Raw genomic sequence first — 57671 nt, 5'->3', positions numbered from 1 at the left:
ACCAGCATGGATGGTATTGATGCTGCGATTGTTGATATTCCCTCTAATAAATTAATTTGCGGCATTACTAAAAAATACAGTGATGAGGTAATGCATAGGCTAACGAAGCTACTCGATGGTTCTGATTTGAGTTTGGCTTCGATATGCCAATTGAATAGCTTAATCGGCCGCGATTTCGCACAGGCTGCTAATGAAGTTTTGCACGAGGCGGCATTGAGTGCTGAGGATATTTGTGCGATAGGAAGCCATGGGCAAACCGTATGCCATAATACAGAAAGTAGTATTCCTTATACCTTGCAATTAGGTTGCGGACATACCCTTTCTTCGTTAACGGGTATCACCGTAATTGCTGATTTTCGTACACGAGATCTAGTGAATGGAGGGCAGGGAGCTCCTTTTGCACCTTTATACCATCAAGAGCTGTTCAGCAAGCAATTCCCCAATGTTGCTTTAGTTAATATTGGTGGAATTTCTAATATTACTTTTATTAATGCGGAACACCCAACGCGTGGTTGGGATGTCGGCCCTGGAAATTGTTTAATGGACGCCTGGATTGCCAAACATCAAGGTAAGTCCTTCGATGCGAATGGTGCGTGGGCGCAACAGGGAACGGTCATTCAACCCTTGTTAGACGCATTATTAGCCGATTCTTTTATTCAATTAGTGGCTCCCAAAAGCATAGGTAAAGAGTATTTTTCATTATCTTGGTTAGAGTCGCATTTAAAGCAAGCTTATAAAGCAGTGGATGTTCAGAAAACTCTATTGGCATTTACGGCACATCCTATTGCTGATGCAATGAGGGAGATGCACAGAGAGGTAAAAGAGTTATTTCTGTGCGGAGGTGGAACCCACAATCTAGCACTGAAGGAGCTGATTCAAGATTTTTTACCGCAAATTGCAGTAAAAAGTGTGGCTGAGGTAGGAATAAGTCCCGATTATTTAGAGGCTATGTTGTTTGCTTGGTTGGCTGCACAAACAGTGAATCAGCAACCAGTAGATCTTGGCCTCATCACCGGTTCCAAAAAGCCAGCAATTTTAGGTGCAATCTACCCACGAAGTTAGGGATGTAGCACATATTATGCTGCGCTAATATGTGCTACGATCAGAGTCCTTTTGGTTTATCAATGTAAACCGGCTAAATCTAACAAAAGCATATTGACAAAGTAAATCGCTATAGGCTTAAATGAGTGATTCACAACGGAGTGACTTGAAATTGAGCGCATATTACACTGAGAACACACAGCAAAAAGAAACGGGTAGTTTAACAACAGCTTACTTTATATTTTTCTTAGCGGCATCCTTTTATCTATACGAATTTATTTTGCAAGTTGCGCCAAGTGTCATGGCGGAGTCCATGATGAAAACTTTTGGTGTTACCGGGGAAGGATTTGGGTTTATCTCCGCCTTTTATTTTTATGCCTATGCGCCTACCCAATTACCTGCTGGGGTTTTATACGATCGTTATGGACCAAGAAAGCTAATGACGGTTGCTATTCTCTTATGTGCTTTAGGCTCGGCTTTTTTTGCTTCAACAGATAGCGTATTTACAGCGTGTATTGGACGTTTCCTTATTGGAATTGGTTCTGCATTTTCTTTTATTGGTGTTCTCGTATTGTTATCACGTTGGTTCCCTCCTCATTATTTCGCTATTTTGGCCGGTATTGCTCAGCTAATGAGTTCAGTTGGAGCTATGTTTGGCGAAGTGCCTTTAGCTTATTTAATTCAGGGTGTTGGTTGGCGTAATGCAAGTTTTATATTAGCCTTTGTTGGTTTTGTTCTTGCAGCATTTTTCTGGTTGTATATTCGTGATTATCCGAATCAACAAAATCAGAAGATTCCTGGACATTATCTTCGCGATGAGTGGAAACGATTAGTTGCAGTGTGCAAGCATGCACATACATGGATTATCGGTAGTTATGCATTTGCAATTTGGACGCCAATCGCTGTATTCGCAGCATTATGGGGGATTCCTTTTCTTCAAGAAAAATTCCAAATTAGCGTGGTTTCAGCCTCTGCTTTATGCAGTATGATTTGGATTGGGATTGGCGTTGGTAGCCCTCTGTTAGGATGGCTTAGCGACAAGATTCAGAGCCGACGCATTGCGCTAATTAGCAGCGCCGTTTTAGGATTAGTGGCTACTTTAATTCTTCTTTATTTTCCTGGGCTTACCTATGGTTGGGCACCTTTTGTTTTATTTGTTTTAGGCTTAGGTGCTGGTGGTCAAACAGTAAGTTTTGCGGTTGTTAAAGAAAATAATACTGCGGAATATGTAGGAACTGCCTCTGGTTTTAATAATCTGTCGGTATTAATCGGCGGTGCAATATTCCAGCCTTTAGTAGGGTATATCTTGCAACATACTGGCTCTGGACATCTTGTGAATGGAGTGCATGTATACAGCATCGCAGGTTACCAAACTGCACTATTAGTTATGCCTTTATGCTTCTTAGGGAGTTTATTAATCGCAACCTTCTTATTGAAAGAATCTCATCCTGAAAGGCGGAAATAAGCCATTGTCAAGCGTAGCTTGGTTGCAAGCAACCAGCAACTTTTAGCAGGCTTCGGCCTTCTCTAGTACCTTTTCATGTTCCACTGGTTTGTGCATCGAAAATGCCAAACCAGCAAAGGTAAAGAATACAAGTTGCATCAGGTTGCAATACAGCGCGAAGTGCAGGTTATTATGGCCTTTGTAGATAATATTTGCCGTTTCGGTTCCAAGTGCGCCAATAACCATAACACTTAGGCTTACTAAGGCTGAGGCGGTACCTTTGCTTACTGAGGTAACATAGAGGCAGAATCTGTTTAGCGGTGCGTTAATCACACTTAAAGCAAAGAAATAAACAATGATACCCGGCATCAGATAATGGTAGTTATTTCCATACAGATAAGGCAGAGCAGACATTAATACTGCACCAACGGCCATCATCACACAACCTAAAAAAATGATTTTTTTAATTTCAAATTTATAGGTTAGCTTGTGTAAAAACCAGTTGCCTAATATTGTGGCACCAAAAACGGGTAGCTGCCAAAGCCCATATTGAATTACAGTCAGTTTTCCCTCAAGCGTTAAAATAACGGGGGCTAAAGCAATCCAGGAAAGGCAGGGAATACCTACAGTACCGATGGCTAAGGTTCCCATGACAAATACTTTATTGGTAAGCAATGCTTTGTAATTTGCAAAAACATTCTTAAACGAAAATTTGGTTTTAGGAATCAGTTCACTATTTTTCTTTTTTTGACCAATAGGTTCGGGCATGTAACGCCATAATCCCCATAGGGCAACCAAAGCAAATAGAGCAATGGAAATAAAGATATATCGCCAGGACGTATAATGAATGACTACCGCACCTAAAAGTGGCCCTAATAGCGGCGCAAGAATCGTGGCGTTAGCCATAATAGAAATAAGGCGAATGGCATCCATTTCCTCAAAAATTTCCTGAATGGTTGCATAGCCAATAACACCTATAAAACAAAGCCCCATACCCTCAAAGAAACGGGCGGTCATAAATTGGCTCATTGAGTTAGAGGAGGCAATAAATAAGGTAAAAATAAAAAATAAGCAGGCCCCAAGCAACATCATTGGACGACGCCCATAGGCATCTGATATGGGACCTAAAAATATTTGTAAGCTAGCGCCACCAAGAATATAAATAGTAAGCGAGGTCGCAACGGCAGATTCAGGTGCGTTAAATGCATGCGTCACACTGATCATTCCGGGCATAATCATGTCATTAGCGATATACGTTAAGAACTCATAGAGGACGAGAAAACAAGCAAACAGAATAGCCTGTTTTTTAGTTATCGGAATTAATGGTTCAGACATAAGATAAGCCTTATTTTTGTACTTTTTTTATTTCTGATCTAAGTCTTTGATGTTTTTTAAATTAGCGTTATGCACATTGTAATCTTACCGCATTTTATCGGACACCGCCCTCTGAACACTACGCCACCAATTCGAACTCAAATGGTGTGCAGTAGTCAATAGCAGAATGCATTCTATTTTTATTATAATAAACCTCCAGGTATTGAAATAGGCTAAGCCTTGCCTGTTCACGAGTTGTATAGATACATTCATGAACTAACTCAACTTTTAGAGTGTGAAAAAAGCTTTCAGAAATAGCGTTGTCCCAACAGTTACCTTTTCGACTCATGCTGCCAATTAAACGATAATCTTTGAGAATGGTTTGGTATTTTTTGGAGCAATACTGACTTCCTCTATCAGAATGCACTATGACATTCTTGAGGAACTTTCGTTTAAATAATGCCATCATTAATGCATCACAGGCCAATGATTTCCTCACTGCGTTTGGGATACAAATTTAAGCCATATTCTCCAAAAACTCTTGTAAGTGCCGCTTCTCACTCTCAGTGCTTAAATACGACTTTAAGCGCTCAATCGAGCGGAGGTATTCGTCCTGAGTAATTACTCCACGAATTAATTCAAAGCGTTGAAACACACAAAAAGTATTTAACACATCAGTTTCACAATAATCACGAATACTTTTTATATTTCCAGCAAAATACTGCTCCCATACCTTGGAGCCGCTCATGCCCATTTTCCCGGGAAAACCTAACATACTGGATAGCTCATCTAAAGGAGCAAAGGCTTTATTTTGATAACCAGCAATAAGGTCCATAAGGTCCATGTGACGGTAATGAAAGCGGCTTAGATAATTATTCCAGCGGAAGGCTTGATTATTTTCTCCAGACTCCCAATAGGTAGGTGCAGGAATGCTATGAAGTAATGCACGATAGTGCAATACCGGTAAATCAAATCCACTACCATTCCAGCTAACTAAAGTCGGTGTGTGCTTATCAATTCCTGCAAAGAAACGAGTAATTAATTCCTTTTCATCAGATTGCTCATCACCTAATGACCAAACTTTAATGTTGGGGCCTTGGCTCAAAACTAAAGAAATAGCGCATATTCGTTGCAAATAGTGGGGAAGAAAATCATGACCGACTTTGGCTCGTCTTAAGGCAAACATCGCTTGGGCGGTGTCTTCATCAGATAATCCATGTAAATCATATAACTTACGGCCAGATTCAATGTCAGGAATGGTTTCAATATCAAATACCAGAATACTCATGGAGGGTGCTTATTATTTAAGTGAGTTACAAAAGCAAATAATATCATGCAAGCTAAAGGAGACAACAGATTTAATTTATATTTACATAGATTGTCCGATTTAAATTTGTTAAAATTTTCCTTTTTCTTATTTGATCGCTTATGGAATCTTTGTTTCAATTTAAGAAGTTAAACCTTATATTGTTGCCTTTATTTGTTACCGTGCTTACAGCATGCGTTAGTCGACCTCCTTCAGATTTGAACAATGTCTGTAACATATTTAGAGAATACCCAACGTGGTATTCTCATGCTAAAGATGTTGAGTATCGTTGGAAGGTTCCAGTTCCAGTACAAATGGCTATTATTCATCAAGAGTCAAAATTTGATGCACATGCAAAGCCACCACGTAGAAAGTTACTTGGATTTATTCCTTGGAAAAGACCTACAACCGCTACAGGTTATGCCCAAGCGTTGCATGGAACTTGGAACGAATATAAACAAAATAATGGTGGATTATTATCTTCCCGCCATAATTTTTCTGATGGGGTTGATTTTATTGGTTGGTACGCTAATCAGGCTAATCGACGGGCTGGGGTTAGCCGCAGGGATGCCTATAATCTTTATCTGGCTTACCATGAGGGGGTAGGTGGTTATATGCGCAAATCCTATTTGAGAAAAGCTTGGCTGATGCCCGTAGCGCGTAAAGTTAAAGCTCGCTCGCAACTTTATGCAATGCAGCTGAATTCTTGCCGAGGAAGCTTAGAGAGGCATTCCTGGTTTTAATTTTATGGTAAATTTTGTTTTATTTTTGAAGCAGAATTTAAAAGAGACCCAATATTTCAAATAGTCTTGGGTATAAACGTATAAAAAATGATGTATACTCAGATGAATCGAACTGAGATATGTCCTAAGGAGTTTTTTGATGCGATTAATGCTTTTGGGTGGTCCAGGGGCCGGAAAAGGAACCCAGGCTTTACGAATAATTGAACGCTATAAAATCCCACAAATCTCAACTGGTGATATGTTGCGTGCAGCTATTGCGCAAGGTACCCCATTAGGATTAAGTGCTAAAAAAGTTATGGAAGCAGGTGGTCTTGTTTCTGATGACATTATCATTGGTTTAGTCAAAGAGCGTTTAAAGCAAGCTGATTGCAAAAATGGCTTCCTATTTGATGGTTTTCCGAGAACTTTAGTGCAAGCTGATGCGTTGAAGCAAGCAGGGGTTCATTTGGATCATGTTATTGAAATTGCTGTAGATGATAATGAAATCATCCGACGAATCAGTGGGCGCCGTATTCATCAACCATCCGGCCGTGTTTACCATGTCGTTAATCAACCTCCAAAACAAGAAGGTTTGGATGATGTCACTGGCGAACCTTTAATCCAGCGTGAAGATGATAAAGAAGAAACTGTAAAAAAACGTTTAGACGTATACAGAAAACAAACAGCGCCATTAATTAATTATTATAAAACCTGGACAGAAAGTGGTGACCACCATGCACCGGCTTTCCATAGCGTTTCTGGTAGTGGTAATGTAGATGATGTATTTCACAAAATTATCAACTCTATTGAAGTTAAGGAAGACGTATGCCCTGCGAAAATGTAGTGAGTGCCGATTTTGAAGCATTAGTTAATGAAAACAAAATTGTATTTGTTGATTTTTGGGCTGATTGGTGTGCTCCCTGCAAGCAGTTTGCTACGATTTATGAGCAAGTTTCGGGTCAATATCCGCATATTAAATTTGTTAAAGTGAATATTGAAGCAGAGCAAGAATTGGCTGATTTTTTTGAAATCCGCTCGATTCCGCATTTGATGGTGTTTAAAGAAGGTATTGTTATTTACTCTAATGCGGGGAGTATGCCCGCATCAACCTTACATGAGTTGGTTGAGCAGGCTGCTGCTGCAGATGTTAGTGCAATAAAGGCTCAGTTTGAAGAGGATGATAAGCAATAGTACTTTCAATGTAAGCAGCCAGTTCTTTTTTTCTGGCTGCATTCATTTTTAAATCAAGCTTAGTGCGGCGTTTCAGGACGTCTTCACTACTACGAGCCCACTCCTCTAATATTAGATAATCTACTTCAGCCTGATACAAACCTGAACCATAATTCTTCCCTAAAGATTTTTCACTCGTGCTCAAGGAGAGAAATTTTTCCATGTGGCTGCCATAGGTATATAAGTAGCGATACAGTAATTCCTTATCCATCCATGAATATTTCCTTTGGGCATATTGAATATACTGGGTAAAATCCATGGTTCCAAAAGTTGCCCCGGGTAATGGGGCATTTGCAGTGATGGATGGTTTGAGATTAGGAAATACAGCACTGAATTTATTGATTGCCTCTTCTGCTAATTGTCTATAAGTGGTTATTTTTCCCCCGTAAATAGTAATTATAGGGGCTGGTTTAACTTGAAATTCATAATTATAATCCCGACTTAAGGCCCGAGCTTCTTTACCATTATTAGCTAATAAAGCGCGAACACCACTCCAAGTATAGATTATATCATTTGCAGATATTTTAGTTTTGAAATGTGTATTTACTAATTTAATTAAATAATTAATTTCTTCGTCACTGATATGAATTTGATCCAGTGGCTCATTGAGTGGTACATCTGTAGTGCCTATCATGCTGTAGCCATGATAGGGGATGACAAAAATAACGCGTTTGTCTTCATGCTGTAAAAAATAAGCATGCTCACCCTCATATAATTTAGGTACTAGGATATGGCTACCTTTAACTAAGCTAATTTGTTGCTGATCGGGAATATGAGTGAGTTGTTCAACTGATTTCACCCATGGGCCTGCGGCATTGATTAATGTTTTTGCCTGGATGGTGTAAGCTGGTCCTGATTGTGGTTGTATGGTCACATGCCATAAATTATTAATAACGTGGGTTTTGACGACTGTGGAACGTGTATGAATGCTTGCCCCATGCAGTTTGGCTTGAAGCGCATTTGCAATGGTCAGGCGGGCATCATCAGCCGCGCCGTCATAAAATAAAAAGCCTCGCTCCAGCCCTTCCTTTAAAGGGGAAAAATACTGGGTCTGTTTTTTTCTGTTGACGCTCTTGCATTTAGGCAAGCGATTTTTACTACTTAGATGATCATACAAAAACAAGCCTAAACGTAAAAACCAGGAGGGGCGCATGTGTTTTTCATAGGGTAAAACCAGAGGCTGGGCATGCACCAAGTGTGGGGCTAAATCAAAAAGGCGCTGCCGTTCAGTCAATGCTTTTCTCACTAAAGCAAACTCGTAATTTTCCAAATATCTTAAGCCTCCATGGACAAGCTTGGTACTATTGGAGGAGGTTTTGGAAGCTAAATCATCTTGTTCTATGACAACAACAGACAGGCCTCTTAAGGCTGCATCAGCAGCACAACCGCAGCCATTGATGCCGCCACCAATAATTGCAACATCAAAAACTTGATCCATGTTTTGGTCTCCATAAAAAAAGATTACACTTATTAACTATAACCTAGTAATAAAAAACAAGGAATGCCAAGACGATGAACTATTTACTTGCTATTGATCAAGGAACCAGCAGTACACGTGCAATGATTTATAATTTAAACGGTGATTTAATCACTGGCAGCCAGTATTCATTAACGCAGTATTATCCTGAGACAGGGTGGGTAGAACATGATCCTGAGGAAATATGGCGTAAAACATTGACTGCATTGCGTGATGTGGTTGCACAAGTACCTCCTGATGCTATTCTTGCCTGTGGTATTACTAATCAACGAGAAACAACGGTTATCTGGGATAAAAATACTGGTGCTTGCCTCGCCCCTGCTATTGTTTGGCAAGATCGAAGAACCGCAGAATATTGCCAGGCATTTTCATCTGAAGCATCGATGATTCAGGAAAAAACAGGTTTGCTTCCTGATCCTTATTTTTCAGCGAGTAAGCTTCATTGGTTATTAAAAAATAACTCGCAAGCCAGACAGCTTGCTGAAAAAGGTGAGTTGGCATTTGGAACCATAGATAGCTTCCTTATTTGGCGTTTAACGAAAGATCATCGGCATTTAACTGATGTTACGAATGCCTCAAGAACCATGCTTTTTAATATTAAAACCGAGCAATGGGATAAGGATTTATTAGCACTATTTTCAATTCCTGAATCAGTGCTTCCTGAGGTTTATGCCAGTGATAGCCATTTTGGAATCATTGATAGACAATGGCTGGGCATTGAGTTACCAATTACTGGTGTTGCTGGAGATCAACAAGCCGCCTTAGTAGGGCAAGGCTGTTTTACTTCAGGCATGGTCAAAGCAACTTATGGTACGGGTGGTTTCTTACTACTAAACACAGGACCTAAGCCTGTAGTGTCGCAACATAAATTATTAACTACCATCGCATATAAAGTTAAGGGCGAGACCATTTTTGGTTTGGAAGGAAGCCTTTATCACGCGGGGACTACGGTGAAGTGGTTACGTGATGGGATGAAGATTATTAGTAATTCCAATGAAACAGAAGCCTTAGCTCGCTCCTTAGAGGGCAATGATGGGGTTTATTTAGTTTCTTCCTTTACAGGCTTAGGCGCACCTCATTGGCTATCAGAGCCCGGTGCGGCAATGTATGGTTTATCTCTTTCCAGTACGCGAGCTCATTTTGCACGAGCTGCATTAGAGGGTGTCTGTTATCAAACGCGAGATGTCCTTACTTGTATGCGCGAAGACAGTCATCTAGATTTGTCTTTATTATGCGTTGATGGAGGAATGGCTGAAAATAGCTGGTTTTTACAGTTTTTAGCCGATCAATGTCAATTGCAGGTACAAAAGCCTAAAGATATAGAAACTACGGCGAAAGGAGCTGCCTTATTGGCTGCACTAGGTTCTGGGGTATTTAATTCGCTCGATGAAGTACATGCTATTTGGGCTATTGAGCAGTGTTTTTATCCGGAGCGAACACGAGAAATCGTAGAGGCTGATTATCAAGGCTGGAAGCAAGCATTAAATAATCTGGGTCTAATGGCAATACAAAGGGATAAAGAGGTATATAGGCTGGGCTGAAGCCCAGCCTATGCTGCATGCTGTAATCTCTAAGGAAGGTCGCGAGTTTTTTCACCAGTATAAAGCTGACGTGGTCTACCAATTCTTGATTTGGTGGCAACCATTTCCATCCAGTGGCTCATCCAGCCTACAGTTCTTGCCAAAGCAAAGATTACGGTAAACATATTTGTTGGAATACCAATAGCACTTAATGTTAAGCCTGAATAGAAGTCAACGTTTGGATAAAGTTTCTTCTCAATGAAGTATTCATCTTCGAGGGCTATACGCTCTAATTCCATTGCTAGCTTGAATAAAGGCTCGTCTTTGGCACCAACGGCTTCTAAAACATCATAACAGGTTTGACGCATTACTTTAGCTCTTGGATCATAGCTCTTGTATACGCGATGGCCAAAGCCCATTAAGCGGAATGAATCGTTTTTATCTTTAGCACGCTTAATAAAGTGATCAATACGGCTTACATCACCAATTTCTTTAAGCATATTCAAACATGCTTCGTTTGCACCACCATGTGCGGGACCCCATAGAGCACCAATACCCGCAGAAATACATGCAAAAGGATTCGCGCCAGTTGAACCTGCTAAACGAACGGTTGAAGTCGATGCGTTTTGTTCATGATCCGCATGCAATATGAAAATAGTATCCAGTGCTTTAACTAAAACAGGGTCTGGAGTAATGTCTTCAGAAGGAACACCAAACATCATATGTAAGAAGTTTTCTGCGTAGGACATTTTGTTTTTTGGGTACATATAAGGCAAACCAGTAGAGTATTTATAACTCATGGCTGCTAATGTAGGCATCTTGGCAACAAGGCGAATAGCTGAAATAAAACGGTCATGGGCATTATTTAAGTCCATGGTGTCATGGTAAAACGCAGATAAGGCACCAACCATTCCTACCATAATAGCCATTGGATGCGCATCACGTCGGAAACCATTTAAGAATTGATACATTTGTTGATGTACCATGGTGTGGTTATTAATCAAACCTACAAAGTCTTTTTTCTCTGTAGTATCGGGTAATTCACCATTCAACAAGAGGTAGCATACATCAAGGAAATCTTTCTTTTCTGCCAATTGTTCAATTGGATATCCTCTGTACAGCAAAATACCATTATCACCATCGATATAAGTGATTTTAGATTCACAAGATGCTGTAGAAAGAAAACCCTGATCGAAGGTAAAGACACCGCTTGACCCTAATTGAGTAATATCGATAACATCATTACCCATAGTAGGTGTATAAATTGGTAATTCTAATGTCTCGTGGCCTTCAATGCTAAGTTTTGCTGTTTTATTAGTCATTGCTTCTCCTGTTTCTAAGCATCGTAATTTTTTTTAATTGTGCGCGGCACTATATACAAAATTAACACATACAGTCAATTTAAACCTGCCCTAATCCGTTATTATGGTAGAGTTTTATAAATAATGACAAGGAAAAAGGAATTATTTATTGACTAAGTACTCCTTATTTCTGGTTCGGATTACATTTTTTCAGTGCTTGATTCAATTACATTCAGTGGTATGTTATCCTTTACCGCAGAATTTATCATAAGGATACATCCATACCATGGTTTATCTAGCTAAAGAAGTCTTGCCAGTTAATATTGAAGACGAATTAAAGCAATCCTACTTGGATTATGCGATGAGCGTTATCGTAGGTCGGGCCTTGCCTGATGTGCGTGATGGATTAAAACCAGTTCACCGACGTGTGCTTTTTGCAATGAGTGAATTGGGGAACGATTGGAACAAACCCTATAAGAAATCTGCTCGTGTAGTAGGGGACGTTATTGGTAAATACCACCCACATGGCGATACCGCAGTTTACGATACGATTGTACGTATGGCTCAGCCATTCTCAATGCGTTATCTTTTGGTCGATGGTCAAGGTAACTTTGGATCGGTTGATGGTGATGCCCCAGCAGCAATGCGTTATACCGAAGTAAGAATGTCAAAGGTAGCACACGCGTTACTTGCTGATTTAGAAAAAGAGACTGTTGATTTTAGCCCTAACTATGATGAGACCGAGTTTGCTCCCGTAGTTTTACCTTCACGTGTACCTAATTTATTAGTCAATGGTTCCTCAGGTATTGCTGTAGGGATGGCAACGAATATTCCTCCTCATAACTTAACAGAAGTTATTAATGCCTGTATCGCTCTGGTTGATAATCCTGAATTAAGCCTGGATGAAATCATGGAAATTATTCCTGGCCCAGATTTTCCTACTGCAGCGATTATTAACGGTAGAGCTGGGATTATCCAAGGTTATCGTACGGGTAAAGGACGCGTAATTATTCGTGCGCGCACTGAAATCGAAACGGATGAAGACACTAACCGTCAGGCAATTATTATTCATGAGTTACCTTACCAGGTAAACAAAGCGCGTTTGGTTGAACGTATTGCTGAGTTAGTACGTGATAAGAAAATCGAAGGAATCTCTGGACTTCGGGATGAGTCAGATAAGCAAGGTATGCGGGTCGTTATTGAACTGAAGCGTAATGAAGTTGCTGATGTGATTCTAAACAACTTATATGCTCATACCCAAATGCAAAACGTATTTGGTATTAACATGGTTGCTTTGGTTGATGGCCAGCCACGCACCTTGAATTTAAAAGAAATTCTAGAGTACTTCATCAGACACCGTCGTGAAGTTGTTACTCGCAGAACCTTATTTGATTTGAAAAAGGCGAGAACTCGTGCCCATTTATTAGAAGGTTTAGGTATTGCCTTAGCAAATATAGATGAGATGATTGCGCTGATTAAACAATCGCCAACACCACAGGAAGCAAAAATTTCCTTATTAGCAAGGGAATGGCAGCCTGGTATGGTTAAAACAATGCTAGAGCGTGCAGGTTCTGATGCATCAAGACCTGATGATTTAGGTGCTGAATATGGCTTAAGCGCTACAGGATATAAATTATCTGAGGCTCAGGCACAAGCAATTCTTGAGTTGCGTTTACATCGTTTGACTGCTTTAGAACAAGACAAAATTCTTGGTGAGTTTGAAGAGTTATTAAAAGTAATCAAAGAGTTACTTGATATCCTTGCTTCACCAGAACGATTGATGCAAGTGATTCGTGATGAATTAATTGATATTAAAGTCCAATTTGGTGATGAGCGTCGTACAGAAATTACCGCTTCCCAAGAAGATTTAACAATCGAAGATTTAATCACTGAGGAAGATGTTGTAGTTACCTTGTCGCATCAAGGTTATGTGAAATATCAGCCTATAAGTGCTTATCAAGCACAACGCCGAGGTGGAAAAGGTAAGTCAGCAACGAATGTGAAAGATGAAGACTTCGTTTCACGCTTAGTCATTGCAAGCACTCATGATACTTTATTGTGCTTCTCAAACCATGGTAAGTTGTATTGGTTGAAAGCGTATCAACTGCCTTTAGCTAGCCGAATTTCACGAGGTAGACCGATTATTAACATTCTTCCATTGGCTGAGGGCGAGGAAATTAATGCCATGTTGCCTGTTCGAGTCTATCAGGAAGGATTTTATGTCTTTATGGCTACTCGTAATGGTACGGTGAAAAAGGTTCCACTTGATGCCTTTAGCAGACCACGTTCTAATGGAATCATCGCGATTGATTTAGAAGAAAATGATCGTTTAGTTGGTGTTGATATTACTGATGGCACTAAGGACATCATGTTATTCACTGATACCGGTAAAGTAATCCGCTTTGATGAGTCTAAAGTAAGACCTACAGGTCGTACTGCTCGAGGGGTGCGTGGTATTCGTATTGAAGAGGATCAAGCAGTAATTTCTTTGATTGTTGCTCATCCTAATGGAACCATCTTAACTGCGACTGAAAATGGTTATGGAAAACGCACTGCAATTGAAGAGTATCGTGTTTCTGGTCGTGGTGGTCAGGGGGTTATCTCCATTCAAGTGACGGAGCGTAATGGTAAGGTTGTTCGTTCTGTTCAAGTGAATGATAATGACGAAGCCATGTTGATTACTGATAAAGGAACTTTGGTTCGTTTCCGAGTTAATGAGTTGTCAATCATTGGTCGAAATACCCAAGGAGTTCGCTTAATCAACGTTAGCTCTGGAGAGTTAGTCGTAGGTATGCAAAAAATTGAAGATTTAGGTGATGGTTCTGGCGATCTAGAGGACAATCTGGATGAGGATGGTTCATTAGAAATCGAAAACAATGATGCTCAAGATGACAACCAGGACTTATAATTTCGGTGCAGGTCCTGCAATGCTTCCTGAGTCTCTGTTAAAAGAGGCCCAGGAAGAACTCCTTGATTGGAATAACACGGGGATGTCGATTTTAGAAATTGGCCATAGAACCCCTGAGTTTATGTCTCTTTTAGAACATGCCGAACAAACGCTAAGATACCTCTTAGGTATACCCAAAAATTATCAGGTTTTATTCTTAGGTGGCGCTGCGCGTATGCAGTTTGCCATGATTCCCATGAATTTTTTGCATCCCGATGAGCAAGCCGGTTATTTGGACACGGGAATTTGGTCTCATATCGCATTACTTGAAGCCCAACGATTAAAAAAAGCTTATTCCGTGGCAAGTGATGAGGCAAATGGCTACAAATCTATTCCCAATGTGGCACATTGGGAATTAAAAGAAAATACCAGTTATTTGTATTACACTCCAAATGAAACGGTTAATGGAGTTCGTTTTCCTTTTGTTCCAAAGGTTAAAGGGCTTACTCTAATTGCCGATATGACTTCCTGTTTGCTGAGTGAACCTATAAATATTCGCGATTATGGTTTGATTTTTGCTGGAGCCCAAAAAAATATTGCTAATGCAGGCTTAACACTAGTGATTGTTCGCGATGATTTATTAGCAAAGGTTCCCAATCCAACCGTTCCAACGATGTTTGATTATAAATTTCAAACAGAACAGCATTCACTGTATTCAACCCCCCCCGTTTTTAATTGTTATTTGGCGGCTAAAATGTTTGATTGGGTTAAAGCCCGAGGCGGCATTGATGCTCTGTATGAAGTAAATTGTAAAAAAGCAGCTAAATTATATCAGTATTTAGATGCAAATGATTTTTATACTACTTATGTAGATAAAGAAGCACGCTCAATCATGAATGTCTGTTTCTCATTAAAGAACCCTGAGCTTGAGGAACAATTTATACATCAGGCACAGCGGCATGGTTTAAGTGCTTTAAAAGGACACCGTTTTGTAGGTGGAATTCGTGCTAGTCTTTATAATGCGATGCCGATGTCGGGTGTTGATGCCTTAATTGAGTTTATGTCTGAATTTGCAAGGAAAAATTGCTCGTGAAAAGAATTAATTTGCTTAGTAAGCCATCGCATTTGATAACTGGTGAAATCCATGTTCCTGGGGATAAGTCAATTTCTCATCGTTCTATTATCTTTGGTGCTCTTGCTAAAGGAACTACTGTCATTAATGGGTTCCTTGATGGCGAAGACTGTATGGCTACCTTAAATGCTTTTCGAGCTATGGGCGTGCAGATTGACGGCCCTGATGAACAACAAGTTATTATTTATGGTGTAGGTAAGCACGGGTTAAAGAAACCCAATCAAGTGATCGACTGTGGAAATTCGGGGACAAGCATGCGTTTATTGGCAGGTTTATTAGCTGCTCAGGATTTTGACAGTGAATTAATCGGCGATGAAAGCCTGATGAAACGCCCCATGCTGCGCGTTAGTAATCCTTTAATGCAGATGGGAGCTGATATATCTACTGCTGATGGTAAACCCCCGATTAAGATTAATGGCGGTAAAAAGCTAAAGGGCATCAATTACGTTATGCCTGAAGCGAGCGCTCAAGTGAAATCTTGTGTTTTATTAGCTGGTCTGTATGCAGAAGGTGAGACTACGGTTACTGAAACGGGTATCAGTCGTAATCACACTGAGGTCATGTTAGAAAGTTTTTCTTATCCTATATCTCGTAAAGGAAATTCGATTACCGTTGATTCTAAAAGCGAATGCATGGCTACAGAGCTCTTTGTTCCTGGTGATATCTCTTCTGCGGCCTTCTTTATTGTTGCAGCGACGATTATTCCTGGTTCTGATCTACTCATCCATAACGTAGGTATTAATGCCACACGCACAGGAATTTTACACATACTCTTAGAAATGGGCGCCAATATCACTCTGTTAAATCAGCGCCTGCAGGGAAAAGAACGAGTTGCTGACATTCGTGTGCAGTATGCACCATTGCAGGGAATTAATATTTCTCCAGAACTTGTTCCGCTTGCAATCGATGAGTTTCCTATTATTTTTATTGCTGCAGCATGTGCTGAAGGTCAAACTACACTGCATGGCGCAAAAGAACTACGCTTCAAGGAAAGCGATCGCATTGCTGCGATGGTTGATGGATTAAACAAGTTAGGAATTAAAGCCCAAGCCTTAGAGGATGGTGCTTTGATTGAAGGAGGTAAACTACAAGGCGGGACAGTGGATAGTTTAGGTGATCATCGTATCGCGATGTCTTTTGTAATTGCAGGAGCAGTCGCCTCAGCATCAGTAACGGTGGAAAATTGTGCCAATGTGGCAACATCATTTCCATTGTTTGTTGCTACAGCAAAAGAACTTCAACTTCAAGTAGAGGAAGTAGCTGAACATGTACGATAAAAAAATTCCCGTAATTACTCTTGATGGTCCAAGTGGGACTGGTAAGGGGACGTTATGCCATTTGCTTGCCAAGCATTTACAATGGAATATGCTCGATAGTGGTGCGATTTACCGAGTTTTGGCTTATGCTATTAGAAAAAATAATATTGATTTTCAGGACATCAATCAAATTGCAGAACTTGCACGTGCCTTAGATTTACGTTTTGAGTCCTCTGAGGATAATGCTTCTTTAGTTATTTTAAATAACGAAGATGTGAGTACGTCCATTCGCAGCGAGCAATGCGGACAAGATGCTTCAAAAATTGCGGCAATTCCAGAGGTTCGATTGGCGTTACTAGAGCGGCAACGTAATTTTGCGCAGTTCCCAGGCTTAGTTACTGATGGACGTGATATGGGCACGATAGTGTTTCCTGATGCTGTTTTAAAGGTCTTTTTGTATGCAGATGAGCAAGAAAGAGCAAATAGACGTTATTTACAGTTGAAAGAAAAAGGAAATAATGTTAGCCTCGCGCAGGTTGTCGAAGAATTGGTTAAACGTGATACAAGGGATACAGCACGTACTCACGCACCATTAAGGCCTGCAGATGATGCGGTGAAAATTGACACAACAAGGTTGACCATTGTACAAGCGTTCAATACTGTATTAAAATTAATAAAGGAACGTTTGAATAATGTTTAAGTAAGTTTGTTTTCGTTTTGCTATCCATTAAGATGGCAGGAGTGAGAACGGGCTTTGTTTCAGGGGGGGAGCTGAGTGGAACTCATGCTTTCATTTTTTTACTAAAGAGTTTATTAACATGTCTGAAAGTTTCAAAGAATTGTTTGAGCAAAGTATTGCTGGTGCTCAATTTTATCCTGGTGCCATTATCACTGCTAAAGTTATTGGTATTGATGATGATTATGTCATTTTAAATGCTGGACTTAAGTCCGAAGGTATTGTTGCCGTAGAAGAGTTTTACGACAAAGACGGAGCACTGGAAGTTAGCCTAGGCGATACTGTCGAAGTAGCATTGGATTCAGTTGAAGATGGCTACGGCGAGACGCTCCTTTCAAGAGAAAAAGCAAAACGTCAAGAAGCATGGCGCAAACTATCTAAATCACATGAAAACAATGAAACTGTTACTGGTCTTATTTCTGGTAAAGTTAAAGGTGGTTTCACTGTTGAGATCGGTACAATCCGCGCATTCTTACCTGGCTCATTAGTAGACGTCAGACCTGTAAGAGATCCTTCTTACTTAGAAGGCAAAGAGCTAGAGTTCAAAGTAATCAAGATGGACTTAAAGCGCAACAATATCGTTGTTTCTCGACGCGCAGTTGTTGAAGAGGAAAGCAGTGCTGACAGACAAGCCTTGCTTGAATCATTACATGATGGCCAAGAGCTTCATGGTATCGTTAAGAACCTTACTGACTACGGTGCATTCATTGACTTGGGCGGCATAGATGGCTTACTCCATATCACTGATATTTCTTGGAAGCGTGTGAAGCATCCGAGTGAAGTATTGTCAGTTGGTCAAGACGTTAAAGTTAAAGTATTAAGCTTTGACAGCGAAAGAAACCGTGTTTCTTTAGGTATGAAACAATTAGGAAACGATCCTTGGGTTGACCTGGTTGAGCGTTATCCTTTACACAAGAAATTACAAGGTAAAGTTACTAACATTACTGATTACGGTTGCTTCGTTGAAATCGAGGAAGGCGTTGAAGGCTTAGTTCACATGTCTGAAATGGATTGGACTAACAAAAACGTTCACCCAAGCAAAGTTGTGTCTATGGGCGATGTAGTTGATGTAATGGTTCTTGAAATTGATGAAGAACGTCGTCGTATTTCTTTAGGTATGAAACAATGTGTTGGCAATCCATGGCAACAATTTGCTTCTACACACTCTAAAGGCCAAAAAGTAACTGGTAAGATTCGTTCGATTACTGACTTTGGTATTTTCATCGGCTTAGATGGCGAGATTGATGGTCTAGTTCATTTATCTGATATTTCCTGGACTGTTGCTGGCGAAGAAGCGGTGAAGCAGTTTAAGAAAGGTCAAGAATTAGAAGCTGTTATTCTTGCAATTGACCCTGAGCGTGAGCGTATTTCTTTAGGCTTGAAACAATTAGAAGGTGATAACTTCACAAGCTTTGTTGATGAGTTCACTAAAGGTGCGATCGTTAAAGGTAAAGTGATTGCAGTAGATGCAAAAACTGTTACTGTTTCGCTAAATGATGATATTACTGGTACTATCCGTGCTAGCGAATTGTCTGATGAGCGTGTTGACGATGCAACGACTGTTGTCAAAGAAGGTGATGAAATCGAAGCGAAAATCATCAACGTTGACCGCAAAAACCGTTCAATTTCTCTTTCTGTGAAAGCGAAAGATGCTCAAGATGAAGCTGATGCTATTAAGAAGTACTCTAGAACTGAAGGTGCTTCTACAACTACTTTAGGCGATTTGCTTAAAGAGAAAATGGCAAGCAAAGAAGGCGAATAGTTTCCTTCTTAATCAATGAGTTAAAAAGCGTAGATTTTATCTACGCTTTTTATTTATTCGAAAGAATTAATGTAAGTGTTTACGTAATAGCGTAGTCTGGGCTGTAAAGCTCAGCTTGCATTAAGGTGAACACAGATGTTTAATCAGCATATAATGCAGATGCTATTACGTAAACGCTTACATATAAAAAAGTCCAGCAACGTAAGTTGAGGTATTTACCCTAAGCTACGGTGCGAATAAGTTAAGTTGTACTTATTGCAGAAAGTGATTGTTGAGCCAGGCCGCTCAACCAACAAAAAAGGAACAATTATGCGCATAGTAATGCTGGTTATTTATATACTGCTTATTATTATTGGCGTTAGTTTTGCGGCGTTAAATGCTGCTTCTGTGGATGTTAATTTTTATTTTAATACAGTATCTATGCCTATATCGGTTCTAATAACCATTATGTTAGGAATCGGGATCTTGATAGGGTTTATTCTCTTTATCGGACGTTATTGGCGTTTAAAGGCTGAATGCCTTAGAATAAGAAACCAATTAAAGTTGACAGAAAAGGAAATTAAGAACCTTCGTTCAATACCTTTACAAGATCAACATTAATTTTATTATGATGGAACTAAATAAAAAAGCGAGAGGGGAATATTAGATGATTGATTTGTGGCCATTACTGTTGCCTGCTGCTGCATGGTCAGGCTGGTGGGTAGCAAACCGCAATAAATCGAAACCAGATCCCAATCTTTATAATCGCTTGTCTCGTGAATATGTAGTTGGTTTGAATTATTTATTAAATGAGCAATCAGATAAAGCTGTAGATATTTTTATTAAATTATTAGAAGTCGATAGTGATACAGTAGAAACCCATTTGGCACTGGGAAGCTTATTTAGACGTCGTGGTGAAGTTGACCGAGCCATTCGTATTCATCAAAATTTAATTGCCAGACCGCAACTTAGTATTCAGCAAAGAAAAGAGTCATTAATGGCATTAGGACAAGATTATATGAGCGCAGGGCTCTTTGATCGTGCCGAACGGATTTTTTTAGAAGTTGTTGAATTAGGCGGCTCAAAAGAAACGCGTAGTTTGCATGGTTTATTGGCAATATACCAACAAGAAAAAGCCTGGGAAAAGGCATTAGATATTATTAAAAAACTGGAAATTTCTACAGGTACCAGTTTTCATACGCAGGCAGCACATTATTATTGTGAAATGGCGAATCAAGCCTTGAAGGCTAATGCGATTGATCGTGCCGCCTATTGCATTAAACAAGCAATGAATGTTGATTCAGAGTCAGTGCGTGCAAGTTTGATGCATGCTGCCCTGGAAATGAAAGAAGGGCGTTATAAACATGCGATTCGTTCTTTAAAACGAGTTCCGCAACAAGACGCAGATTTTTTAACAGAGATTATTGAGCCATTAGTTCGATGCCATATGGAATTAGATTCCATGGCAGATTGCATTAATTACCTTGAGGACACATTGGAACATCATCCAAGAGCTTCAGTAATTTTTGTAATTGCGGATTATTTAAGGCAACACAAGAACATGGATGCCGCTATTGATTTCGTGGCGGATAATTTGAGCAAACATCCATCAATACGAGGTTTAAACCATTTAATTAATTGGCACCTTGAATCAGCTCATGGAAAAGTGCGCGACAAATTACAAATGCTTTATGATATTACAAGCAAGTTTTTAGATAACAAACCAGTGTATCGATGTAGCCATTGTGGTTTTGGTGGTAAACATCTGCATTGGCATTGCCCTAGTTGTAAAAACTGGGGAAGAATGAAGCCTGTGCATGGCTTAGAAGGGTATTAGTGGTAACGTTTTGATAACGTAAAGGATAAACCTATCAAGGCGATACGATTAACGTTTATACACTATATGAAGAGATTAAGATGCAATTTATCGATTTGAAAACACAGTATTCTTTAATTGAGAACGAAGTTTTAAATGGCATACGCAATGTATTAAACCATGGTCAATACATCATGGGACCTGAAATCGCCCAATTGGAAGAACAATTAGCGGATTTTGTTGGTGTTAAGCATGCTATTGTGAATTCAAGTGGAACGGATGCTTTATTAATGGCATTAATGGCATTAGAAATTCAACCTGGTGATGAAGTTATTACCAGTCCCTTTAGCTTCTTTGCAACGTCTGAGGTCATCAGCCTTTGCCATGCGAAACCCGTGTTTGTTGATATCGATCCACTAACGTATAACCTGGATCCCAACAAGCTAGAAGCAGCGATTACAAGCAAAACTAAAGCAATTATGCCTGTTGGCTTATATGGACAGTGTGCTGATCATGATGCAATTAATGCGATTGCTGATAAATATGGCATTGCAGTAATTGAAGATGCGGCACAAAGCTTTGGTGCTACTTATAAAGGCAAGCGCTCTTGTGCTTTATCAACAATTGGCTGTACAAGCTTTTTCCCATCAAAGCCTTTAGGCGGATATGGTGATTCTGGGGCTTGCTTTACGAATGATGACAAACTAGCTCAGAAATTAATTGAAGTTAGAATTCACGGACAAAATGCGCGTTATTGCCATAGCCGTATTGGTATCAATGGGCGTATGGATACAATTCAAGCTGCTGTTTTACTTGAAAAAATGAAATTATTCCCAGATGAAATTATCATGCGTCAAAAAGTAGCTAAGCGCTACGATCAGATGCTTTCTTCATTGGCAAGAACACCATTTATCCATAGCCATAATACCAGTGTCTACGCTCAATATACCATTGAAGTAGATGATCGTGATGCGTTCCAACAAGCCATGCATGCAGCAGGAATTCCAACTGCAGTACATTACCCCTCACCCTTGCATTTACAAGCAGCAATGGCTTATTTAGGCTATTCGGAGGGGGATTTCCCTCATGCAGAGAAAGCAAGCCACCGTGTGATTAGCTTACCTATGCATCCTTACTTGCAAGAAGCGGAGCAAGTCAGAGTGGTTGAGGCAGTTAAAAAAGCATTAGTGCCTCAAGATGAAGAGGTTATGGCCTAATGTCATCCCCACTAATTGTTGCACTGGATTTTAATCGTGAGCAGGATGCTCTTAATTTAGTTGATAAGTTGGATCCTAAACAGTGTTCCTTAAAAGTTGGAAGTGAGTTGTTCACACTGTTTGGAACTCAGTTTGTGCGACAATTAGTAGATCGGCAATTTAACGTTTTTTTGGATTTAAAATTTCATGATATTCCTAATACCGTAGCCAATGCCTGTAAGGCGGGCGCGGATTTAGGGGTTTGGATGATGAACGTCCATGCCTCTGGTGGAATGAACATGATGCACTCCGCAAGGCAAGCTTTGGAGTCTTATGGAGTAAACAGACCCATATTAATTGCAGTAACTGTGTTAACCAGTTTTAGTCAAACAGACCTGGCTTCAATAGGTATTACTATTCCTGTAATGGAACATGTTAAGAACTTAGCACGTTTAACTAAAGAGTCTGGTTTAGATGGGGTTGTAAGTTCTGCACATGAAGTAAAAGAAATTAAAAATGTCTGCGGAGCAGACTTCATTACGGTAACGCCGGGTATTAGACTTGCAACTGATGCTAAAAACGATCAAACACGCATCATGACACCAGCGGAAGCAATAGCTACGGGGAGTGATTATTTGGTTGTTGGTCGTCCAATTACCCAAGCCAATGAGCCTGAACAAGTGATTGCTGCTATTCTGGCAAGCATTAAATAGGGCATTGAATTAGCCTAAGAGTTAAAATCTTTTCCTTTCAGGGCCATTAAGTGAACCATTATCTTTATAATGCCCACTCTAATAAAACAAATAAAGCAGGGGATATGGACTTTGCAAAAAGCAACTCTAGTTTCATACCGCCATTTTCTTTATTGCATCCAAAATTATCGACTGATCAGGCATATAGCTTTGTGTTCTGAGTGAATCAAGTCGGTCTAAGAATTAATAAGTTTGACGTATTACATAAAATCATGTTAATTATATTTTATACAGAATTTTCTATGTAAATGTTCACCGTGTATGGATGTTTCGTCATTGCGGGTGTTGCGATCGCAATGGGGACCGCTGTTGTATTTAACTCAAAAATGGCGCACCTGTGAACACTTACTTACGTACACCTGCGGACAAGCCACGGGACGTAGGAAACAGCGAGTAGGCCTGGGTTTAAAAATGTATAGGAGAGATAGAAGCTAGTTCCCAGGAGGGGAGCTATGAATAAAACGTCTCACAAATAATTAATTATCAGGAGTCGAAGCAAAAAAAAATTATCCAGATGTTTATGGAAAGGACTTTCATACTCGGGAGCTAAGCGATGACACCACAACACGTAATAAGTCAACTACTAGAATCGGACACTAACTACCCAAAAAATCTGGACTTATTAAAAAAAATTATTATCACTGCTCAATTAGGCCGTTTACAAGTTAATGGATTGCCTCCGGATAATAAAATTTCATTAGCAACCTATCTCTTTGATAATGAAAATATGATGTTCGATTTTACTCGTTTGTGCGAAGAAAAAAGAAAGCAGTTTACGCAATGGCTTTTGGGGCCACATCAGAAAGATAAAACACGAGCTCATTTTAGAGGCGCCACAGTTAATGAGTATCGTGGTTTTACGGCAGAAGCTTTTTTGAACTGGTGGGGTGTTATCAAAAGTTGGATCAATAAACGATATTCTGAATACTGGAAAATAACTGACTTAAATATTTCCCTCAACTACCAATTAATTGGAGTAGAAATGTGTCATGGTAAACATGGCATTTTAATCGGTTTTGATCAGTTTCTGGTTCCTGGTACCGATACCAAATATCGCGATCCAAATGACTCCCAAAAAGAACCCTTAGGGAATACGAAGAGAATCTTTATTACTGAACACCTTGTTGATCAATTAGTTCATAAAGATATTCAACACCTCGAATTTGAATCTATTTGCAAAAATCCACATCCTCATTCTGTCTATGTCTCGAATCTGCAAGAGCGTTTGGCACAGATGTATGATTACCGAAGCACGCAGCGCTATTTGGCCCACCAGCCCTGGTATGCACGCCTGTGGAATTGGATAGTGCCTGGTGCTGATGAGAGCAACAAGATAAAAAGCAGCGTAGTTAAGGAGAATCATTTAATTTCTTTATACCAAAATGAGACAGTACAAATTGACTACTACAGCAAAACCCAGGAAATTATGGTTAGAGAAAAAAGACCCGATATTGATAATATTGTTTACTGTGGCGGTGGGGCGAAGATTTATGGGCATGTAGGTTTTTGGAAGGCACTCAATGATGCGCAAATTCATCCTACAAAATTTGCAGGGAGCTCTGCTGGTGCGATTATGGCCTTACTCTGTTATTTAGGTTATACCGCGAATGAAATTACAGAGTTCTTCAAAAACTTCAGACAAGAGCATTTAGTTCATTTTGACATCGATATAAATGGCATGTCTGATCCGCGTTCGCTAAAAACGGCCCTTGATTATGTGATTACCTATAGGTTAAACCAAATTGTTTCTAAATGCGGCATTCCTTACCCGCAAGGAAAAATTACCTTTGCAACGCTTGAAGCTATAAGAGAACGCGTGCCTGATTGCGGATTAGGTCAAGAGCTTGTGGTTACTGCAACCAATAAACGGCTAGGAAAAACACGTTATTTTTCATTGCAGCACTCATCAGATTTTGAGGTGAGTGAGGCTGTGAAAATTTCTGCGAGTTTTCCAATTGTTTTTCGTTCAACGGTATTAGATGGGGATGAGCATAATGATGGGGGTATTTTAACTAATTTTCCAACAGAAGCGTTCTTTGACGATCATTCGACTTTATTGGAGTCTGAATATGGCAATAATTTAAAGGTTTTAGCGGTCCAATTTGATAATGGGACGGAACGAACTGCGATTGATCGCATGATGGAGCGGGTTTATAAGGAACATTTTTTCATCAATTGGGGGTATCGCCTACTTACCGGTGTGGATGATCCAGCAAGTGGCTGGGAGCAGGATCGTTTAAAATTGCGTAAATATGCATCCCAATCCATTGTGATTAATGTGGATAATGTTTCTACTACATCGTTTACGGTTGATGATGAAAATCGAAATAAAATGATTCAAGCTGGATATGATGCAACGATGAATTATTTAAAGCTGCGTTATATATGTAATGAAGAGGAAGGATATGAAAAGGATGAGTACATGTATTCTAAATTTACCTGTTTAGGAGATTTGTTATCCTATTGTTGCTATCGTGGTGAATCTGATTGGTTTGAACGGGTTAGCCGTATCGCTGTAGAGACAAACATACCGAATAAAACAGGGGTGTTAAGCCAAATACATGAACTAAGAGTATTATATTTTAATGTAAAACCCAATATCTCTCCCCAAAATAACAGGCTAGTAGATGACAATTCCTTAACCTTCTTTGGTAATGCAATACCTCAAGAGCCATTGCCTATGATTCATAATGTGAATCATAAAGTCTTACTTGCGGTGTACCCTGTGTTTTTGATGTTAACGTCTGATTTATTAAAAGATAATGCGGATAAACGGCTTTTTGATGAGGCAAGACATGCTTTAGCACTACAAACTCCTTTTGCTGGTTTGGTATATTTGGTAAAGCTAAAACAGCCAATTAATGTCATGCTGCATATAGTGATTAATTTACTTAAAGAATTGCAAGAAAACCCGAGGCAAGAGGTTTATGATGCATTTACAGAAGTAGTCAATATATTTAAAAATAATCGCTCTATTTATAGAAATGAATTTTATGCGCATTGGGATTTATCGTTTACCCAATGTTTACGTGTATTACATGTGCTGAATCACTATTCAATTCCTGTGGCGATTGAATTGCTGAACTCTTTGAGTCGTGGGTATGAGCCTCTACAAAAAGTCGTCAATGGAGAATATTTTGAGGATTATGAGAGGGAGGCTGATGAGATGAATCATTTAGCTTCTTTTAACGTGTGAATGTACTGACTGAGCGTCTATTTCACGATATACTGAATTTTTTGTCCGAGCCTAATTTATGTACAGTAATCTGACGCTTTACTATCTAAATCAAATAGGAATTAGGCCTTGGATTAAGAGAGAGGCGCAAGAGCAACCTCAAGAGATATCTAATGCTGTTAAACTGGCCGTATTTGTTTCATCAACACTGAGTACGAAAGCGCAATCCCTGTTACAACAAATGATGGGCTATCTGAATTTGAATGATGCTGAGTTTACGGTTATTTCTGCTCAAAAAGATGAACGCCAGCAACGGGATACAAACTTAAGGCCTTTTGCAATATTGGCCTTTGGTTTAAGCCAGGAACAATTGTCTGCTAAGGAGCGCTCCTCTGTTTTTAATACCTTTGATCTGGATTATTTGCTCAAAAACCCCCGAGAGAAAAGAACTGTTTTTAAGGTTCTTAATGAAATTAAACAGTTGGTGTCCTAAATTTTTTTCTTATGAAAATAAAGGGATTTACACTAGTTGAATTACTAGTCACCATGATGTTATTACTTAGCTTATCCTTGGTTGCAGTCGCATCTTACTCCTCTTTTTTAAGTAAAAACGAACGGCAAACACTCGTTGATGAGCTAAAGAATTCAGTGCAGTATGCAAAAGCACAAGCACTTATTTTAAATAGCACTGTTTTTCTTACCCCTATAGATGATTCCTTAAATTGGGCTAACGGGTTGCGGTTGAGTACTAAAAATAAAAAGACGAATAAAATAGAAACGCTTTATCAATGGCAATGGCATCATCCGCGTTGGCAGTTGTCCTGGGCTGGTGTACGCCCTGGAAACAAAATTATTTTTTCTAATAATCCGGCAAATGCGATGTGTAACGGTCGCTTTATCCTGGCGAGTAGGGATAAAGATGAGCGCGTAGAGATTATTTTAAATCGCCTGGGGAGAATAAGGTACTAATTTAAAACCACATTGCTGTGTTACTCAATTGCATTGATAAAAGGGGGATTGCTTCTGCTGCATTAATTGCCCCATTTCACTCAGATTTTCTTCTATAGTTCTAACCAAAGAACTGTTTTTTGTTTCTTTAAAGAAGAAAAAGTTATTACCTTTGGTAACAGCCAGATTAACAACGCATGCAGCCAGATATACCCCTCCCAGTCCGGCAATTGCCAAAGCAACATTTGCTAAAATATAGTTAATATTTCTATGATGTGTGAAATCTTCTTTACTGGTATTGATTAAGGTTTGGCAATCTGCTCAACACATTTGTTGTAAGCCGTGAGAGACATATATTTTAACTGATTCATCCTGTCTTCAAGTTTCGTAGCCAACTGGCCGAGTTTGTTTGCTACATTACCCGAGCCAAAATCGCTTCTATTCGCAGCATCGATTGAGGATGATACCTAGTAAGAATAGCGTTATTCTCGGAGTCTTGTTCATTTGAGTTCTAAAGTTAACCCCTTGTTTTTAGGCATACGCATAATTACTTTAGATGAAAATGTAAAACAACTACCATCAGCAAAAGAGTAAATGTCTCGGTCTGACCAAACATGAATGCCTTTTTTAAATTGCTCATCAAAAAAAGCGTAAAGTTTTTTGGAATTCTCTAGGGAAAGAGTTTTCGGATTAATAATTTCGGGCATGGTCTGTCTTTATGCTATAGCATTGGTCATATTTTACGCTGCATGATCTTTTTTGAGAAGCATTTCACCGAAAAAGGTCTTAGACAAAAAAAATGAGTAGCAGCTTAGAGGTGAATAAGAGAAATCAATAACTTGTCGCTAAATCATTAATTTTGTAAGATGGTGGCGAATCACTTTTATCGTCGATCTGAAATTCATGCCAATTAATACACGTCTTATTTTTTCACTAAAAGCCGAGAGCTCTAGAAGGTTTTTAGAGTGGGTGAACTATAAACAATCATTAACTGATAAATTATTTGATACGCAAGGAGATGCTCAGGTTGAGCTCTTATCCCAACAGTGGGTTAGAACCGATTTTTGGTCTAAAAGTTTGCTTGATGTGTGTGATCTTTCTGTTTTTCAACGTGAAATTCTCATGAAAAGTCATGATGTCCCTTATTGGTATGCACGGACGATTATCCCGCAGCGTTGTTATGATTTAGACACGGAATTCTTTGGTCGCCTGCGCAAAGAGTCAGTTAAGAACCTGATTTTTGATATGGAGCAGGTGAAGCGTGTTAATTCCATTAATTATCCTGTAGATGATCAATGTGTCGAGTTTTATTGGGTGAAAAAATATATTCCAACGATTCGAGATGTACTTTGGGTTCGTATTGCCGAATTTTTATTTATGGAAAAAGAATCGTTTTATTTAGTAGAAATTATGTTTCCTGAGTTAGGAGAAATTACTCCATGAAGTGGACTGCGTACTGGCGCCTTATGCGCTTTGATAAACCGGTAGGAATTTTATTACTTTGGTTTCCTACTGCTTGGGCCTTATGGTTGGCAAATAAAGGGATTCCCTCGTTTAAATTATTTGTTTTATTTTTAAGCGGCACATTATTAATGCGTGCAGCAGGTTGCGTGGTTAATGATATTGCGGATCGTAATTTTGATAAATATGTAGCACGAACCAAATTACGTCCATTAACCTCAGGGGAAATTAGTCTAAAAGAGGCTCTGGGCGTATTATTTATTTTACTGCTTGCTGCATTGTTCATATTACTTTGTTTACCTTGGGATTGTTGGTATTTAGGAGTGATCGCCTTATTCATTTCAATTCTTTATCCGTTTTGTAAACGATTTTTAAGTGCTCCTCAGTTCATTTTGGGCTTGGCCTTTTCTATGGGGATTCCCATGGCTTATGTGGCGTCTAATGTACCTGTAAATACTGAATGTACTTTATTATTTCTACTGAACTTTGCCTGGATTGTGGCTTATGACACGATGTATGCAATGACTGATAAGGAAGATGATTTACGTATAGGTGTAAAATCTACTGCCATTTATTTTGCCAGCTATGATCGTTTTATTATTGGTTTATTGCAATGCTTATTACATGGCCTATGGCTTTATTGGGCATTAAGTAACAAACTAGACAGCATCGTTTTTTATGGCCTTTGGTTTGCCGCGGGTATGGTTTTGCTGTACCAGCAGAAGTTAATCAGTAAACGCGAACGAGAGCAATGTTTTAGAGCATTTATCATAAGTGTTTATTATGGTGCACTCATGTGGCTTGCAGTGGCAATTGCTCAATAATACTGCAGTTATGTCTAGTAAGGTACTTTGTGTTGAACGCTTAATCAATAGAACATAGTCCACATGGTAGGATGCTTTCTTTTTTTGAGTATTTATTTACCATGACCTATTACTAACTTGGCTTGAACGTGCTATGGATAATCAGAATCAAGCTGGCCTTGATATTGAGGCTGAATTATATTTAGGCTATTTAAATCTGTTAGAGCGCGCTTTTCATTGCGAAAAAAATAAACAAACTCTTACCTGAATTACTAATTATATCCAAAATAAGTCCTTGCATGATTTAGACTTGGAATCTCACGATAAATGCCTTGGCTACTGAACCAAGGCATGTTATCCCGAGCATCGCACAGGATTCTCTGAAATTAGACATTAAAACGTTTCACTACCATTATCAGCAACTACACGAGTGTGTTTGCCATAAATTACCAAAATCTTTTGCTTATTTTTTAATTTAAGATCTTCAGATTGAACAACAGAAATAATACCACCAGACGTTAATTTAATAACGTATTCAACCCCACGTGTTTGGTTGTATCCATTATCAACAAAGTCACCGCTTGATGTATTTTTTGCAGTGCTGCTTCGGTGCAAATTAACGGTACGTTTGGAAATAACGGTACCTGGAATAACCTTCTTAATTTTTCCTACTTCATTGGCATCATATTCTCCGGGAGGAGTGGTTTTACAACTGCTTAAAGTCAGTCCTAAAAAGGACACTAAAATGAATTTAAATACGGACTTGTTTTTCATGGTAAATAAACTCCAATAATTGCTCATCGATTGCTTGGGCATTCTAGCGAATTTAGCAGTTTATTGCTATTAAAAGACAGGAAATAGCGTAGCTTTTAATTCCGCTAATAAACTACTTGCACCAATACGAAACCAACTTTTATCAATCGGCTTTCCTAATACCAATTCTGCTAATTTCGCATAATTGGCTGCTTGAGTTGGCGTTTTAACACCACCAGATATTTTAATACCGCATTGCGAGCTTGAATCTTTTATCGCCGTTAGCATTGTAAATACTCCAGGTAACGAGGCTCCTTGGGGTATTTTTCCTGTAGATGTTTTTATAAAATTACAACCAAGCTCAATTAACTGATTACTCACTTCATAAACATGTTTAAGCTCAGAAAAAGCCCCTGTTTCCAGTATTATTTTTAAGGTGCGATTTTCTTGCTTGCACAGATCGATAACAGCCTGACATTGGGTTAATGCCTCATTCTTTCTACCTTCCAAATACAATTGATAGGGAAGTACGTAATCTATTTCCGTAACATTAAGTTCTATTGCTGCATGAATTGATTCTAAAGTCAGATTAAGTTTTTGGTTACCCACTGGAAAATTAACTACGGTGGCTAACTCAACTGCACCAAGCTGCTGGAATAGTGGCAGATGTTTGCTGTAGACACACACTGCTGCAACCAGGCTTTCGCAGGCATTGTGCTTTAATTGAGATAAGGAGGCAGTTGAGGCCTCCTCATCCAATAAGGTGAGATCAAGAGAGTGAATTAATCGCTCAGCGCTAATTATAGGCTGACCTTGGACGCTAAGTAATAACTCGATAACCTCATTTAATGATGATTCTAAAATCACTTAAGTCCTGCAATGTATTCTTTAATCAGTTTATTAAGCTGTTTTGCAGCATTAGCCGCCATTTCAACAACCGCATCATGACTGTGAGCGGTTTGAGTTAACCCTGTAGCATAATTCGTAATGGTCGCAATAACTGCTACCTGCATGCCACAATGATTCGCTACCAATACTTCAGGCACTGTAGACATTCCTACAGCATCAGCCCCCCAAATTTTAAAGGCTTTAATTTCGGCTGTTGTCTCATAGTGTGGCCCTAATACTGAAATATAAACGCCTTGAGCAAGCTTAATTGATTGTTTTTGCGCGATAGCAAGTAAGTCTTGGCGCATGGTTTTATCATAAGCATTGTCGAGTGGGTAGAATCGAGGCCCAAACTCATCATCATTTGGGCCAATTAAAGGATTGTGTGGTTGTAAGTTGATGTGATCGTGAATAAGCATTAACTCACCCGGTCCTACATCTTCTCTTAAGGAGCCGGAAGCATTTGTTGCAATAAAATACTTACAGCCTAAGAGTTTTAAGGTTCTGACATAGGTTTTTACTGTTTCATAATTCTCTAAACCCTCATAGGTATGAGCTCTGCCTTGCAAACAAACAACGCCAACGCCATTCCAATAGCCCAGAATTAAATTTCCGCCATGACCATGTACAGTAATCTTAGGGAAACCAGGTAGATCGTTAAAGCTGATTCGAACTGAGTCTTGTAATTCATCAGCAAACTGGCCTAAACCAGAGCCTAAAACAACAGCAACGGTTGGCGTAAATGAGGGGTGCAAATTTTTAATGTAGTCCGCTGCTAAATGGGGATAGCTCTGCTTTGCTGCAGTGTTCATCATACAAATTATCCTGTTAAGGGTTAAAATCAAAAGCTAATGGCAAGAGTTCTTTAATGGTGATACTACGAATGATTGAATCTTTAGTACAGAGATGTATCATAGTATCCGGAGTTGAAAACTCATGAATTCTTTGTCGGCATGCGCCACAAGGAGAACATAATGTATTTGTCCCAGCAAGTACGACCATACTTTTAATATGCAACTCGCCGGCTGTAACCATCGATGAAATCGCGGATGTCTCCGCACAGACAGTTAACCCGTAGGAACCATTTTCAACGTTGGTACCTGTGTAAAAGTTATCATTTTCAGTACGAATACAGCATGCAACTGTAAATTTAGAGTAGGGCGCATACGAATGCGCAAGCACATCATGTGCCTTGGAAATCATTTTCGCAATTACTGGGTCCATTATATCTCTAGCCTAAACAAAATTGAAAAGGCTAGATTATAGAGCAGAAGTTATTTTATGGCTAGATTATTCGAATCGTAATTATCGACATCGACTACTAGTGGATTGGGATTCTCTGGCACTACAGGGGGTGATGGCTTTTGGAAGAATTGCTCCGTATGTACTGGTTCAGAAGTATTTGTGTGGTCATTTTGGGGTGATACACCGGCTCCTAGACCTTTTTCCATTACATCCGCTGAAGAGGTAAAGGTTGTGGGATGATCGCCAAAATTATAGTCTAATAAATACTCACAAGCTAAAACGCCGAAACCTGCGCAAACAAGGATGGTGAATATAGAAAGAGGCATAGTAATTGGTGGAAATACAAACATTATTGTAGCTGAGATGGCACTGACTACACTGATAATTGATGTAGATAATGCGTAGGATGTATACGCTTCTTGTTGTGAATAAGAAAAATCTTGATCTTTAGGTGGATTATTTAGTTTATGGTATTCGCCTATAGTCCAAAAGGCATTGCCAAGTACAAAAAGCCAGGCTGCTGGCGGAAATAGGGCTGGCATAAAAATAGCAGCAACACTAACAGCGGTTGCGATGAATCCTGTTAATGATGAAAAAAGAAATTGTTCTTTTATTTGAGCAAAACCATACCACGCTTTATCAGCGCGCTCATGCTCAGGTTGGTTGTAGCTTGCAGCAAACCATAGGCTGTATGCGATAAGATAGAGGCCTAATGAAATAAACCTGAAGGTAGCAGCCGCAGCAGCAAAGGGCACGTACTGAAGTTTGGATGCTATAAAGCCGGTAAAAAAAAGAGGACCACTCGATTTTTCTAAATATTTAGTATTCGGCATATGGTGATTATTCTAATTGCTCTATGTTTTGCATATTGTATCTTAATTGGACAAGAAAATCTAGTGTTTATAATGGCAGTATAGCCTAATTGCGTGTGGCTAGTATTTGTCTTTAAATACTTTATTGTATTTTAAGTTTTATGCGTACTAATAAGCCACCATCGGGATTATTTTCAGCGCTAATACCGCCTTGATGTAATTGGATGGCACGGAATGCGATGGCTAAGCCTAAACCATAACCCCCCGTTTTTTTCTCCCGTGAGGTATCGACACGATAAAAAGGATTAAAGATTTTTTCGAGTTGTTCTTCAGGAACACCGGGGCCTTTGTCACCAATTTCAATGTATATATGTTCTTTGCTTTCACCATAGCGCAGCGATACGCGTATTTGCTCTGTGTCTGGTGAGTAATGTAAGGCATTACGCACGATATTCTCGATGGCGCGATGAATTAAGCGTTGATCAACTAATAACTGACACGGTTCTAGTGTTTCTGCGCGCACGCGTGTTGTTTCATTATTACATTCATAATTTGCATCTTCAATAATGCCTTGTAATAGAGCCGGCATATCGACTAGAGACAGGTGCAACTCAGTAGTCGATTTATCAAGCCGTGCAAAATCTAATACTTCAGTAATTAGCGCATTTAATCGCAAGCACTCGAGTTCCATTCGTTTAAATTCAGTCTCAGCAAGTTGATTGGTTTTATTTCGTCCTAGTTCAATTGCAATTTGCAGGCGTGCAAGAGGTGATCTTAATTCATGAGAGATATCCTGCAATAAGCGCTCTTTGGAGTTAACTAATGCTTCAAGTTTTTCTGCCATGCGATCAAATTCGTCACTTAATTCCGCTATTTCATCTTTATGATGGCCTCGTAATTGCCCAACACGCGTATTTAGCTGACCTTTGGCAATAGACTTTGCTGCCATCCCTAATGAGCGTAAAGGTTGGGTGAGGTAGCGTGAAAGCAAGTAGCAAATCAGACCACTAATGAATGTTGCCAAGATAAGGCGTATTGCAAGGCCTGCCCAGGGAATACCCACAAAATGAGAAATAGGCTTTTCACTTACTGCTGCCAAACGATAGAATTTACCTGAGGTGGATAAGATTTCATGACTAACAATCAGTTTTCCAGATTTTAAAATCCCTTCACTTAATTGATCTTTAAGCAAATTTTCTGCAACTTCTTTGACATTGTCAGGTGGGGCCTCGGTACTGATAATTTCGCCTGTACTCGAAATTAGGAACATGGTCATATGCCGGGAAATGCCAATTTTATTCAGCCATTTTAGCAGGGCAGTGTGTTCACCAGATTCAAACGTAGCCACTGCAGCATTTGCATAGCTATCCATAAAAAGTTGTTCTTGAGCAGGTAAAGAAGATTTTTGGGCTACATGACTGATAACCCAAGCTGTGGTGATAATAATAAGAATGGTTGCTAACCAGAAAGAAATGAAAATTTTCCAGTATAAACTACGCATTAAATAAATATCCAAAACCCCTTACTGTTTTTACTATAGGTTCACCTTCAGGATTATCACCTAATTTATTTCTTAAATTACTGATGTGCACATCGATACTGCGATCATAGGCTGTGTATTTTCTTCCCAGAGCATATTCTGTCAGCTCTTCTTTAGAAAATGCTTGCCCAGGTGATTTAATTAACATTTCGAGAATATTAAATTCCGCATTGGTTAATTCAAGATAGTGTCCAGCCATAGTAACATGACGTTTCGAGCAATCGACAACAATATTATGATGCTCAATTATGGGTTTGCTGGTAGGTATTTTTTGTGTACGTCTTAATATCGCTCGTAACCTGGCAACCAATTCACGCGGGTTGCATGGTTTTGGTAAATAGTCATCAGCCCCAATTTCCAAGCCTACGATGCGATCAATGTCATCGCCACGTGCGGTTAACATAAGCACAGGGGTTTCAAGATGTTCGCGAATCAATTTTAATACTTCAAAACCGTTTAGCTTCGGGAGCATTACATCCAGAATAATGGCATCAAAAGGTTGATTTAATGCTTTTTTTACGCCACTTTCACCATCATGCGCACAAATAGCATGATAGCCTTCTGGCTCTAAGTATTGGGCCAGCAAATCAGTTAATTCCGTATCATCATCGATTACAAGTATATTTCCATTCATGATATGCCTTGGTTTAAGAGCGTTTCTCAATGCACTCTATAAGCTTAATTCGACGTGCATCTGCATTAATGATTTTAAATTCTAAAGAACCAATAGTTATGGTTTCTCCACGTGTAGGTAAGTAACCAAAACTGTTCATCACGATTCCACCAATCGTATCATAGGTATCATTGCTAAAATTAGTGTTCAGTTGTTCATTAAATTCGTCAATTGGCGTATGTGCTTTAACAATATAGTGCCCATTGTCATGAGTTTTAATGTAGGCATCTTCATCGATATCGAATTCATCTTCAATATCACCAATGATTTGTTCAATTATGTCTTCAATGGTGACAAATCCGGAAACCTCTCCGTATTCATCAACTACAATAGCCATATGATTTTTATTGCTGCGAAATTCACTAAGCAAACTATCAAGGCGTCTGCTTTCAGGAACAAACGTGACTTGTCTACAAATATCAAGTAAATCAAAGGAGTTGCGGTTATCAGCTTGATTGCGTAGTAAGTCTTTGGCATGCAATATACCGATGACTTCTTCTCCATTCCCGTCAGTTACTGGAAAGCGTGAATGCCCCGTTTGAGTCACTGTTTTAATAATGTCGTTGTATTCATCATCTTGTTTGAAGCAAACCATTTGGTTTTTCGGCAACATGATGTCACGAACACGCATTTTCGAGAAAAGAATAGCGCCTTCAATCATCCCTAACGTTTCTGAATTGATAAGGGAGCGAATTTGAGCATCTCTTAATAAACTAACTAGCTCTTCTTGATTTTGTGGTTCACCTTGTAAAAAATGTTTTAAGCGCGCAAACCACGAATTACCATCTTCCTCTTTAGTCAAGTTGATTACCCTCTGCATCGTAAGGATTAGTATAACCTAATTCTGCAAGCAATTTGATTTCAATGGCTTGCATCACGCTTGCATCATCATCCTTAATATGATCATAGCCTAATAAGTGCAGTATTCCATGAATCAGTATTAAGCTCCAATGAGCATCTAATGTTTTATTGAGCTCTTTGCATTCTGCGAGTAATACCTGTGGGCAAATAATTACATCGCCTAAAAGCGGGCATTCCAGTTGGATTTCCGGGGGTAATTCACTTGGAAATGACAGAACATTTGTGGGCTTATCTTTTTTTCTGTACGTATGGTTTAACTGAGTGATTTCTTCTGAAGTAACAAAGCGAACGGTTAGCTCAGCCTCTTTTTTGTAATCCCTCAATGCGAGTGAGGCCAAACGCGTTATTTGACCCTCATCCATTACCAGAGGCTCATTTGTTGCATTTTGAATATCTATGTAATAAGTCATCATAAATTATTTAGTTTTTCCTGTTGAGTCACGATCATAGCAATCAACAATTTTTGATACCAGAGGATGTCTTACCACTTCACGACTGGTGAATGTGTGAATGCTAATTTCTGGAATTTTTTTGAATAATCCTACTGCATGGGCGAGTCCTGAATCAATACCTCGAGGCAAATCCACCTGGGTCATGTCCCCGGTAATCACTGTCTTAGAACCAAAGCCCATACGCGTTAAAAACATTTTCATTTGCATCACAGTAGTATTTTGGGCTTCATCAAGGATGATGAACGATTCATTTAATGTACGTCCACGCATAAAAGCCAATGGCAATACTTCAATGATATCGCTTTGAATGAGCTTTTGCGTCTCTTTAAAACCAATCATTTCATATAATGCATCGTAAATAGGTCTTAAATAAGGAAGTACTTTTTCTACTAAATCACCAGGCAGAAAACCAAGTTTTTCTCCTGCTTCGACCGCTGGTCTTACAAAAATAAGTCGTTGCACTTCACCTTTTTCAAAGGATTGAATGGCTTTCGATACGGCAAGATAGGTTTTACCCGTTCCTGCAGGGCCTACTGCGAAGGTAATGGCATTACGATCAATAGAATCAAGAAAAGCAGCTTGCTTGTCGTTTCGTGCAGTGATTAGTTTACGCGAGAGCTTGACGTGGTGAGTCATCGCTTGTTGGTCATCCTCAAACATATATCGATAAAAAATAGGCTAAGTCTAAACTATAAATATAGTGCAGAACGCTTCTATTTTGCAAGTGGGGAACTTGGTGGCATGATGTTTTTGATTGATTTAAGGTCAATTGGTTTGTAATTTGCTCGCAAATATTGTCTTAAATTACCGCGGTATCCATAAGTCCGTAATAATAAGCAGGCTCAATCTCTCTTGATTTCTTCAACGATGAGCGCATAATGATATTCCTTAAAAATCAAGGAGTGATCGTTAATGGCTCGTTCTATGGGGAAAGCATTCAGACAGGCAGTGCAAGACAATAAGCCTTTACAGGTGCTCGGTACAATCAATGCCTATTCTGCAATGCTGGCGCAATCTTCAGGCGCACAGGCGATTTATCTTTCAGGTGCTGGCGTTGCGAATGCTTCTTATGGAATACCTGATTTGGGAATGACCGGTTTAGTCGAAGTGCTTGAAGATGCTCGCCGTATTATGGAAGCCTGTTCTTTACCACTTCTTGTTGATGTAGATACAGGATGGGGGCATGCATTTAATATTGCGCGAACCATTAAGCTGATGGAAAAAACGGGTGTTGCCGCAATACACATTGAAGATCAGGTCCTGGCAAAACGATGTGGGCATCGACCCAATAAAGCGATTGTTTCCATGAAAGAGATGGGGGACCGCATTAAGGCGGCGGTGGACGCCCGCCAAGACACTGATTTTGTTATTATGGCGCGAACAGATTCTTATGCCGTTGAAGGCATGAATGCCGCAATTGAGCGTGCGCAGCTTTGTGTTGAATTAGGCGCGGACATGATTTTCCCTGAAGCAATGACTACTTTGGAAGAATATAAAACCTTTAGTAACGCAGTTCATGTGCCAATCCTTGCTAATATTACTGAGTTTGGTAAGACCCCATTATTTACTCGTGACAAGTTAGCCGGAGCGGGTGTTTCTTTAATTCTATATCCATTAAGCGCGTTTAGAGCAATGTCTCAAGCTGCTTTAACTACTTATCAAGCAATTCTCCAGCAGGGTACACAACAATCTATGCTGGACAAAATGCAAACTCGTGAAGAATTATATGGAGTTCTTGGTTATCACCTTTACGAACAAAAACTAGACCAATTGATGGAGGAAGACGACAATGAGTGTTAAAAGTGGCGGTTTAGCCGGAATTATTGCTGGGGAATCAGCTATTGCAACAGTTGGGCTGGGAAATGGTTTGAATTATAGAGGTTATTCCATTGATGATTTAGCAGAGCATGCTACTTTTGAGGAAGTTGCTTATTTATTAATCTATGGTAAGTTGCCAACGCAGAGCGAGTTGGATGCCTATACGAAGAAAATTATCGGTTTACGCACTTTGCCTGATGCATTAAAAACTGTATTAAAAATGATTCCTAAAGATGCCCACCCTATGGATGTATTAAGAACAGCTTGTTCTTTCTTGGGGAATATTGAACCAGAAAATAATTTTTCTGAAGAACACCAAATCGCAGATCGCCTTTTGGCTTTATTCCCTGGCATGATCTGTTATTGGTATAACGTTCATTTTAAAAATAACGAAATATCAGGGTTAAGCGAAGAGTCTACCATTGGCGGGCATTTCCTTGCTTTATTACATGGTCGTAAGCCAAGCCAGCTTGAGGCCGACATGATGGGTGTTTCCTTGATTTTATATGCGGAACATGAGTTTAATGCGTCAACTTTTGCTGCGCGCGTGACTGCTGCAACACTTTCTGATTTTTATTCGGCTATTGTTAGTGCTATTGGTACTCTACGTGGACCTTTACATGGCGGCGCGAATGAAGCTGCAATGGGAGTCATCGAACGTTTTAAAACTCCTGATGAAGCAGAAGCTGGCTTGAAAAAAATGCTGGCAAATAAAGAATTGGTTATGGGCTTTGGTCATCGAGTTTATACAACCAGTGATCCACGTTCTGATATTATTAAAAAGTGGTCATTCCGTTTGGGTGAAGAAAAGAAACAGCTTGATTTGTACCATGTTTCTGAGCGCATCGAAGAAGTGATGTGGCAAGAGAAGAAATTATTCCCAAATCTCGATTTTTACAGTGCTTCTGCGTACCATTACTGTGGAATTCCGACCTTCTTATTCACGCCAATTTTCGTGATGTCCCGTATTACTGGATGGGCTGCCCATGTATTTGAACAACGGGCGAATAATAAATTAATCCGCCCTTCATCAAAATACACTGGTCCAGAGCCTAGAGAATTCCCTGCAATTAATACTAGAGGTTAATATGAGCAGTTATGTAGAAGATAATGTGAAGCCTGATTACGATCAGGTGATTATTGATATTGCTGATTATGTGTTAGATAAAAAAATTGATAGCGTTGTCGCTTATGAAACAGCACGTCTGTGTTTAATGGACACTTTAGGCTGTGGCATCTTAGCGCTTAATTTCCCTGAATGTACTAAATTAATGGGACCAATTGTTCCTGGTGCTACTTTAGCGGGGGGCGCACGTGTTCCTGGAACCTCTTATGAACTGGATCCTGTGCAAGCAGCGTTTAATATTGGCGCGATGATTCGTTGGTTGGATTTTAACGATACATGGCTAGCGGCAGAATGGGGGCATCCATCGGATAATTTGGGCGCTATTCTTGCTGTGGCTGACTATATGTGTCGACAAAATTGCGTTCAAGGTAAGGCACCCATTTTAATGCAAGATGTTCTTACTGCAATGATTAAGGCACATGAAATTCAAGGTTGTCTGGCTCTTGAAAACAGCTTTAACCGTGTTGGTTTAGATCATGTCATTTTAGTCAAAGTTGCCAGTGCTGCTGTTGCGGCTTTGTTATTTGGCGCAGATAGAGACATGATGTTAAGAACCTTATCTCAGGTATTCGTTGACGGTCAAAGTTTAAGAACTTACAGACACGCTCCCAATGCGGGTTCTCGTAAATCTTGGGCAGCAGGAGATGCAACATCGCGCGCGGTGAGACTGGCTTTAATTGCCAAGCATGGTGAAATGGGTTATCCCAGTGCTTTAAGTGTACCTACCTGGGGCTTTTACGATGTTTTATTTGGTAAGAAACCATTTAAATTCCAGCGTCCTTATGGAAGCTATGTGATGGAAAACGTGCTGTTTAAATTATCTTATCCTGCGGAGTTTCATGCACAAACAGCAGTTGAGTGTGCGGTGGCATTACATCCTCTGGTTAAGGAGCGATTTGATGATATTGCACGAGTTGAACTAGTTACTCATGAATCAGCGATTCGTATTATTAGTAAGCAGGGCGCACTTCATAATCCAGCAGATCGTGATCATTGCTTGCAGTACATGGTTGCTATAGGTCTATTATTTGGTGATTTAACCGCAGAGCATTATGAAGATGATGTTGCAGCAGACCCACGCATTGATGCGTTACGCGCGAAGATGCATGTGACTGAGAATGAGCGTTTTTCACGCGAGTATCATGATCCTGAGAAGCGTTCAATTGCCAACAGCATCAAATTAGTGTTTAAAGATGGCACTGAAAGTAAATTGATCACTGTTGAATATCCCATTGGCCACAAGCGTCGACGTGAAGAAGGTATTCCAGTTCTGTTATCTAAGTTCAAAAAGAACTTGAGCACCCAGTTTAGTGCTGATCGTGTGGAACAGATAACAAAGGCAATGAGTGATACTAATTCTTTAGCCGTCATGAAGGTTGAAGATTTTATGGCAATGTGGAAGTTATAGGTAGAAACGTATCTCGTTTGCAAGCAAACGAGATTAATTCATGCTAATTTATATCCCGTCATTGCGAGGCACGGAACCTTGGGTTGCTTTACTTCGTTCGCAATGACGAGAGGGTTTAAATTGAAGGGAATTACTCATTCTGTGAATGCTGGTCACGCCTTAAATCTTACGCTGTAAACCGGCTGAGGCGAGTATTTTGGTCGAAATTTCCTCAATTGAATACTTCGTTGAGTTAATGTAAGGTATTTTCTCTTTTTGATACATCGCTTCAACTTCAGCTACTTCCAAACGACATTGATCCGCAGAGGCATATTTACTATTAGGTCTGCGCTCTGAACGGATTTGCTGTAGGCGTGGCACATCAATAGTTAGACCAAAGAGTTTATGCTTATAAGGCTTAAGTATCTCAGGCAATTTAAAGCCGAGCATTTCTTCATCGGTAAATGGATAGTTCGCTGCCAAAATTCCATACTGCAATGCCATATACAAGCAACTTGGCGTTTTGCCGCAGCGTGAAACCCCAATGAGAATAACATCGGCTTTCTCATAACCTCGTGTTTTAACGCCATCATCATGAGACAGAGCAAAATCTATCGCTTCCAAGCGGTGAAAATATAATTGATTGTCAACCACACCATGAGTTCGTCCTACGGTATAAGATGATTTCTCATTCAACTCATTTTCAAGAGGAGCAATAAACGTGTTAAATAAATCAAAAACACAGGCTTTAGCTTCTTTAAAAAAATGGCTACGTATTTCTCGGTTAACAAGGGTCATAAACACTAGTGGTTTACTACCCTGTTCCTCGTAAGCTTTATTAATCTGTTGTACTACTTTTTCCGCTTTTTCCATCGAATCTATGTAGGGAATTGTCTGGCGTTCGAACGAAATATTATCAAATTGACTGATCAAGCTGTTCCCAAGTGTTTCTGCGGTGATTCCCGTTCCATCAGAGAGCATAAAAACATGGCGTTTCATCATTTACCTTTTAATGTGAATAGGGTTAATTCATTTTAAAATGAATTGGTTAATATCTCCAGCAGGTGTACATATTTATATGCATCTGCTATCTTTAATTTAAATGGATAATTATTTATCAGAAGGTGGTTATGGAACCAAATCGTTTTGGGGGTCACAATAAGCTGTTTATTTTTGGGATGATCTGCCTGACTACAAGCCTAGGCTTATTCTTTTTTAGCCTATATCTTTTGCCTTATTTTTTCTTTGAATGGAGTTACAATATTCCAGATTTTATTTTAGATTTGATGGCAAAGTACCAAGATGATTATCAGTATACTGCTGCAGGAAGTAAGACGCTTATCTGGTTAATGTTTTTTATACCTTGCCTCATCACTGGGATAATTTCTTATTTTATTTCCCGCTATTTTGATCAACAAATGTATGGTCCTGAAATTAATCCAGAAAAAGAGCAGAATAAGCAGCCAGGCGAATTACAAAGAGAAATTAAAGAGTCCGCTACCTTAGGGGGCAAAATTCTTGGATTAATGATTGTTATCGTGGTACTTATATTTTTGCTGCAATATGTTATTCAATCAACTTCCTAGCAGAGGATGACAGGAGTTATTTATGTTTAATCAATGGAAAATTAAAAGAATTGTAAAAAAGATAAAAGCATTGCAAGCAAATCGCGTCAATAACCAACCCGGTGATGACGTGATAAAAAAGGAAATTGCTTATTATTTTGAATTAGCTGAAATCTATAAAAAGATGAAGGGCTGCAAGAAATTTCCTTATGCACGAATCATGTATGAAGAGTGCTTGCGAGCGGCAACGAGCATTGATGATGCGCAAGCCAATTATCTATTAGGAAAAATAATTTTGGATGAGGCGAAATTCAGAGAGCAGCTGGAAATAGATGGTGTTTTCAAAAGCGAATCTAATAGTAAAAGTTGTCAGCGACTTTATGAACAAGCGCATGCTTATTTATCTGCGGCAGTCAATTTAGGTCATATTGAAGCCAAGAGATTGAAAGGTTTGTGCTTTATTAATGGCTGGGGAATCGGGGCTGATAAAAAAGCAGGTTTTGATTTAATTGTAGCGAGCATTGAGCAAGAAGGCTCTTGGGATAGAGTGCCGCAAATTTTCGCTGCTATGGGGCTTAACAAGCCTGAATTTTTCTCCGAAATAATGCAACATCGAAAGGGTGGGTGATGTAATTACTCATCTATGGCTTTGAGTCGTGGTATACTTAAATAAAAATTAGCTTAGGTGATGCGATATGCCCTTAAATCCACTAGAAGTTATAGACATGCTCAGTAAATTGTATCCCCAGCAAGAAAGTGATACTAAAAAACAGCAGAAAATGGCTGAGCAGCAAGAAATAATGAACCGCATGAAAATTGATAACGATAATTTTTTTGCGCAACTCAATAGATTATTTTTAGAGCAGCTGAGTGCGGAGCGCTTAAAAGCTGAGCTTGAAGAGGCGGCGAAACAAGCTGGATTTGACAATCTGAAACATGCATTAAACTTTGCGCAAAATAAATTTGGACAAAGCCCATTACAACAGGCATTCCAACAGCAAGAATTTAGCAAAGCCAACCAGCTGATGGATTATGGTGCAGAAGTTGGTCCTGTTGAACGAGGCGCATTTAATGTGGCCTTAGATAGTGAGGCAGCTACAGCATCTGGATTTCAACGCCCTTCTGCTAAAGGAGCAGAAGAACTTCATCCTGTTAAACACTTCGGACTTACTCTAGGGGTTGAGATGATGAGTAAGGATGGTACTTTTTCTCAGCTTGCTGACATTGGTCCATCTTACAACGTGATGTCACAATCTGTTGCGCAATATGCGGAACGAGATCCTAAATTTAAAGAAATTTCTGAGGCATTTGATTTTTCTAATAAAACGGCAGCTTTTTCTGCGAATACGCCTGGAAATTCACATCAAGCTAGCGAGCAAATGGCAGAGCGTATTAGTCAGGGTAAGATTACAACCATTCCTGTTTCTTGCGTAGGGCATGCAATGGGACTATCGGTAGTTTCTGATGGCCCTGGTTCTAAATCTGGATATATGGTTTTTACAAACCGTGGTGTTGGTGCAGATAACCCTGGAACGCAAATTTATCGCATCGATGATTTGAGTAAGGTGGATAGTAAGTTTATTAATTCGATGATGAATGGGCATGCTAAGGGTCAATCTCATGATGCCATCATGACGCAGATTCATAATGTTGCGGGTAATAAGCCACCAATACATGAGATTGATCAAAAAGGGCAAAAATGCGAAAACTGTACAATTGCTAATCCACGTGCCAATATCCATGGTATTCTTCTTTGTCAAAAGGCAGCAGAAAAGGGTGGTTTTGATCAATTAAATGCTCAGGATCATCAGAATGCCAAAATAGATTATAAAAAATTTAGTAATGGAATGAGAGCGGATAAGGTTGATGAACTCGTTTCAGCCATGGCAAAAAATCCTAAAGATGAAGATTTGTCTAATATGGCGAAAGAATATTTGAAACAACACGCGCATAAGAATAGTGATGCGGCTAAAGACATTAAAGAGAAGCTCGAAGGTGCGTTATCGCGTTCTGCCGATTCACGAGTACAAAATGAGCAAAATTACGAACCACCAATGTCAGCGCCACGTTGATGTTAGAATGTTGATGATGTTAGTCATCTGAACACCATAAGGAATCTCCTGAATCAGGCATAAGTGCTCTGTGTAAGCACAAGGCCACATTCAGGAGGCCCATTTTTTTAAACCAAATAGTTATCCTGAAATAATATAGCATTCCTATTTTCACCAACAAGGGATCCTCTTTTTAATCAAGATCAGATCTTTATTGTGTCAACGACACAGCCTGGCTATGGCAATAAGTAGCAAACCAATTTAGCCTATACTTTATAAAGCTACTAACACTAAAACACTGGCCACATGAGGAGCTCATGATGAAACGAATGCTGTTAGGTAGTATCGGTCTTTGCATGATAACCCAGGCTTTTGCAGTTGAACTTTCAGGTCCAAACAAAACATTATTACCATCTCCGTATCCGGTATATGTTCTTAAAGACGCAGGTGTCGTAAATCATTCTTATCCTGGAGCAACTCAAGTTCTTCTGCCCACAGATAATACTTATACCGGTGAGCCAGGATGTTATATTGCCTGTTACTCACATTCCCCTGGACTTTATATAGTTTCACCAACGATTTCGGTAATGGGACAAATTCGAGTGCGTGGTAAGTATATGATTCGTATTTGTAAACCTGAAGGTTATCAAAATATGGATATTAGTAAATCAGATCAATTAAAGGGGTTATGTACAGAAAAAATTAAAGGTTGCGGCAATAATTTATGCTGGGCTGGCGGCGATACAGGTGGTTGGTTTGGTATTCAATAACAGCTTGTTTGATTTGAAAGCATGAACCTAAAAGCAGAAGTTAAGAGCTTTTTCATAATCTGTTAACAGAATTATCCACAGATTTTGTGGATATCTTTTTATGAAAATAAATAAAGAAATAGGACTCTAATACCTATAGACACAGTATTTTCATTTGTTTTAATTTTTTATTGAGTTTGAGAAGAAGTGCGTTTTAGAAAATTATCCACAAGGATAATTGGGGGCTGGAAAAAGAATTCTTGGGTATAGTAACAAAAAATAAAATGAAAAGACAGCTTGATTTTATGTTTTTTTGTACTATAAGCACGGCTATCCTAATAGCTCATATGTAAATCCCTTCTGAACAAACAGCAATAAATCAATCAGATAGGTTTCTGAACAGCAAATCGCTTGCAACTTGGCTTTCTATAATAAAGTGCTATCATGAAAGAAGAAGCAACTGGAAGCTACCTGAATAATAAGGAAATTTTCATGTTAAGACGCGACATCTCAACAACGAATGTATTAATTGCTGCGGCTGGTGGAATGGTAGGTTCTGGATGGCTATTTAGTCCCTATATTAGTGCACAAATAGCGGGTAGTAACTCATTAATTTCTTGGGTTATTGCTGCCTTTTTTATGCTGTGTATTGCGCTGCCGCTTTGTGAATTAGGCACTATGTTTCCCATTTCTGGCGGAATGTCTAATTATCCTACATTTACTCATGGGAACGAGGTTGGATTTTTATTTGCCTGGACTTCATGGCTTTCTTATGTAGTTATGACCCCCATTGAAATTCAAGCCATTCTCCAATATGCCAGCCATTTCTTCCCCATATTGGTCGCGGGAAACTCCGTTAGCTTACAGCTTTCAGCCTATGGTTATGTTGCGGCTGTTGCGATTATGCTCTTTGTCGTGTTTTTGAATTCCTACGGGATTAAATTACTGGCTGAATGTAATAAATACGCCAGCATTATCAAATTTATATTACCTAGCATTGCTATTATTTCCTTTTTTCATATAGCACCCTCAATGAGTAATGTCTCTGTTAATGTATCGGATAAAGCCAGTTGGGTTGCTATTTTTGCCGCACTTTCAGAGGGTGGGGTTGTTTTTGCCTTTACCGGTTTTCAAAATGGTCTAGTGCTTGCTGGCGAAGTTAAAAACCCACAACGCAGCATTCCTATTGCGATTTTAGGAGCTGTCCTAATTGGTTTTCTTTTGTATTTTTTACTGCAATTAAGTTTTCTTGTCGCGATTCCGCAGCAATATCTGAGCCATGGCTGGTCAGGTTTATCATATCCTGGGGACAGTGGTCCTTTAGTGGGGTTAGCGCTGCTTTTAGGGCTGGGCGTGGTTGCTACCTTGCTTATGATTGATGCTTCCTTTTCGCCTTTTGGCACTGCATTAGTCTATGCAGCGGCAACCTCGCGTATTCTCTATGGAATGGCTCAAAATGGGCATTTGCCGAAGATTTTTTTAAAAGTGAATCGCCATAAAATTCCTTACATCACCTTATATGTGAATTTAATTGTTGGCATGCTGTCTTTTTTACCCTTTCCAGGATGGCAAAAACTGGTGGCCTTTCTTTCATCTGCCAGCATTCTTTCCTACAGTATTGGACCGATTTGCCTATTAGCTATGCGTAAATTACAACCGGAAAGCTCACGCCCATTCAAGCTATATGGGGCATTGATTTGTTCTCATGTTGCCTTTTATTTTTGTAATTTAATGTTGTACTGGTGTGGTTTTGCAATTATTTGGAAACTTGATGTGGCTTTATTGTTCGGTTTGGTTTTGTATTTTATTGCGCATCGTAGAATCTCTTTTGATAATGGCGTTCTCATGGGATGGTTCTTCTTGTACATGGGAAGCATGCTTGTAATTTCTTACCTAGGCTCCTTTGGGGGGATAGGGGTACTTCGTTTTCCTTTTGACTTACTCTGTATTTTCCCTTTGAGCATATTTATTCTTTGTTTGTCACAGGCTTTGTTAACGCCTGTTAACCATAAGCATGTAGTCAGTGATCTGGATGGGGCAATGGACCTAAAAAAGAATGAAGTGATGATTTAAGAGATCATCACTTGCACTTCATTGCAGAATCAGAGAAGCTATATGCCCAAATCGTCATGCATTAAAGGGGAATTTCAGTGCGCTATTTTAACTACACGTGGATCAGTGCCGTAGCTCTTTTCAATCAGACCTTATTTGCACAGCCATTAACAGCAAAAATTGATGAAATCATCGACCAACAACTACCAAGGGCAACTGTGGGCGTACTAATTAAAGATGCGCAAACAGGAGAAGTTATTTACAGTCGCAATGCAAATAAATTATTAAGTCCTGCAAGCAGTACTAAACTTTTTACAGCTGCCGCTGCTCTATATTATTTGAAACCGGATTTCCGCTTTTCAACAACCTTAGCCCAGAAAGGACAAAATTACTATCTTACCTTTACTGGTTCACCTTCACTTACGGCAGATAATCTCGCTGCCTTAGTGGCAAATTTGAAAAAAAATAATATCAAAGTTATTCAAGGCAATATTGTTATTGATGCAAGCCAATATCCTGCGCCTTATTACCTGAATGGTGATTCTTATGATGATTTAGGCTGGGGGTATACTGCACCAGACACGGCTGTTGTATTAAATGAAAATGCAGAGCGTTATGAGTTAACCAGTGCCCCAACATTGGGGGGGGACACCCAGATTAAACTGAAAGTCAGCTCAAAACCCAATGCGAAGCCTGCAATCAAAGCATTAACATTGATTAATGAAGTGGTCACGGTGAGCAAAGAGGAAGAAAAAAATCATTGCAGTATGCATATTGAAATTAAAGGGAATAATACTTTGCGGCTTTATGGTTGCATGGTTCAAGATAAAAATCCCAAACTCCTTGAGTTTGCTATTCCGGAACCAGTTTTATTTGCGAAACAGGTCATACAAACAACCTTGAAAAAAGAAGGGATTGTTCTTAATGGTAAAATTATTACCGGTACGACCCCGAAAGATGCTCGGGTAATTGAAAGTTATCAGTCCGGAGATTTATCTAAACTGCTCAAACACATGCTGCAAAAATCAGATAATTTGTATGCGAACAGCATTAGCCGAAAATTAGGCTATTTGTTAACTGGAAATGGTACGCATAAAGAAGCTATGTTTGCGATGAAAAAAATTATTTCCGAACATACTCACTTGGATATGAAACAGATGGAATTAGCTGATGGTGAGGGTACTCGTTATAATTTAATCGCAGCAGAGCAATTTGTTGATTTATTGACGCAGCTTTACCAGGATAAGAAACTGCAATCTGCCTTACTTAATGCATTGCCACAATCAGGGGTTTCAGGAACGCTGCAATGGCGAATGCACGACAGTATTCTTAATAAAAAAGTGTTTGCGAAAACAGGCTCAATGCATGATCTATCATCCTTATCGGGTTTTATTATTAATCCTAATGCGAAGTCCTTTGTATTTTCCATTATTAGCAATGGCGTTGGAAAATCGAATGCTAAAGCCAAGGCTTTGGAAGAAAAAATACTGTCAACGGTGGATGAATATTATCTTGAGCACAGTAGTAGAGTGGTAACACGATAATGGAAAAACTATTTTCTTATGGAACGTTGCAGTATGAGGCCGTGCAATTAGCCAATTTTGGCCGTAAATTGGAAGGTGCGCCAGATAGTTTACTTGAATTTGAACTGTTTTTATTAACAGTTAGTAATCCGGATGTTGTGGCCACCAGTGGGGAGGCGGATCATCCGGTGATTCGTTATACAGGACGCACTTCAGATAAAGTCGCGGGTATGGTTTTTGAGTTGACCCCTGAGGAGTTGGAGCAGGCGGATATTTATGAACTTGCTGATTATAAACGGATTAAAGTTCAACTTACTTCGGGGGCGTTTGCTTGGGTTTATGTGGGGGCGGATGCTAGGGAGTAGTTGCAGTCAGGTTTTGATCCCCTATTACGCCTACGATTCTGTGTTTTGAATTTCGCTTTAGGTCTTACCTTCTCGAATTACCGCGGCTTGACCGCGGTATCCATAAGCTCGGAGTGATAAGCAGGATACCGCGAATTCGATCTTCTTTTTAGTGGGCGACTCTATTTTCGTCTTTAACCCATCTCAGCATCAGTGCACCGATAATTTGGAATAAAGGTAACACGGCTAAGGCAATATGATAGCTGAACAAAGAGAAATCATGCGTAGCTCCTGTGGTGCTGAACATATCCAATAAGCTACCTATTGCTGGCTCAACAATCGCATCTAAAAACGCATCACTGGCATTGATTAATGAGGTGGCTGTTCCTGCTAAATGCAGTGGATTTAACTCTTTACCAATTACAAACACAATTGGGAAGGCGCCTAAACTAAAGCCAAACATAAACAACAAAATGCTGAGTAACCAAATTGGCATAGGGTGCGCGTAGATTACCAAGGTGATGCATAATGCAGAAACCAGGGTGCTATACATCATAAAGGCACAACGATTCCGCACGCGATTTGCAAAAAGAGCGAATAAAGGGCATGAAATTGCTAAACCGATAAATACCATTGATATAAGACTAGGAGCAATAAGCGCGTCTAGATTATATGCTTTTTGCAGAAATGGATTACCCCATAAACCACAGAAAATTACAATGGGAGAGAATGCCAAGCCGCTGTATGCGGTTAATAACCAGTTTTGTTTATTTTTTACAATGGAGAGTATGTCACTCCATAGATTCTGGTTTTCCGTGCTTGCTGTGCTAGTAGTTTCTGCATTGGGCTTATCTTTAACAATGAGTAAGAACAAGGCGGCTAAAACAACTCCGATCCACGCTAAATTCGATAAACTTCCGCGCCAACCTATTTGATTAACCAGCCAAGCAAGAGGCATTTGACCACATACTGCACCGATCATTCCCGAAGCAACTAATAGGGAGGTAAGAAGGGCATAGTATTTTTTATCAAACCAGACTGCTGCGAGTTTAAAGTAAGCAATACTGGCAAAGGATACGCCAACGCCAATAAGTGCACGTCCCCAAATCGCACTATTTAAATGCTCAGCTTGAGCAAAAACAAAAGTACCAAGAGCACAGCACAGAATGGCTGCAGAGGTTACCCAACGGGTTCCATAGTGATCCAGAATAATACCAACAAACAAAGGAACAATGAGATAAGTCCAGAAATAAACCCCTGAAAGTACGCCAAGCCCCAAGCCGTGTAAGTTAAATGCATCCATTAATTGAGGAGCCATTACACTGGGGAAGTTTTGTAGTACGTATTTATAAAATAAAAAGGCGGAGCATAAAATAATAACGAAAACTGCACGAGTTGTATTTGTTTTTGTTTTTTTGGTGTTCAGTGTTTGCGCATCACATGTGGATTCCATGGTGCCTCCTCTAAATAGTTAATCTCTAATTGGTTGATTATTCTTCATCCTCCCTAGAGAGGCCGAATAATCAAGGACATAACTCTAGGGCTGGGAGAGGTAGAGAATGACGACGACCACAGAAATCACAACAGAAGAAATAGCAATAGACAACAACACAGCGGGGCTGTTTACAAAAAGTTGTTGTTGTTGAAAATCGGTCATTTATTTTTCAGTGTGTAGAATTAATTTGATATTAAGCGATACTACCCTTAATTTGGATTAAATGTCAAATGTTCTTTAGAAAACATAAGATTGGAGTACTAACGCTCATGTGTGGTTTATTCAATCGTAATTACTGCCGCCCCTGTAAAGCGCCCATGACGCAAATCATCAAGTGCTTCATTGGTTTTAATCAAGGGGTAGGTATGAACTTCAGTTGTTACAGGAATGGTCGGCGCTAAAGATAAAAACTCTTTACCGTCCTTGCGAGTTAAATTGGCAATAGAGCACAAAGTACGCTCTCCCCAGAGAATATCATAAGGGAAACTGGGAATATCACTCATGTGAATCCCAGCACAGACCACAATCCCCCCTTTTATCGTATGACTTAAGGCTATGGGAACTAAGGCGCCAACGGGGGCAAAAATAATTGCGGCATCAAGAAGATGAGGGGGCATTTGATTGGAATCTCCAGCCCAATTAGCACCTAACTGATAGGCAAATTTTTGAGCTGCATAATCACCTGGACTGGTAAATGCATAAACATTTCTTCCTTGTTTGCGTGCGACTTGAATCAGTATGTGTGCGGCTGCGCCAAAACCGTATAAGCCTAAATGCTCAGCTTGCGCTGTTTTTAATAGAGCGCGATAACCAATTAAGCCAGCACAAAATAATGGTGCTGCCTGATAATTTGAGTAGCCTTCTGGTATGGGGAAACAAAATCCGTGGTTAGCAACGCAGTATTCCGCAAATCCCCCATCAATTTGGTAGCCTGTAAACCGGGCGCGATTACATAAGTTTTCGCGCCCGGTTAAACAAAATTGGCAGGTCTCACAGCTGCCTCCTAGCCAGGGGACTCCAATTCGCTGGCCAACTTGAAACTCAGTAACTTCTGAGCCTAATTGTTCAATTGTTCCTACGATTTGGTGTCCAGGGATAAGCGGTAATTTAGGGTTGGATAATTCACCATCGACAACATGTAAATCAGTTCTGCAAATTCCACAAGCGCTCACTTTAATTAATACCTGGTTGGGAGCGGGAGTTGGTTTAGCTACTTCTTTATACACTAGTTTTGTTAAGGCTTTTTCCAAAATCATTGCATACATCGAGCTTATCCTTTATCCATAGACTACATTAAAATGTAGCACTTTATCGTCCACTTTGCTCAAATGATATCAGGTTTTTTGCGCTTGACAATTATTACCAATGTAGCAATATTAACTAATATGAATGGCTGTTGCTATTGTTAATGAATACCTTTATATAAGGACGAAAAGGATGAGCTACATTGAAAATCGTGTTTTTGATGAAATTTCTATTGGTGATTCAGCGTGCTTAAAGCGTACATTAACACAAAAAGATATAGAGCTTTTTGCGGTGATGTCGGGGGATGTGAATCCTGCGCACGTTGATGCTGAATACGCTAAAACAGATATGTTTCACAAAATCATTGGGCATGGGATGTGGGGCGCATCATTATTATCTACCGTTTTAGGGACTGAATTGCCAGGACCTGGGACCATCTATTTAGAGCAAACTTTAAAGTTTGAATCGCCAGTAGGCATTGGTGATAGCCTCACGGTAACTTTGACGGTTACTGATAAGGTTCGAGAAAAAAATATTGTGGTGCTCGATTGTATTTGCGTCAATCAACTAGGCAAAACCGTGATTAGCGGTTATGCCAAAGTTATTGCGCCTACGGAAAAAATAAAAAGAAAACGAATGGCACTGCCTGAAGTGGAGTTTAAAGAAGAAAGGGCCCATTGGTATCAAAATTTAATGGCAGTAAAAAACCAATATAAACCATTAATTACCGCCGTAGTACATCCAGTTGATGCCCTTTCACTAACCGGAGCAATTACTGCAGCTCAGGAGGGTTTAATTACCCCGATATTAATTGGCCCCAAACAAAAAATCCTGGATGCGGCAAAAGAAGCCAATTTGGATATTTCTGACTATGAGATTGTTCCTACAATGCATAGTAATGAAGCAGCGGAAAAAGCTGTGGAAATGGCGAGAAAATGTTTAGTTGAAGCCATTATGAAAGGCAAACTTCATACTGATGAGCTGATGATGCCTATTGTAAGCAAAAATAGTGGGTTGCGCACCGCGCGACGTATGAGTCATGCTTTTTGCATGGATGTACCAAATTATCCTAAACCAATCTTTTTGACTGATGCGGCAATTAATTTATTCCCAAATTTAAAAGATAAATGCGACATAGTGCAAAATGCGATTGATCTGTTTAGCACGTTAGGTTTTGGTGTGCCTAATGTAGCTATTCTTTCTGCTGTAGAAACAGTTAATGAAAAAATTCCTTCTACACTTGATGCTACAGCCTTATGCAAGATGGCTGAACGTGGGCAAATTAAAGGAGGGGTTCTGGATGGTCCTTTAGCATTTGATAGTGCGATTTCTATGGATTCTGCACGCGAGAAAGGAATCTGTTCACCGGTTGCCGGACAGGCAGATATTTTAGTGGTACCAGATGTTGAGTCTGGAAATATGTTGTATAAACAAATGAGTTATCTTTCCGGAATTGAGGCGGCAGGAATTGTAATGGGTGCGCGCGTACCGATTATTCTCACCAGCCGTGGTAGTGATGAATTATCACGTAAAGCGTCCTGCATTATGGCACTTCTCTATGTTCGTAGAAAAACGGACGGAGTTAAATAGTATGGATAAGGCGATTTTGGTTCTTAATGCTGGCTCTTCCAGCATTAAATTCGCATTGTTTACTTGCGCTGATTTAAAATTACTTTATCAGGGTAAGATTGGGTCTATATTTGATAAGCCTCAATTTATTGCTTATAGCTCCCAACAAGGGCAAATTATCAATGAGCTCGTGTCTTTTCCTGGATATGAACCTTGTTTGGCGCACTTATTCGATTGGTTTAGCGGATTGCCTCATCGCTTTGTTTTAAGTGCTGTGGGGCATCGCGTGGTGCATGGGGGGAACATTTTTCAAGAACCATGTTTAATCAATGAAAAGATTACGGCACAGATTGATTCGCTAACACCGTTGGCTCCTTTGCATCAACCACTGAATGTGGCGGCAATCAATACGGTTAGTAAACTGTATCCAACTTTGCCTCAAATTGCTTGTTTTGATACGAGCTTTCATCGTACACAAGACAAACTGGCAACCTTATTTGCTATCCCACGAGAATTGACTGCGGAAGGAATTGTTCGTTATGGATTCCATGGTATTTCTTATGAATATATTGCTTCAGTATTACCAAAGAATATAGGTTCTAAAGTCATTGTGGCGCATTTGGGTAATGGGGCTAGTCTTTGCGCGATGCATCAGGGTCAAAGTATGGCGACATCTATGGGATTTACTGCTTTGGACGGTTTGATGATGGGGTCACGTTGTGGAACGATTGATCCCGGAGTACTGTTGTACTTGCAGCAAGAAAAAATGTATACAGTGAAGGAGGTTAATGATCTTTTGTACTATAAATCTGGCTTACTTGGTGTTTCGGGAATTAGCTCAGACATACACGATTTAGAGCTTAATCCTGATCCATGCGCCATGGAGGCAGTTGATTTATTTAGTTACCGTGTAGCTCAGGAAGTTGGTAGGTTGCTTTCAATATTGCAGGGATGTGACGCGATTATTTTCACTGCGGGTATTGGTGAAAACTCAGCCGTAGTGAGAAAGAAAGTATGTGGGCGTTTGCATTGGCTTGGGGTGCGCATGGACGAAGAAGCAAATCTTAATAATAAGTACGTGATCAGCACCCCTAATAGTAAGGTCTACGTGGGTGTTATTCCTACGAATGAAGAATTAATGATTGCAACGCATGCAATGAACTGTCTTTTGCGTTGTGCTTCGGGTAAAAAATAGACAATGAATAAAACTTAAATTAAACTTAACGATAATTTAATTGGTAAGTGTTCACAAGGGGTATATTTGCATACCTGTGAAGGCTTATTGTATAAGGTATGCCATCATGTCTTCTACGCCTAAGAGTAATCAAATGTCATCTAAAACAATGTATCTTCAAGAGGCTATCCAAGAGTCCCAATCAACTCATCCCGAAGATTCGCCGCCCATGCTGCTTTGCCCTATTAGTGGTGACTTCATGAAAAAGCCGGTTATTACCCCGGAGGGAAAGGTTTATGATGAGACATTTATCCTTATTCATTTAGCAACGAAAAAAGAAGATCCGTTAACGCGTAATGTATTAAAAGCAAAGGATCTTAATGATTTTTCTGAGTTATTAGGGCCTATTAAAGAGTTTACGAAACGTAAAGAAGAGTATGAGAAAAAGAAAGAGGGCTTTATTCAGCAAGTTAGGCAAATTGTCCATCAAAATGGAGTGCTTCCAGAAAAGCCTGCATTGTTTTTATGCCCGATAAGTCATGAATTGATTAATAACCCAGTCATTACATCGAAAGGAAAGGTATACGATCGTGATTCGTTAACCGCCTATCTTCATAAATCTCAAGGTAAAGATGAGACAGGGGTAGCCTTATCGTCAAATGATTTTGTAGCATTTACAGAATTTAAAGAGCAATTAAAAGTTTTTCAGTTTTATTTAACAAAGCAACAACATCAAAAAGTGGCAGAACCTAAATTATCGAGAAGTCCTTTTAGTATGTTTAATAGTTTCTTCTCATTTCTGTTTGGGAGTGATGAGTATTCCGAGGACAAGACGAAAGACGATAGTTCTAGCTCTAACCCCAGGGTTTAGTGTTTAATATGATCATTCTGATCGATTTTACTACATATAGGGAATTTAATTGTTAAGATTTAGCTAAGTTCTTAATCTTCCTTGCCAAATTGGTCTCTTTTTCGACTACTATATAGATAGTTAATTCATTATTTGGGCAACAATTATGAATCATAGAGACCTTGAAAAATATATTATTCAGTTCAAAGAAGACTTAAAAATTGCGGATACTTGTAAGAATATAAGAACAAGTATTCTTGATGCGATTACACAGGGTGAGTATTTTTCTCCTGAACTGGCTACTTACTTTGTAAGGGATGATGAAAAAGCTCCATTTAAGGTTTCCTCAACTGACCCATCACAAGTTGCGGTTCTTAAAAAACTGCTTAATGCCTTGGAAAATGTTGAAAAGGCAATCTCCAGAATTGAACATCTTGATATTAAACGAAATAGATACAAAATAGGTATTTATAAAGATCTCGTTAAAGCCGGATATAATGCGGTGCATGAAGTCGCTGCGGCACTGGAATTAATTAACCACAGTAGTTCTGATATTCAAGAAATTGTGGCCCCACATATCAAAGATCTGATGCCGAAAATGGCTGTTGCGGCTAATGCTTTAGGACAATTTACTCCATCAAAACCCGAAGAAAGTGCGGGTGCACTTCTTGCTGGAGTAATACAACAGCTTCCACATACCAAGCATACCAAAGAGCAAAGTCTTGAAAATTTAAGTACGTTTATTTTTGATTTACCTCGCCGTTTTGAGGCCTTGCAAAAACTTGTGGCAACAGGCGCTTCAGGTATTGCAACCAAGTCAATTACTAGTCCAGAAGACTATCAAAAGGCAATGATTCAACGAGCAAATGAAACCAAAGAGTACTTTGAAAAATTAAGTACTAAAAGTGGTATCTTGGGATTACCTAGTTATATTGGAGTAATACGTAAGCTAATTGCTCACAGTACGGATCTGGTAAATACGGCAGCCCCATTAACAAAACAAGCTTATTTGGATGCCGCAGATAAACTGAATGAAATTAAACATGATTTATTGCCTCAATTACTTGCTGAATTAGAAAAAATTGAGGAAGGAATGAGTTTAAAACCAGGAACCCTAACGGATCCTGTTTTGGAGCAAATGAACACTTATTATACTCAATTAGCTACTCAAGTTGAAGCGATTGCTCAAACAGCAGGGGTATTGGATTCCGCCACTGAATATATGGATTCAAACTTAGGCACTCTGGTGCGTTATTTGGTCAAGGATAAGGGTTCGTTGGATGTAGGTGAGAAAATCAAGCCAATTGAAGGCTTAACGGTCATGATGGATGAGCGATTTGTTGAAAAACGAAAAGCAAATCAAGCTACTCGATTGAACGAAGCACGATTTGAAGCAGAAGATAATACTGCCAAAGAGGCTGCAACGCGCTTTTTTGACCGACTTAATTCATACAACAGTATTCACCAGGCTTTATGCAAGTGGAGCTTAGCTAATGTCTCTCAAACTGAACGAGAATCATTTTTAGCTGATTACAAACAGTTTCAACCTCATTTTGCTGCTATGCATCCAGGTGTTGATAAACTTATTGTTGATGCATTAACACTACCTACAGGAACTAATATCGTCTCCAGATTATGGAGTTCTGAATACAAACAACTGTATGGTTCAAATCATTTTTCTAAAGTATTAGCATGCAAAAATGATGTGATAGAACATATTGAGCAGAGTAAAGCGCAAGCAGATTTCAAAGCTAGACTTATTGATAATACAATGAGCCACGCTGAAGAGGTTGCTTATGAGACGAATGATAAGACAACGAAGTTAAGCACTTCCGTGCAGCCTTATGTACCTCATGTCCTTCATTTTGAAGAGGGCAAACCTGCTGAGCATTATCATAAACAAGGTATTGTCGCGGCAAATCACGTCACGAAATTAGAACAGGCTCGTGATGGGGTGAAACAATTCTTCGATTATTTAAGAGAATATGCGCAGCAAGGTGAGCCACCAAGAAATACTGTAAATGATGAGCCTTTGTTCAAGTCATTAACTGCAGAAGATAAAGAGTTTTTGCGTGTTCAATATAAAAAGTTTCAACCTCAGTTGGTTACGATGGGGTCTGCATATGAGCGTCTTAATGAGCAGTTAGTTGCTATTTTAAATTCCTCAACACCTCATGATCCTAAAGATCCTCCTTTGTATTTAGCTCATGTGATCCAGCAGGATACGTTAATCGATGGCAA

Annotated in this window: 53 protein-coding genes (2 of these 53 cut by a window edge); 34 read left to right on the top strand and 19 right to left on the bottom strand. The window is 39.5% G+C overall.

The genetic code is table 11. The features are described 5' to 3' along the window. Positions 1 to 1062 carry the 3' portion of an anhydro-N-acetylmuramic acid kinase gene (locus ACQY7T_RS12060; protein WP_428413750.1) on the top strand. The gene continues 30 nt to the left of window position 1, outside the view, so 1062 of the gene's 1092 nt are visible here — the last part of the coding sequence; its start codon lies off the left edge, out of view; it ends in the stop codon at positions 1060 to 1062. Positions 1063 to 1213: 151 nt separating this feature from the next. Further along, complete coding sequence (locus ACQY7T_RS12055; protein WP_428413749.1) at positions 1214 to 2506, top strand: MFS transporter; 1293 nt, start codon at positions 1214 to 1216, stop codon at positions 2504 to 2506. Positions 2507 to 2548: 42 nt separating this feature from the next. On the opposite strand, the gene ACQY7T_RS12050 is transcribed toward ACQY7T_RS12055, so the two are convergent. The 3 genes from ACQY7T_RS12050 to ACQY7T_RS12040 all read right to left on the bottom strand — a co-directional run bounded on the left by ACQY7T_RS12050 (position 2549) and on the right by ACQY7T_RS12040 (position 5087). Next, positions 2549 to 3820, bottom strand: coding sequence for an MFS transporter (locus tag ACQY7T_RS12050; protein WP_428413748.1), 1272 nt, complete (start codon positions 3818 to 3820; stop codon positions 2549 to 2551). Positions 3821 to 3938: 118 nt separating this feature from the next. Continuing rightward, a complete protein-coding gene (locus tag ACQY7T_RS12045) occupies positions 3939 to 4310 on the bottom strand; it encodes an IS3 family transposase (protein WP_428413774.1) in 372 nt (123 codons plus the stop codon). Positions 4311 to 4316: 6 nt separating this feature from the next. After that, positions 4317 to 5087 (bottom strand): 3'-5' exonuclease, encoded by a 771-nt coding sequence (locus ACQY7T_RS12040; protein WP_428413747.1) that lies wholly within the window; start codon positions 5085 to 5087, stop codon positions 4317 to 4319. Between the two features lie 140 nt (positions 5088 to 5227). Here ACQY7T_RS12040 and ACQY7T_RS12035 point away from each other — a divergent pair, with 140 nt between their 5' ends. The 3 genes from ACQY7T_RS12035 (at position 5228) to ACQY7T_RS12025 (ending at position 7018) form a co-directional block, all read left to right on the top strand. Then, a complete protein-coding gene (locus tag ACQY7T_RS12035; protein WP_428413746.1) occupies positions 5228 to 5848 on the top strand; it encodes a transglycosylase SLT domain-containing protein in 621 nt (206 codons plus the stop codon). 139 nt (positions 5849 to 5987) lie between these two features. Further along, positions 5988 to 6671 (top strand): adenylate kinase, encoded by a 684-nt coding sequence (gene adk, locus ACQY7T_RS12030; RefSeq protein WP_428413744.1) that lies wholly within the window; start codon positions 5988 to 5990, stop codon positions 6669 to 6671. Then, complete coding sequence (locus ACQY7T_RS12025; RefSeq protein WP_428413743.1) at positions 6653 to 7018, top strand: thioredoxin family protein; 366 nt, start codon at positions 6653 to 6655, stop codon at positions 7016 to 7018. The genes adk and ACQY7T_RS12025 overlap by 19 nt, the downstream gene beginning before the upstream one ends. On the opposite strand, the gene glpD is transcribed toward ACQY7T_RS12025, so the two are convergent. Continuing rightward, positions 6975 to 8495: a glycerol-3-phosphate dehydrogenase gene (gene glpD, locus ACQY7T_RS12020; RefSeq protein WP_428413741.1), complete on the bottom strand. Its 1521-nt coding sequence runs from the start codon at positions 8493 to 8495 to the stop codon at positions 6975 to 6977. The genes ACQY7T_RS12025 and glpD overlap by 44 nt on opposite strands. 74 nt (positions 8496 to 8569) lie before the next feature. On the opposite strand from glpD, the gene glpK reads away from it, so the two are divergent. Continuing rightward, positions 8570 to 10075, top strand: coding sequence for a glycerol kinase GlpK (glpK, locus tag ACQY7T_RS12015; RefSeq protein WP_428413739.1), 1506 nt, complete (start codon positions 8570 to 8572; stop codon positions 10073 to 10075). A gap of 29 nt (positions 10076 to 10104) precedes the next feature. Here the strand turns inward: glpK and gltA are convergent, their stop codons facing one another. Continuing rightward, positions 10105 to 11376: a citrate synthase gene (gltA, locus tag ACQY7T_RS12010; RefSeq protein ID WP_428413737.1), complete on the bottom strand. Its 1272-nt coding sequence runs from the start codon at positions 11374 to 11376 to the stop codon at positions 10105 to 10107. A 265-nt stretch (positions 11377 to 11641) separates the two neighbouring features. Between gltA and gyrA the strand changes: the two genes are divergently transcribed. From gyrA to ACQY7T_RS11950, 12 genes are all read left to right on the top strand, one after another. Beyond that, complete coding sequence (gene gyrA / locus ACQY7T_RS12005) at positions 11642 to 14263, top strand: DNA gyrase subunit A (protein WP_428413735.1); 2622 nt, start codon at positions 11642 to 11644, stop codon at positions 14261 to 14263. Continuing rightward, complete coding sequence (gene serC, locus ACQY7T_RS12000; protein WP_428413733.1) at positions 14244 to 15335, top strand: 3-phosphoserine/phosphohydroxythreonine transaminase; 1092 nt, start codon at positions 14244 to 14246, stop codon at positions 15333 to 15335. Before gyrA ends, serC begins: the two co-directional genes overlap by 20 nt. Before the next feature lie 5 nt (positions 15336 to 15340). Continuing rightward, on the top strand, positions 15341 to 16651 hold the full coding sequence (gene aroA / locus ACQY7T_RS11995) for a 3-phosphoshikimate 1-carboxyvinyltransferase (RefSeq protein WP_428413773.1): 1311 nt from the start codon (positions 15341 to 15343) through the stop codon (positions 16649 to 16651). Further along, complete coding sequence (gene cmk, locus ACQY7T_RS11990; RefSeq protein ID WP_428413731.1) at positions 16641 to 17330, top strand: (d)CMP kinase; 690 nt, start codon at positions 16641 to 16643, stop codon at positions 17328 to 17330. The genes aroA and cmk overlap by 11 nt, the downstream gene beginning before the upstream one ends. A 118-nt stretch (positions 17331 to 17448) precedes the next feature. Continuing rightward, positions 17449 to 19128 carry a 30S ribosomal protein S1 gene (gene rpsA, locus ACQY7T_RS11985; RefSeq protein WP_428413729.1) on the top strand — a complete coding sequence of 560 codons (1680 nt, stop codon included), beginning with the start codon at positions 17449 to 17451 and terminating at the stop codon, positions 19126 to 19128. Between the two features lie 309 nt (positions 19129 to 19437). Continuing rightward, the gene (locus tag ACQY7T_RS11980; RefSeq protein WP_058535274.1) at positions 19438 to 19728 is read left to right on the top strand and encodes a lipopolysaccharide assembly protein LapA domain-containing protein; all 291 of its coding nucleotides are present in this window, start codon (positions 19438 to 19440) and stop codon (positions 19726 to 19728) included. A gap of 46 nt (positions 19729 to 19774) precedes the next feature. Then, positions 19775 to 20944, top strand: a complete 1170-nt coding sequence (gene lapB, locus ACQY7T_RS11975) for a lipopolysaccharide assembly protein LapB (protein ID WP_428413727.1) — start codon at positions 19775 to 19777, stop codon at positions 20942 to 20944. Positions 20945 to 21024: 80 nt separating this feature from the next. Continuing rightward, positions 21025 to 22140, top strand: coding sequence for a DegT/DnrJ/EryC1/StrS family aminotransferase (locus tag ACQY7T_RS11970; protein WP_428413725.1), 1116 nt, complete (start codon positions 21025 to 21027; stop codon positions 22138 to 22140). Continuing rightward, positions 22140 to 22832 carry an orotidine-5'-phosphate decarboxylase gene (gene pyrF, locus ACQY7T_RS11965; protein ID WP_428413723.1) on the top strand — a complete coding sequence of 231 codons (693 nt, stop codon included), beginning with the start codon at positions 22140 to 22142 and terminating at the stop codon, positions 22830 to 22832. Before ACQY7T_RS11970 ends, pyrF begins: the two co-directional genes overlap by 1 nt. Positions 22833 to 23424: 592 nt before the next feature. Then, positions 23425 to 26067, top strand: a complete 2643-nt coding sequence (gene vpdC / locus ACQY7T_RS11960) for a Dot/Icm T4SS effector VpdC (protein ID WP_428413722.1) — start codon at positions 23425 to 23427, stop codon at positions 26065 to 26067. Between the two features lie 58 nt (positions 26068 to 26125). Next, positions 26126 to 26539 (top strand): DNA polymerase III subunit psi, encoded by a 414-nt coding sequence (locus ACQY7T_RS11955; RefSeq protein ID WP_428413720.1) that lies wholly within the window; start codon positions 26126 to 26128, stop codon positions 26537 to 26539. Positions 26540 to 26550: 11 nt separating this feature from the next. Beyond that, positions 26551 to 27015, top strand: a complete 465-nt coding sequence (locus tag ACQY7T_RS11950; RefSeq protein WP_428413718.1) for a GspH/FimT family pseudopilin — start codon at positions 26551 to 26553, stop codon at positions 27013 to 27015. A gap of 479 nt (positions 27016 to 27494) precedes the next feature. On the opposite strand, the gene ACQY7T_RS11945 is transcribed toward ACQY7T_RS11950, so the two are convergent. Next, on the bottom strand, positions 27495 to 27701 hold the full coding sequence (locus tag ACQY7T_RS11945; protein ID WP_428413716.1) for a hypothetical protein: 207 nt from the start codon (positions 27699 to 27701) through the stop codon (positions 27495 to 27497). Positions 27702 to 27963: 262 nt separating this feature from the next. Between ACQY7T_RS11945 and ACQY7T_RS11940 the strand changes: the two genes are divergently transcribed. Both ACQY7T_RS11940 and ubiA read left to right on the top strand, forming a co-directional pair. Beyond that, complete coding sequence (locus ACQY7T_RS11940) at positions 27964 to 28437, top strand: chorismate--pyruvate lyase family protein (RefSeq protein WP_428413714.1); 474 nt, start codon at positions 27964 to 27966, stop codon at positions 28435 to 28437. Beyond that, the gene (ubiA, locus tag ACQY7T_RS11935) at positions 28434 to 29279 is read left to right on the top strand and encodes a 4-hydroxybenzoate octaprenyltransferase (protein ID WP_428413712.1); all 846 of its coding nucleotides are present in this window, start codon (positions 28434 to 28436) and stop codon (positions 29277 to 29279) included. The genes ACQY7T_RS11940 and ubiA overlap by 4 nt, the downstream gene beginning before the upstream one ends. 372 nt (positions 29280 to 29651) lie before the next feature. Here the strand turns inward: ubiA and ACQY7T_RS11930 are convergent, their stop codons facing one another. The 10 genes from ACQY7T_RS11930 to ACQY7T_RS11885 all read right to left on the bottom strand — a co-directional run bounded on the left by ACQY7T_RS11930 (position 29652) and on the right by ACQY7T_RS11885 (position 37142). Continuing rightward, entirely contained in the window at positions 29652 to 30032 is a 381-nt protein-coding gene (locus ACQY7T_RS11930) for a hypothetical protein (protein ID WP_428413710.1), read from the bottom strand. Between the two features lie 69 nt (positions 30033 to 30101). After that, on the bottom strand, positions 30102 to 30878 hold the full coding sequence (gene deoC / locus ACQY7T_RS11925) for a deoxyribose-phosphate aldolase (protein WP_428413708.1): 777 nt from the start codon (positions 30876 to 30878) through the stop codon (positions 30102 to 30104). Beyond that, the gene (locus ACQY7T_RS11920) at positions 30875 to 31714 is read right to left on the bottom strand and encodes a purine-nucleoside phosphorylase (RefSeq protein WP_428413707.1); all 840 of its coding nucleotides are present in this window, start codon (positions 31712 to 31714) and stop codon (positions 30875 to 30877) included. Before ACQY7T_RS11920 ends, deoC begins: the two co-directional genes overlap by 4 nt. Before the next feature lie 13 nt (positions 31715 to 31727). Then, positions 31728 to 32123 carry a cytidine deaminase gene (cdd, locus tag ACQY7T_RS11915; protein WP_428413705.1) on the bottom strand — a complete coding sequence of 132 codons (396 nt, stop codon included), beginning with the start codon at positions 32121 to 32123 and terminating at the stop codon, positions 31728 to 31730. Between the two features lie 50 nt (positions 32124 to 32173). Next, on the bottom strand, positions 32174 to 32977 hold the full coding sequence (locus ACQY7T_RS11910) for a hypothetical protein (protein ID WP_428413703.1): 804 nt from the start codon (positions 32975 to 32977) through the stop codon (positions 32174 to 32176). A 121-nt stretch (positions 32978 to 33098) separates the two neighbouring features. After that, the gene (cpxA, locus tag ACQY7T_RS11905) at positions 33099 to 34457 is read right to left on the bottom strand and encodes a two-component system sensor histidine kinase CpxA (protein ID WP_428413701.1); all 1359 of its coding nucleotides are present in this window, start codon (positions 34455 to 34457) and stop codon (positions 33099 to 33101) included. Beyond that, complete coding sequence (gene cpxR / locus ACQY7T_RS11900) at positions 34450 to 35130, bottom strand: two-component system response regulator CpxR (RefSeq protein WP_428413699.1); 681 nt, start codon at positions 35128 to 35130, stop codon at positions 34450 to 34452. Before cpxR ends, cpxA begins: the two co-directional genes overlap by 8 nt. Positions 35131 to 35143: 13 nt before the next feature. Beyond that, the gene (locus tag ACQY7T_RS11895) at positions 35144 to 35989 is read right to left on the bottom strand and encodes an HlyC/CorC family transporter (protein ID WP_428413698.1); all 846 of its coding nucleotides are present in this window, start codon (positions 35987 to 35989) and stop codon (positions 35144 to 35146) included. After that, entirely contained in the window at positions 35964 to 36440 is a 477-nt protein-coding gene (gene ybeY, locus ACQY7T_RS11890) for an rRNA maturation RNase YbeY (RefSeq protein WP_428413772.1), read from the bottom strand. The genes ACQY7T_RS11895 and ybeY overlap by 26 nt, the downstream gene beginning before the upstream one ends. 6 nt (positions 36441 to 36446) lie before the next feature. Continuing rightward, positions 36447 to 37142: a PhoH family protein gene (locus ACQY7T_RS11885; RefSeq protein ID WP_428413696.1), complete on the bottom strand. Its 696-nt coding sequence runs from the start codon at positions 37140 to 37142 to the stop codon at positions 36447 to 36449. A 252-nt stretch (positions 37143 to 37394) separates the two neighbouring features. On the opposite strand from ACQY7T_RS11885, the gene prpB reads away from it, so the two are divergent. The 3 genes from prpB to ACQY7T_RS11870 are packed head-to-tail and all read left to right on the top strand — an operon-like array spanning position 37395 to position 40834. Continuing rightward, positions 37395 to 38282: a methylisocitrate lyase gene (prpB, locus tag ACQY7T_RS11880; RefSeq protein WP_428413694.1), complete on the top strand. Its 888-nt coding sequence runs from the start codon at positions 37395 to 37397 to the stop codon at positions 38280 to 38282. Then, the gene (gene prpC / locus ACQY7T_RS11875) at positions 38272 to 39387 is read left to right on the top strand and encodes a bifunctional 2-methylcitrate synthase/citrate synthase (protein ID WP_428413693.1); all 1116 of its coding nucleotides are present in this window, start codon (positions 38272 to 38274) and stop codon (positions 39385 to 39387) included. Before prpB ends, prpC begins: the two co-directional genes overlap by 11 nt. A 1-nt stretch (position 39388) precedes the next feature. Then, positions 39389 to 40834 (top strand): bifunctional 2-methylcitrate dehydratase/aconitate hydratase, encoded by a 1446-nt coding sequence (locus ACQY7T_RS11870; RefSeq protein WP_428413691.1) that lies wholly within the window; start codon positions 39389 to 39391, stop codon positions 40832 to 40834. 159 nt (positions 40835 to 40993) lie between these two features. Here the strand turns inward: ACQY7T_RS11870 and ppsR are convergent, their stop codons facing one another. Further along, positions 40994 to 41812 carry a posphoenolpyruvate synthetase regulatory kinase/phosphorylase PpsR gene (gene ppsR, locus ACQY7T_RS11865; protein WP_428413771.1) on the bottom strand — a complete coding sequence of 273 codons (819 nt, stop codon included), beginning with the start codon at positions 41810 to 41812 and terminating at the stop codon, positions 40994 to 40996. 131 nt (positions 41813 to 41943) lie between these two features. On the opposite strand from ppsR, the gene ACQY7T_RS11860 reads away from it, so the two are divergent. The 7 genes from ACQY7T_RS11860 (at position 41944) to ACQY7T_RS11830 (ending at position 49118) form a co-directional block, all read left to right on the top strand. After that, positions 41944 to 42399, top strand: a complete 456-nt coding sequence (locus tag ACQY7T_RS11860) for a hypothetical protein (RefSeq protein ID WP_428413690.1) — start codon at positions 41944 to 41946, stop codon at positions 42397 to 42399. A 22-nt stretch (positions 42400 to 42421) separates the two neighbouring features. Then, positions 42422 to 43006, top strand: a complete 585-nt coding sequence (locus tag ACQY7T_RS11855; protein WP_428413688.1) for a hypothetical protein — start codon at positions 42422 to 42424, stop codon at positions 43004 to 43006. A gap of 67 nt (positions 43007 to 43073) precedes the next feature. Beyond that, complete coding sequence (gene ankD, locus ACQY7T_RS11850; RefSeq protein ID WP_428413686.1) at positions 43074 to 44450, top strand: Dot/Icm T4SS effector AnkD/LegA15; 1377 nt, start codon at positions 43074 to 43076, stop codon at positions 44448 to 44450. Between the two features lie 296 nt (positions 44451 to 44746). Continuing rightward, complete coding sequence (locus ACQY7T_RS11845) at positions 44747 to 45199, top strand: hypothetical protein (protein ID WP_428413684.1); 453 nt, start codon at positions 44747 to 44749, stop codon at positions 45197 to 45199. 471 nt (positions 45200 to 45670) lie between these two features. After that, positions 45671 to 47251 (top strand): APC family permease, encoded by a 1581-nt coding sequence (locus tag ACQY7T_RS11840; RefSeq protein ID WP_428413770.1) that lies wholly within the window; start codon positions 45671 to 45673, stop codon positions 47249 to 47251. A 77-nt stretch (positions 47252 to 47328) separates the two neighbouring features. Further along, positions 47329 to 48774 (top strand): D-alanyl-D-alanine carboxypeptidase/D-alanyl-D-alanine endopeptidase, encoded by a 1446-nt coding sequence (dacB, locus tag ACQY7T_RS11835; protein WP_428413682.1) that lies wholly within the window; start codon positions 47329 to 47331, stop codon positions 48772 to 48774. Beyond that, positions 48774 to 49118, top strand: coding sequence for a gamma-glutamylcyclotransferase family protein (locus ACQY7T_RS11830; protein WP_428413681.1), 345 nt, complete (start codon positions 48774 to 48776; stop codon positions 49116 to 49118). The genes dacB and ACQY7T_RS11830 overlap by 1 nt, the downstream gene beginning before the upstream one ends. A gap of 148 nt (positions 49119 to 49266) precedes the next feature. Here the strand turns inward: ACQY7T_RS11830 and ACQY7T_RS11825 are convergent, their stop codons facing one another. Next, positions 49267 to 50550, bottom strand: coding sequence for an MFS transporter (locus ACQY7T_RS11825; RefSeq protein WP_428413679.1), 1284 nt, complete (start codon positions 50548 to 50550; stop codon positions 49267 to 49269). A gap of 320 nt (positions 50551 to 50870) precedes the next feature. Beyond that, entirely contained in the window at positions 50871 to 51857 is a 987-nt protein-coding gene (locus tag ACQY7T_RS11820) for a zinc-dependent alcohol dehydrogenase family protein (protein WP_428413677.1), read from the bottom strand. 172 nt (positions 51858 to 52029) lie between these two features. On the opposite strand from ACQY7T_RS11820, the gene ACQY7T_RS11815 reads away from it, so the two are divergent. The 4 genes from ACQY7T_RS11815 to ACQY7T_RS11800 all read left to right on the top strand — a co-directional run. Further along, positions 52030 to 53427 carry a bifunctional enoyl-CoA hydratase/phosphate acetyltransferase gene (locus ACQY7T_RS11815; RefSeq protein WP_428413675.1) on the top strand — a complete coding sequence of 466 codons (1398 nt, stop codon included), beginning with the start codon at positions 52030 to 52032 and terminating at the stop codon, positions 53425 to 53427. Next, complete coding sequence (locus ACQY7T_RS11810; protein ID WP_428413673.1) at positions 53396 to 54601, top strand: acetate/propionate family kinase; 1206 nt, start codon at positions 53396 to 53398, stop codon at positions 54599 to 54601. The genes ACQY7T_RS11815 and ACQY7T_RS11810 overlap by 32 nt, the downstream gene beginning before the upstream one ends. 106 nt (positions 54602 to 54707) lie before the next feature. Next, a complete protein-coding gene (locus ACQY7T_RS11805) occupies positions 54708 to 55451 on the top strand; it encodes a U-box domain-containing protein (RefSeq protein ID WP_428413671.1) in 744 nt (247 codons plus the stop codon). Between the two features lie 145 nt (positions 55452 to 55596). Further along, positions 55597 to 57671 carry the 5' portion of a hypothetical protein gene (locus ACQY7T_RS11800; RefSeq protein WP_428413669.1) on the top strand. 3742 nt of this gene lie beyond the right edge of the window, so the window shows 2075 of its 5817 coding nt (coding positions 1-2075); the start codon lies at positions 55597 to 55599; the stop codon falls past the right edge of the window.

The organism is Legionella sp. (genome assembly GCF_965140895.1).
Classification (GTDB): domain Bacteria; phylum Pseudomonadota; class Gammaproteobacteria; order Legionellales; family Legionellaceae; genus Legionella.
This window is presented reverse-complemented; position numbering and strand designations above follow the sequence as displayed.

Excerpts from the sequence above, each read along its gene's own strand:
- ACQY7T_RS12050 (WP_428413748.1), bottom strand. The coding sequence starts at position 3,820 with ATGTCTGAACCATTAATTCCGATAACTAAAAAACAGGCTATTCTGTTT.
- ACQY7T_RS12040 (WP_428413747.1), bottom strand. The coding sequence starts at position 5,087 with ATGAGTATTCTGGTATTTGATATTGAAACCATTCCTGACATTGAATCT.
- ACQY7T_RS11870 (WP_428413691.1), top strand. The coding sequence starts at position 39,389 with ATGAGCAGTTATGTAGAAGATAATGTGAAGCCTGATTACGATCAGGTG.
- ACQY7T_RS11930 (WP_428413710.1), bottom strand. The coding sequence starts at position 30,032 with ATGAAAAACAAGTCCGTATTTAAATTCATTTTAGTGTCCTTTTTAGGA.
- ACQY7T_RS11845 (WP_428413684.1), top strand. The coding sequence starts at position 44,747 with ATGATGAAACGAATGCTGTTAGGTAGTATCGGTCTTTGCATGATAACC.
- ACQY7T_RS11945 (WP_428413716.1), bottom strand. The coding sequence starts at position 27,701 with ATGCCCGAAATTATTAATCCGAAAACTCTTTCCCTAGAGAATTCCAAA.
- cpxA (WP_428413701.1), bottom strand. The coding sequence starts at position 34,457 with ATGCGTAGTTTATACTGGAAAATTTTCATTTCTTTCTGGTTAGCAACC.
- glpD (WP_428413741.1), bottom strand. The coding sequence starts at position 8,495 with ATGGATCAAGTTTTTGATGTTGCAATTATTGGTGGCGGCATCAATGGC.
- ACQY7T_RS11860 (WP_428413690.1), top strand. The coding sequence starts at position 41,944 with ATGGAACCAAATCGTTTTGGGGGTCACAATAAGCTGTTTATTTTTGGG.
- ACQY7T_RS11840 (WP_428413770.1), top strand. The coding sequence starts at position 45,671 with ATGTTAAGACGCGACATCTCAACAACGAATGTATTAATTGCTGCGGCT.
- cdd (WP_428413705.1), bottom strand. The coding sequence starts at position 32,123 with ATGGACCCAGTAATTGCGAAAATGATTTCCAAGGCACATGATGTGCTT.
- ACQY7T_RS11855 (WP_428413688.1), top strand. The coding sequence starts at position 42,422 with ATGTTTAATCAATGGAAAATTAAAAGAATTGTAAAAAAGATAAAAGCA.
- ACQY7T_RS11830 (WP_428413681.1), top strand. The coding sequence starts at position 48,774 with ATGGAAAAACTATTTTCTTATGGAACGTTGCAGTATGAGGCCGTGCAA.
- ACQY7T_RS11825 (WP_428413679.1), bottom strand. The coding sequence starts at position 50,550 with ATGGAATCCACATGTGATGCGCAAACACTGAACACCAAAAAAACAAAA.
- cpxR (WP_428413699.1), bottom strand. The coding sequence starts at position 35,130 with ATGAATGGAAATATACTTGTAATCGATGATGATACGGAATTAACTGAT.
- ACQY7T_RS11950 (WP_428413718.1), top strand. The coding sequence starts at position 26,551 with ATGAAAATAAAGGGATTTACACTAGTTGAATTACTAGTCACCATGATG.
- ACQY7T_RS11980 (WP_058535274.1), top strand. The coding sequence starts at position 19,438 with ATGCGCATAGTAATGCTGGTTATTTATATACTGCTTATTATTATTGGC.
- ACQY7T_RS12025 (WP_428413743.1), top strand. The coding sequence starts at position 6,653 with ATGCCCTGCGAAAATGTAGTGAGTGCCGATTTTGAAGCATTAGTTAAT.
- cmk (WP_428413731.1), top strand. The coding sequence starts at position 16,641 with ATGTACGATAAAAAAATTCCCGTAATTACTCTTGATGGTCCAAGTGGG.
- lapB (WP_428413727.1), top strand. The coding sequence starts at position 19,775 with ATGATTGATTTGTGGCCATTACTGTTGCCTGCTGCTGCATGGTCAGGC.
- gyrA (WP_428413735.1), top strand. The coding sequence starts at position 11,642 with ATGGTTTATCTAGCTAAAGAAGTCTTGCCAGTTAATATTGAAGACGAA.
- rpsA (WP_428413729.1), top strand. The coding sequence starts at position 17,449 with ATGTCTGAAAGTTTCAAAGAATTGTTTGAGCAAAGTATTGCTGGTGCT.
- ACQY7T_RS11920 (WP_428413707.1), bottom strand. The coding sequence starts at position 31,714 with ATGATGAACACTGCAGCAAAGCAGAGCTATCCCCATTTAGCAGCGGAC.
- pyrF (WP_428413723.1), top strand. The coding sequence starts at position 22,140 with ATGTCATCCCCACTAATTGTTGCACTGGATTTTAATCGTGAGCAGGAT.
- ACQY7T_RS12035 (WP_428413746.1), top strand. The coding sequence starts at position 5,228 with ATGGAATCTTTGTTTCAATTTAAGAAGTTAAACCTTATATTGTTGCCT.
- glpK (WP_428413739.1), top strand. The coding sequence starts at position 8,570 with ATGAACTATTTACTTGCTATTGATCAAGGAACCAGCAGTACACGTGCA.
- prpB (WP_428413694.1), top strand. The coding sequence starts at position 37,395 with ATGGCTCGTTCTATGGGGAAAGCATTCAGACAGGCAGTGCAAGACAAT.
- ACQY7T_RS11805 (WP_428413671.1), top strand. The coding sequence starts at position 54,708 with ATGTCTTCTACGCCTAAGAGTAATCAAATGTCATCTAAAACAATGTAT.
- ACQY7T_RS11820 (WP_428413677.1), bottom strand. The coding sequence starts at position 51,857 with ATGTATGCAATGATTTTGGAAAAAGCCTTAACAAAACTAGTGTATAAA.
- ankD (WP_428413686.1), top strand. The coding sequence starts at position 43,074 with ATGCCCTTAAATCCACTAGAAGTTATAGACATGCTCAGTAAATTGTAT.
- ACQY7T_RS11970 (WP_428413725.1), top strand. The coding sequence starts at position 21,025 with ATGCAATTTATCGATTTGAAAACACAGTATTCTTTAATTGAGAACGAA.
- vpdC (WP_428413722.1), top strand. The coding sequence starts at position 23,425 with ATGACACCACAACACGTAATAAGTCAACTACTAGAATCGGACACTAAC.
- ppsR (WP_428413771.1), bottom strand. The coding sequence starts at position 41,812 with ATGAAACGCCATGTTTTTATGCTCTCTGATGGAACGGGAATCACCGCA.
- gltA (WP_428413737.1), bottom strand. The coding sequence starts at position 11,376 with ATGACTAATAAAACAGCAAAACTTAGCATTGAAGGCCACGAGACATTA.
- prpC (WP_428413693.1), top strand. The coding sequence starts at position 38,272 with ATGAGTGTTAAAAGTGGCGGTTTAGCCGGAATTATTGCTGGGGAATCA.
- ACQY7T_RS11885 (WP_428413696.1), bottom strand. The coding sequence starts at position 37,142 with ATGTTTGAGGATGACCAACAAGCGATGACTCACCACGTCAAGCTCTCG.
- serC (WP_428413733.1), top strand. The coding sequence starts at position 14,244 with ATGACAACCAGGACTTATAATTTCGGTGCAGGTCCTGCAATGCTTCCT.
- ACQY7T_RS11955 (WP_428413720.1), top strand. The coding sequence starts at position 26,126 with ATGTACAGTAATCTGACGCTTTACTATCTAAATCAAATAGGAATTAGG.
- adk (WP_428413744.1), top strand. The coding sequence starts at position 5,988 with ATGCGATTAATGCTTTTGGGTGGTCCAGGGGCCGGAAAAGGAACCCAG.
- ACQY7T_RS11910 (WP_428413703.1), bottom strand. The coding sequence starts at position 32,977 with ATGCCGAATACTAAATATTTAGAAAAATCGAGTGGTCCTCTTTTTTTT.
- ACQY7T_RS11810 (WP_428413673.1), top strand. The coding sequence starts at position 53,396 with ATGTTCGTAGAAAAACGGACGGAGTTAAATAGTATGGATAAGGCGATT.
- ubiA (WP_428413712.1), top strand. The coding sequence starts at position 28,434 with ATGAAGTGGACTGCGTACTGGCGCCTTATGCGCTTTGATAAACCGGTA.
- ACQY7T_RS11895 (WP_428413698.1), bottom strand. The coding sequence starts at position 35,989 with ATGCAGAGGGTAATCAACTTGACTAAAGAGGAAGATGGTAATTCGTGG.
- ybeY (WP_428413772.1), bottom strand. The coding sequence starts at position 36,440 with ATGACTTATTACATAGATATTCAAAATGCAACAAATGAGCCTCTGGTA.
- ACQY7T_RS11815 (WP_428413675.1), top strand. The coding sequence starts at position 52,030 with ATGAGCTACATTGAAAATCGTGTTTTTGATGAAATTTCTATTGGTGAT.